Source organism: Bacillus sp. 522_BSPC, assembly GCF_001076885.1.
GTDB classification, from domain to species: Bacteria; Bacillota; Bacilli; order Bacillales; family Cytobacillaceae; genus Niallia; species Niallia hominis.
In genome coordinates this window covers 1-42,633 of sequence record NZ_JVDT01000120.1, presented here as the reverse complement: position 1 = coordinate 42,633, position 42,633 = coordinate 1, and the positions used below count along the sequence as shown (strand labels likewise).

Genomic DNA, 42,633 nt, shown 5'->3' with positions numbered 1-42,633 from the left:
TTCCGTATAGTGCGATTGGTTCAACTAACCATCAGGAGTGTTGAAGGAAAACGCCACTGATGAAAGTTTCTCTAATTTTAAAAAGTAAAAACCGATTATTTATTGGTCATTTTGAATTTAATGTTCATGTTCTGTCCAAATATAAATAAATTGTGACAAAATTAAAAACTTTTTTACCCTTTTATCCTAACATCCGAACGAAAAGGTGGCAATATATTTTTTGTTTTACTAGCATTCTTTTTTCAATCCTTTTTATACATACATAACTTTTTAGCTTTACTAAATAAAGTAAGAAAGGACGAATAATATATGACCGTTCAAATCCATTTTGATGATTCATGGAATGATCAGCTACTAAAGCGAATTTCAGATGATGGTCCATGGGCCAATTGGGAATTATATAAACTAGCAGTAGAAGTAGAACAACATAATATCATACCAGACTTCGAGGGTCTAAAAGCCCCTAAGTACTTATCAGAGCTTTCTCCTTTGCCCCACCAACTTGAAGTTGCAAAAAAGGTAATCGAAGATATGAATGGAAAAGCTATTTTGGCAGATGAAGTTGGTCTTGGAAAAACGATTGAAGCAGGATTGATACTAAAAGAATATATGATTCGCGGATTAGTAAAAAAAGTGCTGATTTTAGTTCCTGCCTCTCTTGTCACACAGTGGGCTTATGAATTAAATAGTAAATTCTACATTCCCGCTATGGTTCAGCGCAAAAGCTATGTTTGGGAGCAATGTGACATTGTCGTATCTTCTATTGATACAGCAAAAAGACAGCCACATCGTGATATCATAAACAATCTGGACTATGATTTGGTGATAATTGACGAGGCCCATAAGCTGAAAAATAATAAAACAAAAAACTATGAGTTTGTTCAAAATTTAAAAAAGAAATTTTGTTTACTATTAACAGCTACTCCTATTCAAAATAGAATTAGTGAAATCTTTAATTTAGTATCTTTATTAAAGCCCGGACATCTTGGTAGCGAATCATCCTTCTATGAAAAATATAAAAAAGATGCCCGCTCCATTGATGATGATGAGAATCTAAAAGCTTTGGTCAATAAAGTAATGATCAGAAACAGACGCCATGATACAGGGATTGAATGGACAAAAAGAATTGTTGAAGCTGTCCCAATTGAATTTACAAGAGAAGAAAGAGCATTGTATGAAGGACTAGTAGATTTAAAAACAGAACCCAATCTTTCTAGCAATAGTGAAAATTCCCGCAGTCCTTTTTCGATGATTACATTACAAAGAGAGGCGTGTTCCAGCAGGGAAGCAGTGTATTATACTCTGCAAAACATGGCGAAGAAAGTGGAAAATCCAACACCACAATTCCAACAAAGAATACAAGAACTGGTAAAAAAAGTAGAAGCGATTCAGCAAAATTCAAAGGCAAACAAAGCACTTGAGCTTATTAAGAAGATTAATGATAAAGTAATCATTTTTACTGAATATAGAGCTACGCAACTTTATTTACAATGGTTTTTGAAACAGCACGGTATTACATCCGTTCCATTTCGCGGTGGATTTAAACGAGGCAAAAAGGATTGGATGCGAGATCTCTTCCAAAATCATGCGCAAGTATTAATAGCAACAGAGGCTGGCGGAGAAGGGATTAACCTTCAATTTTGCCACCATATTATTAACTTTGATTTACCATGGAATCCAATGAGACTAGAGCAAAGAATAGGACGAATTCATCGACTTGGTCAAAAAGAAGATGTAAAGATTTATAACTTTGCCGTTAAAGATACTGTGGAAGATCATATTTTAAAATTATTATATGAAAAAATCCATCTTTTCGAAAAAGTAATTGGGGAGCTAGATGATATTTTGACGAAATTGGACTTTGGCAATATGGATGATTATATGGTTGATATTTTCTCCCACTCAAAATCAGAAGGAGAAATGAAAATCAAAATGGATAATTTAACAAGCATGATTGAATTCGCACAAAGTATGAAGGAAGGTGAGCCATATGAAGCAGCAGGAAATTCATCAATTTCTTGAACGATTTTTTGTCGCAAATGATTGTGAGATAGTAGAGAATAAACCTGGTTACCTAACTGTCCAATTAACAATTGAAATGGACAAAGAGTTAATGAATCGACCTTTTTATTGGCATTATCTTGAAAAGACTGGTGGCGTCCCAAACCCCGCCAGTCTAACCCTCATTACTGATCCAAAGCTTGCACCAGAGGATTTGAAGGGCGAACAGATACACTTTGGGTCTCCACGTCTTCATCAACTTTTTGCTTCTGCAAAAAATTTATCAAAGTATATTCGTTTATATGAATATAAAATAGCACAAGGCCAGCAACAAACAGCATTAAAGCCATGGCTTGCTCTTAATGTAAAAATCTCCTATCAATGTGACAGAAAACGGGATGTGTTTCAATCGATTGGTCTGCAGCTAATCAATGGCCAAATAGCAACAGATTTCCAGGCAAAAGTAGAGAAAATGAACCTTTCTGCCAAAATTCCTGATTATGCGTTTACTCTTTCTCCCTTAATCATGCCGAAAAGCGGGATAACAAGAATTGAAAACATGATAAAACAATCTTTATTATTAGAAGATCATACATGGGCAGAAGAAGCGAAGGAAAGGTGGAAAAAGGATTTAGAATTGCTAGAGCATTTTTATGAAGATATGGAAGACATGGAGGAAGAACAAGAAACCTTGGAAACGGAAAAATTAGCTCTACAGGAACAGTACGAACCAAAGATTAATATTTCGATTATTAATGGCGGGCTATTCTATTTAGCTTCAGAAGCTGTCTCCTAAACCATAATCATGAAAAAAGGAGTAGATTTATGCTTTAATAAGCTAAGTCCACTCCTTTTCATAACCTATCTTCTTACATTTCTACGCTTAAAGCTAAACATAATTAAATAAGGTAAAACTCCAAACCACCTCAGCATAAATGGTTCTTTCAGCCCTTTTCTTTCCGCTCTTAACTTTTGCCTTTCTTCTTTAGGCTGATCCATGTACTGGACAAATGTTTGGGTTAAATACTTCACATAATCGTTGGTATTCATTTAATCACCTACTATAGCATTTGTACTAGGATAGCCCTATCGTTTGGTTTTTATTCATTCTATCCATTTCGTCATTTTATTTTGCTCCATATCAAAGTAGCTTACGGCATAAATCGGCTTTATCCCCGCTTGCATATTTAATTGATAATCGATTTTAAAAGTAGTACTCGAATTTTTTTCGATTGTATAAAAAACATTACCATGTAAAAAAGTTTTTGTACCAGCAAGTTCAGGATGTTCTTCTGTAGAAAGTTCATATTCAATTTCTTTTAGGGAAGACAGGAAATAATATTCTTGCATATTGCTATTTCTCACACTTATTTCTATCCCTTTTTTCTTTTCATAAAGACCATATAAAATAAATAAGAAGGAAATAAAAAGAATATACACACAGAGCGATAATGGATAAATAAACCCTTTGTTATTCATTTTCCATTCACATCACTTTCCATGCGGAGATAAGATATTATACTTGCATCTTTTTTCTTATCAAATCGGTTAATTACCTCTATTCTAAAACCATTCTTATTCCTTTTAAACTCTACATCTTTAACACCTTGTAATGCGACCTCATGCCCTGTCGAATCTACCCGCCTTCTTATACTGCTTTCATATTTTTCATAAATAACCACTCTGCTATCCACATAAAGCAGTAATTTGTTGTTGGAAACATCCATATTCTGTGCAATCTTCACTTCTTTTTTTAATTCTAGGATGAACACTTCCCATTCCATATCCTGTAACTCTATCTCGGAAATTTGACGGTTAACGATATGTTTCAAAGGAATGCTTAGTAAAGAAAGAATAATAGAAAAAATAAAAAAGCAAAGAAGCATTTCCAATAAAATATAACCTTTATTATTCAATATCAACCCTTTTTTCATTCGATGAACACATCGCATATTTCTTTCTTCTTCTGAAATATATTATTATATTGGATACAAACTGTATTATCTATTTTCCAAAGGATTGTGTAGACATTCCCCTCTTTTTCAATAGATGTATTTCCTTTTTCTCCTTCTCCTAATTTAACTTCCATTAAATAGTGATAAAATAGGTCATTTACCATCTTCCCTTCTTCCGAATCTTCCAATTGCTTTAACACATGCACATAAATCGGCATCCAAGTCAAAGCAATAAGAAGCCATATTGTATAAGCCAATAAATATTCCGGTAACATAAAACCTTTACAATTTAGTTGCATAAAATCGCCCTTTGCCAATTAAAATCGTTAATTTATATGGCTGCTCTCCAATTCGGAATTCATATGTCCCAAATTTAGAAACGTTCCCTCTCGTATTGATGGTAAAAGAGATCGTGTTTTCATTTACAAAAACAATATCTTCATTGTAATAACGATCCACAATACTACCCACATATTCATCTCCACGGATGCTGTAACGATTTAAATTCGGATATATTTTTACTTGAAGAAGCGATTGATTTGCGATAGCAAATGCCTGGGCATAATAAAGATCTGCCTCTAATTGAGTAATAAACTGGTTCTCATTAAGTGTAGTTTGCTGGGAGGTGACTATGAACACAGATAAGGAGGAGAGAATCACCAATAATGACATTGCAAAAACCATTTCTATTAGTGTAAATCCTCTTTGATTTTCTATCATGGATTTTCCGTACTAGCAGTAGTAACTACGCCATCTGTAATAATTAATTCCTTGCCATTCGTACATTGCTCTTGCTCTTCTGTGATATAATTATCCTCTTTCAGCGCAGAGATACTCGCAGGATATTCTTTATGCTCCATATAATAGGACTGAACCTCTGCTTGTACCATCTTTGTTAATGCTTCACAACCTGTGTCATTTATCTTTGAATTATGCTTTGTAATATTGGGAATTGTCACAATTAATAATATGGAAATAACCACCAAAACTATCATCATTTCTATTAGTGTAAAACCCTTTTCATTATTCATTTTGTTCTCCTTTCAAAATCCATCTAAAAGCTGAAACATTGGCATTAATACAGATAAGTAAATGGAAACAATTAAAATTCCCACAACGGAATACAGTGTAGGTTGAAAGACCTTCATTGTTTTTTGTATATTCTCTTCTATTTGCATAAGGCAATGATTGCCATAGTAATAGAATTCTTGATCCAGCTTTCCATTTTCTTGACCATGCTGAATAATTTGAAACAGTTCCTTATCTAAAAAAGTAAATAACATAAAGGCTTGATCAAGACGATCGCCTTTTTTCAACTGCGAAATAGCAAGTATACCTATTCGAGAATACAGCTTTTGCTCTTTGTTTTCTTCAAAAAATTGCAAACATTCATAAATCGAAAAGCCACTAGATAATAGATAACTTAATTGCAAAGATAAAAGGTAGGAAAAATAATGCCTGACAATTTTTCCTATGAATGGGATTCGCGCTAGTAAATTCATTTGAACTATAATATCCAGTTTGCGGAAATATACATAATATGAGACGTAACAAGCAATAAGAAGAAGTAATAGAAAAGCGAAGAGAGAGGGAAGAACGTTACCGATTATTTGGACAAAGAGCAGAAAGAAATTCTTATTTATATTCATCGTTAGAAAAATGGAATTAAACTTAGGAATGAGGATACTTTGAACAAAGAAAAACAGAATAAAAGTAAATAATAGAAGAAAAAGAGGATAAGATAGAATCTTCCTTAATTTTTTGATTGTATCTTGTTTATTCTGAATCATTTTACTTGCATCCTGAAACGCAGTTGCAAATCCTCCATGCTTTTCAGCAAAATACACAAAACTAATAACTTGGCGATCAAAATTTAACCTTACAAGGTTTTCAAAAAACGTATCTCCTCCTTTTAACGAACCATAACAAGCATTTATATCTTCCAATCGACATTCCGGCATGTAATAACGCGAAGATTGAACCGCTTCTGCCATGGAATAGCCCCTATCAAGCAACTCCCCAATACATTTTAAAAATCTAGCTTGCTCTAAATTAGTCCACGCCTTATTTTTTTTCATCATAAATCCATCGTTCATATTCCCCCTCCTTTATATATCCTAATGCTATCCCTTTACAAATGATGTCCCCTAATGTTTTATACTTATAACTCCAATCATCTGTCCTGTTATTAAGAATGTTAGCAATCATCCTTCCAGTTATCATTTCAAATACAGTAGATCTTTTTAATCGATCATCTAAACGGTAACAGAAAGGTGAACAGCCATCATCACAAAATGGACATACCATTTCTACTAGTCTTTGTGCGGTAACAGCAATTAAGGTTTGTTCAATTTCTGTCTCCTTTATGCCAAATTCGAGCAATCGATGAATCGCACCTTTCGCATCCCTAGTATGCATGGTAGTTAATACCAAATGCCCTGTTAAACTCGCTCTTATTGCAATATGAGCAGTTTCCCTGTCTCGGATTTCTCCAACCATGATAATATCGGGATCATGGCGAAGAATCGCTTTTAGTCCTGTTGAATACGTAATACCAGCCTTCTCATTAACCTGAATCTGCAGTACATTTTCTTGGGGCTTTTCAATCGGATCTTCTAAGCTAATAACATTTCTTTGGTAGAGGTGAGCATTTTCATTTAAGAGGGAATAGAGTGTTGTCGTTTTGCCAGATCCAGTCGGACCTGTGAGGATAATTAACCCATGAGCGTGCTTTAATAAAGAGATTAATTTTCGAGAAACATTTGGAAATAAGGAGATATGGTAGATTGGAAGCATATTTTTGTCGTAAAGAAGGCGAATAACTAAACTTTCGTGAGGGGAAGAAGGCAAGGTTGATAAACGTAAGCCAATATGTTGACCATTGATGTTTGTAGAAATAGAGCCATTTTGCGGTTTTCTTCGTTCTCCAATATCCATGGATGCCGTAAACTTAAAATGAGAGATTAACTTGTCACATTCCTCCGCAGTTATTACTAATCTAGTAAGCAAATGATTAGCAATCCGCAATTGAAGGACCGATTCCTTTTGTCTCGGGGTTATGTGAATATCAGTAGCATTTTGCTCCACTGCATCACGAATAATACGATTGGCTAAAGCTTCAATAGATAACACTTTTCATAAAACACCACCTTTTTATTTATTCGTATTAATATTTCGACATAAAAAAAGAAATTCCTTCAATTTTCATTATTTTTTTACTTTTATTCAATTAGTTATTTTTAAATATAATGCAGATTATTTCTAGACTAATATTTCCGATTAATTTCCATTGTTCTTTTAAAAAAACTTCTGATTTTGAATAAAAAACACCGAACAAGCCATACTATATATATCAATTATATTGGGCTATAGCCAAGTGGTAAGGCAACGGACTTTGACTCCGTCACTCGTTGGTTCGAATCCAGCTAGCCCAGTAAAGACCCAATTTACATGGGTCTTTTTTTTATACATATGAATTCGCTATTATTCTTTGTTAATTTTTTTCCGAAAATGAGAGACATCATAGAAAAAAATTCCCTTCTAAGCTTAAATAGCAGATATAAGTTGAGATATTAACTCCTTTTTAAAAAATTGTTCATTTATATGAAATCTTGCCGTTTATTTTAAACACAGACGTATATACATTTAGTTAAACAAGAGTCAATAAAAACTACCCCAGTCTGTCTTGATTTCTTTTACACATTCATATCATCATGTTGAATCTGTGACTTTTCGATTTGAATAGTTGCATGGTCTATTTTAAACTTATCTTTTATTCGAACAATCGCTTGCTGAAGAATAGCTTGACTGTCTTTTTTATCATCAATTAACATATGGCAGCTTAATGTATCAAGCCCGGAAGTAATGGTCCATATATGCAGATCATGAACATCGATTACTCCTTCGATTTCTTCTAACACCATTTTCACATCTTCTTGGTTTATTGTTTCCGGAGTTCCTTCCATTAATATATGAGTAGAATTTTTTATTACTCCCCAACCGCTTTTTAAAATTAATAAAGCAACTACTACAGATATTATAGGATCTGCAACATACCAATCAAAGAATAACATGAGTACTCCAGCAATAATTGCACCAACGGAACCTAATGCATCACCCAGTATATGTAAGTAAGCACTTCGTAAATTTACATTGTTATGCACATCCCCTTTCTGCATTAATCCCACCGCGCTAACGATATTTGCTAACAATCCAATTGCTGCAATGGTCATCATTGTTCCACTAGCAACCGTCGGAGGCTCGGCGAACCGTTTTATAGCTTCCCAAATGATAAAAAAAGCGATAACAAACAATGTGGCGCCATTAAATAGGGCCGCTAAAATTTCAAAACGATAGTATCCATACGTTTTACTAGGCGATGTTTTACGGGACGCAAACCGGATTGCAAGAAAACTTAAGAAAAGAGAACCAGCATCACTTAACATATGACCTGCATCTGATAATAAAGCAAGACTATTTGTAAGAAGTCCTCCAAAAAACTCCAATAGCATAATTCCACAGGTAATTAGTAAAGCGAAAATTAACCCTTTTTTATTACCCTCTCTTGTTGATTCGAAGCCATGGTGATGATGGTGATGTCCATACTGACTATGATTATGCTCATGAAAATTCCCCATATTTTTTCCTCCTTCTATTTTTTAAATAAAATTACTTACCTTGCGGATTTATCAAACCAACAGAAAATACTCTTTTCCCTATATTTTGTGGTAAAAAACTAATTTTATGACCAACTGATAAAGGAACCTCTCGTCTATTAAAACGCCAGCTGAAGTTATATCCAAAAATTCCAGCCACCACTACTACAACAGCTCTTGAATATTCTAGATGAAGAGAAGGCTGCATTACACAAGAAGATAAAGCAGTGTAAAATGAAGAATAGATGATGTTGATTAGCTTCTGTTGTAATTAGAGCAGCTTGCCCCTCCATCAATAATGGAAACAGCTATTATCTCCAAATTATCTTCTTTTATATGAATATATGCTCATATATTAATTTTATATCTCCTATTAATAAATGTCAATTTTACATTTGAATAATAACAATATGTGAACGGAAAAAACATAAAAAAAACATTATAAAGATGGCCAAGCTTCAAATGGTGAATATGTACAATTTATGAACAAAATCTTGTGAAGTTGTGAACATTTTATAAACTTATCGTTTTAACCATGTTTATGGTAGATTGCTATATTATAATAAAGAAAATTAGTTCCCAGGAGGAAACAATTGTTATGGAAAATACACTAAAAGTTACAAATGTATTGTCTGACCCAACTCGTTTCTATATTTATCAATACATTACTAAACGTCATCAAGATGTAACCGTTCAAGAAATAGCAGACGAATTTTCTATCCATCCAAACGTAGCCCGCTTACATTTATCTAAATTAGAAGATGTAAGAATGCTCTATTCTGAAACAAAAAAAACAGGAAAGGGTGGCCGTCCAAGTAGACTATATCGTTTATCAGATGAGGTCATACAATTTAGCTTTCCATTTAGAAATTATCAATTATTAAGCAGTATTTTATTAAGATCCCTTGAAAGCCTCGGTGCAGAAGGAAGTAAAGCACTATATGAAACAGGAAAAACATTTGGCAAAGAGATGATGGAACAAGAAATTGCCCGTTATACAAATAATACCGCATCATTATCCAATGGAGATAAACTACGGCTATTACAAAATGCCAGTTTAATGACAGGGCAACTGCCAGCATTAGAATGGAATGATGATGAAACTTCCTTATATTTTGAAATATATAATTGTCCATTTAAAGAAGTTGCAATGGAGCATAAAGATAAAGTATGTACAATGCATCAATCTTTCTTTACTGGTATGTTTGAAGCATTATTTAAGGATGTTCAGTTAATCGAAAAACAGAATATTATTTCAGGCTGCGATCAATGTGCCTATAAAACACAAGTTCAATAGGAAAGAAAAGAGAGTTTCCTGTAATTATCTGCAGAAATACAACTTTTATTCAGGTTATCCATTTCTATATAATTGTTACTTATCCTTTTAACGAGTCTACTTATTTAAAAATGAACTATTTATTTTATCTTGCATTAGGATTCCATATTTAATATATGACAGCATGTGGAATACACAAATGTCAATCTATTTGCCACGTAAAGTGTAGCTAAAAAAACTCCTTATTGCTCAAATTTCAAGCAATTAAGGAGTTTTTTTATTGTTTCTATTTAACTTGGTTTACTTGTTTTTTTCTTCTAGCAATATAAAGGAACAATATGCTAGCAAAAATCAATATAAATCCGATTAACAGATAATTATAAGAATGTGTGCCTGTTTCAGGGCGTTGGTGGGTTCCGTTACTTTCTTTTCCACTTCCATTTCCTATATTAGATACATTCTGACTATTTTTGTTATTTTCTTGATTTACCGTGTTGGTATTATCATTATCTATTCCTTTTCCAGGATTTTCTGAGTCTTGTTCATCCTCTGTTCCGTCATCTGGATTTTCTGGGTCTTGTTCATCATCAATTACTTCACTTTGTCCGGAGATAGTAACATTCAGATCTACATACGTTCCAAATTGATCTGCCGCCGAAACTCTTACAACTATTTGACCGTTTCCTTTTGCAGTTATGACTCCCTTTTCGTTTACAGATGCAAATGCGTCACCACTTATTAAGTCATAATTTAAATTCTTATTGGTTGCAAAGGTAGGATATACTTCTGCCTCAATTTGTGCTGTTCCTTTATCTTCTGTAATTGCGATAGATTTTGTTATTTTAATGCTCGTTACCGGAATAAATACCTCTGGGTCAATATCTCCAATTTGGGCTTCTTCACTAATAATCAAAGTACCTTTACCAGTTATTTTGCCGTTTATTTTTAATGTACCATTAATAGTTAAGGAAGCATCTTTAGCAATCTCTAAAGTTCCATTAATGGTTAAATTACCGTCAATTGTACGATCACCAATTACTGATACTTTTTTACCTTCTGGGATAACAGAAGCATCTGTTGTTGAAATATCCACTTCTCCGTCCCAAATAAGTTCTGGTGTTTGCTTCAGATTATTAAACTTCACTATATCCTCTCTTTGAGAATTTAACGAAACAGTTACGTTCGCTTCTTCATTAAAGGAATTCCAACCATAAGCATTTACACCATTACCTAGACTAACATCCTTTATGCTTGATCCAACCATTGAATTAAACGCATAATCCCCAATATATTCTACACTATTTGGGAGAGCCACTTTATCTATGCTATTTAAACCAGAAAATGCATTGCCCCCAATATATTTTAAATTATCTGGGAGATTTAGTTCTTTTAATGATTCTAAATCTGCAAATGCATTAGATTCTATCATTTCTACGGAATTAGGTATTTCTAGCTTCTCCGCTTTCTTATTTCCATAAAATGTGTATGCAGGTATTTTCTTTGTTCCGTTTGCTATATTAATTGATTCATATTTATTTCCAGAAAAAGAAACTGCCTTTAAATGAGTTAACCCATCTGGTATAGTAAGCTCTTTTTCTGTCCATTCACTTGCTAACAACGGATCCCATCCTAAATAGTTTAATCCATATTCTTCAACTAATTGTAAGTTTTCAGGAATATTCATTGTGTCTAGTCCGTTAATTTGATCAAACGCTCTTTCACCAATTTTTGTAATTGTATCAGGCAACGTAATTTTCTTAAGATCCTGATTTCCTTGGAAAACATAATCATAAACACTTGTCACTGTATAAGTAATATTATCTCCTTCATTTGTAACTGTTTCAGGAATAACAAGTTCTTGTAGTTTCTTATTATTTTCAAATTGAGTTACTTCAACTGTTGTTGCACTAGTTGGTCTATAAATCAATGAACCTACCATAAATTGTCCACTGACATAGTCAGTAAAGCTTACCCCACCAGACTTTAATGGATTGGTGAATCCACTTCGTCTTAATTCGAAAGCAACTTGATCATTCGCAACATTTACTGTAGCTTCTCTTGAAATTCCTTTAAAGGCATCCTTTCCAATTGTCTTGACGTTTTTACCAATTTTCACTTCATTCGCTTTCGTACTTTGTGCAAAAGCGTATGTTCCAATTTCCTTCACAGAGTTTGGAATAATAATTTTTTCAAGACTAGATATGTCAGCAAATGCAAATTTCTCCACTTTAGTTACATTTTCAGGGATATCTATAGTAGTTAATCCACTTGATTGAAAAGATCCGTACCCAATTGATGTAACTGATGTAGGAAATTCAATTTCTTTAAGTGAAGATGCTTTAAAAAACATAAACTTAGGAACTGCTTTCATCTTCTCTGGTAATTTGACTGTTTCTAAACTTGCACTATCCGTAAATGCAGCTTCTCCGATATACTTTAGTGTGTCAGGTAAGATAAGTTTTTTCATTGAACTAACAAAACCAAAACTTTGTTCTCCAATACTTTCTAACCCTTCTGGTAAAGTCAATTCTTCAAATGCATCTATAAAGAGAAATGCAAAAGAACCTATTGATTTGATGTTCTTAGGTATATTAATTTTTGTAATACTTGCTCCATTAAAGGCATTGTCATCAATTCTCTCCACACTGTCTGGCATTTTTACATTAGATAGTGCAGATGCATAGAAAAATGCACTTTGCCCAATAACTTTTAATCCTTCGGAAAATTCTATCGAAGTTATGGAATTATTAAAATAAAATGCTTTAGCTCCAATAGAGGTTACTTTATATTTTTTTCCGTTATTTTCTACTTCGGATGGTATATAGACATTTCCTTTGATAGTATCATAGCTAGAGAATAGTTTATCTGGCTCACCTATTAATTGTACTTCGTCATTACTAGTCACTTTATAATAAAAGTTTTCATATTGGAAAGTGTCATTTAAATCTTTACTGATAATAGAATGGTCTGCATCTATTGACATATCACTATATCCTATTGCATCATCTTCGTCTGGTTGTTCAGGATTTTCTTCATCAGGATCCTCTGTTTCACCTTCCCCTGGCACGTCCGTATCAACGTAAACCTTGATAGAGGAAGTTAGTCCTGTAACGGCAGTTGCAGTAATGGTTACTTCACCTTTAGCTATCCCAGTTACAACACCATCAGCATCAACAGTTGCTATTTTGTCATCAGAGCTTGTCCAAGTTAACGATTTATCAGCTAAATTTTCTGGTTTAACTGTTGCATTCACTTTTTTCGATTCGCCTATTGTCAAATCTAAGTACTTGTCTAATACAATTGCTTGTGGGCCGATATCCACATAATTTGTACTAATGTTATAAGCATAATCGAACCCAAAGATACTTAATCTACCTGGATTTAATGACTGGTTCGCAAGTTCTTCTCCAAGATTTGTTATATCTGCACGAACTGTGCTCGTTTCTCCTTTTTTCTCCACATAGTCTATTCCAAGTTCAAATAAAAGTACATGTCCAGCGACGTCCCCAACAAGTATCTGTTGAATATAGTTATCGTCTTTTACATCAAATGTTAGGTATACTTTGCTATCCTCTTTAACAATGTCGACATTTTCTACTGTTGGTGCTTCTGTATCTACAGTAAAAGGAAGCTCGAGCGTTTTTTCTGTATCAGTTCCTGCAATTTTACCACTTACTTCATAAATCAACTCCGTACCACTTGGTACTTGCTGTCCTTTTTCATCCTTTCCATTCCAACCTTGCATATTAAGAATCGGTATATATGCACCTTGAGTGGAACTAAAGAAGGTTTTACGGGCATCACCATATACATAGGACCAAACATCCTTATCATTTGCATCTTTGATTTTAAAGGATAAATTTTCTGCATTTCTTAATAAGCTTGTTATAGAAGTAAATATTCTTGAGTTATCCCCATTTAATGAAGGAGAAAAAGCAATTTTTTCTTTATCATATTTACCTGTGATAGCATTTCTTCCTAAATAATATCCGCTTCCTGCAGCGTTCGAATTAATCATTATCGTTGATGTTTGTGTAGTAGGCTGGATTTTATCATATACTGTATTATCAAAAATGGAAGGATCTGTCCAATTACCATAGTATCCTAAGAATGGAAGAGAAAGTGTTACATGATCCCCTTTTTCATCATATAAGCCTGTGTAACATTCTATATAGATACCATTTTCGAAATTAGCATCCAAATCCGCTTTCCCTTTTTCTGTTAAGGAAATCGTTACAGAAATGGTTTTATTACTATTTGGACTAACTGTTACGTTATTGTCACTGTCTAATCCGCTGTAAGTTATAATTACTTGGTCATCCGTTAATTCAATGTCTTCCTCACTCATAAACTTATTGTTATTTACAACTTTTATCTTTGCACTAAGTGCTTTAGTATTAACATTATAAGTAATGTTTTGGTCTGAAGAAAAATTATTGATTGCAAATTTGTAAGAGTATTTCCCACTTTCGCTAGATCCTAATTCTGCTTTTGGCTTATCACCATCAACTGTTAGGTATGCATTTGTTTGGATTGCATTAGCTACATTAATAAGTCCAGCTCCTTGCTTACGAACAGGAGCATATACACCATTTTGGTCTTTTACCGGAGAAGCTGTACTCATTAAAAGATTCGATACTAAATTTGTTTTTTCCACTTGAGATAAACTAGAAAACTTCTCATTTACATATTCTTTGACTGCTGCAGCTGCTCCAGCAAGATGTGGCGTTGCCATAGATGTTCCGCTCATTGCACCATATTTATTCCCTATTAAAGTAGAATAAATATTGCCTCCAGGAGCAGTGATTTCTGGTTTAATTTTCAAATCTGGAGACGGTCCGATAGAAGAGAAAGTAGACATTAGTCCAGCTACTGGACTTCCAACTTCTCCGAAATATTCTTTCGGGAATTTTATCGTTTTATCCAGATTTTTTGCTAATATAGCTTCATATTTTGACGCAATCGATATCACTGGAATCGTTTCTTCCGAAAGGCCAATCCCTGTTGCATCACCATTTTGATTATTATAAATGACTATTGCAACTGCTCCAGCTTTTGCTGCCTCTTGCGCTTTTTCTGTAAAAGTGATCGTCCCACGTTGAACTACCGCAATCTTATCTTTAACATCTAACTCACTATAATCCTTTTCTTCCCCAATTCCTGGTACCATTACATAAGCATATTCCTTGTTATCAAGTGTATCCAATACATCATAGGTGTCTCCATCTGTGTTAGAAGCATTTTTATAAGGAATATTTTCGTCTCCTACTTTAAAATACGGAGAATTATAAACAGTATTTTCCACACTTGCTACAGATAAACCTGCTGCAAAAGTTGATGGTGAAGACACAACCGCATTATCTGGATTTGACGCTAATGGCACGTTAGTTCCATATGTATTATTAACTACAGCATTATCATCATTACCAGCAGCCATCAATAAATTAACGCCTGATTCCGATACCCTTGTATACGCTTCTTTTACTGCTTCTTCCCCTATTTTTGTGAAGCCAGCACCTGATCCTAAGCTCATATTAATGGAATCTGCACCTAATGAAACAGAGTCATCTAATGCAGCCAAAATATCATCATCATAGGCTGATCCAGTCCCATCTGAAAACACCTTCATAATCATTAATTGAGCTTCTGGAGCAATACCTTTAATTTTATCACTATTTGCTGCAATAGTTCCTGCTACATGCGTTCCATGGTCTATATCACCAATGACATTCGGGTCTTTATCTGCATAATCATATCCAAAAGGAACCTTTTGACTTGCAAACACATCATCTGACGATAAATCTCCAGCATTTAAACTAACGGAAGATATAAGTGACGAAATATCATTTTTGAATATTTTGAATTTTGTGGGTCTTTTTGAAATGCTTCATGATTTGTATCTAGTCCCGTATCAAGAATAGCTACAATCGTTTTCTCTCCTTCATATCCAAGCGCTTGCGCTTGATCTGCCCCAATCATTACACTACTATTTTTCATCTGTATATCATTATTTGCTTCAGCTGGAAGTTCATATTTCACAGCCTCAAAAATTCTTTTTACACCAGATATTTTCTCTATTTTTTCAATGTTTTCCCGTTTTGTCTCTAACGAAAAACCGTTCATAACTACTGTGTATCGATAGTTATCTTTAAAACTAGCATCTACCTTTTCAGAGATCTTTTTCATTACGGAGTCTTGTTCCCCCATAATATTATTTGCAATTTTCTTTCCCTTATTAGAATTAATAAATTCAGATGGTTCTTGTTTACTTTTTGTACTGTAATAGTCTAATACTGGTCCTTCCTCTAATTCTACTATTACACGAACCTTTTCTTGTGGATCATAACCATATTCCTCACTAATATTTTCTTTTTGAGAAATATTTAATTCACCCTCGGCTTTTTCCATAGTTATATAACTAGTATTCTCTTTTGCACTTACATAGTTATTACTAAATGGTGTGATTGTACTAAATAATACAACCAATAGAGTTAGTAGAGTAGTAACTTTTTTGCCACTCTTTAATATACTCATTTCCCCTTCCCCCTAAACTATTTATTTAGAAAATTCAATTACTTTAATATAATATCATGTAGTTAGATATGTTTCAAACTATATTTTAGATAACAATCTAATTTAGTTTGTCTTTTATTATATCGCTGTGATACTATTACATTAAAGTAAGCGTAGTTGTAAGTACCCTTATAAAAAATTGCATAAATAGTAAAGGAGCTACCTAATGGATATATCAATAACATCTAAATATGATGTTTTTACAGAATGTATTTTCTTATTGGAGAGGAGAAATTTACCAGAAGGGGATGAGTTTCCTAAAACAATCTATGATGTTATACAAAAGATATGTGAAAAGTACAATATCCCTTTTGAAGAATTTTCGGATGAAATTTATATTTTAGCAGAAGTAGAAAATTTTATTATGGACAATCTAGAAATCGAAGAAAAAAAACTACTTTTCTATTTTGGCATTGAATCACAATCGGACTATTCACTTGCATGGGCATTATATTATACAATACGTAAACAAATTATTTTTAATGATAATGATTATGAGAATCCCCATGAATTTGATTTAAGAATACAACTTATTGGACTAGTTCTTAATTATAATCTTGAAGGAAAAGAAATTAAAACAGAAAAAGATTTAAATGATTTCTTAAGAGATTATCAGTGTACAATAGAGGATAAATGGTTATGTACTCAAGTATTCTATAATGCTGGTAAATTTCAGAAGGAATTGCTTGAAATATTGGAAGAAGTTTCTGATCTATTTAATCAAAAAGCGAACATTCTGCAATCTTATATTGACGCCTCTGCTATCTTTCTGAAGGAATATTTCTTGAAGAATCCTGAATCTAACATAATGAAACAATATAATTTACAGTTAAACTCAAGAGAATTAATTATCATTCCGAGTGCAATGGGGTTTAATACATTAAAATGGGACCATATGGATACAGATGGTCCGGAATATTTATATGCTGGAATTATGTACCATAAAATTGGCTCACTTATTCAAAAATACAATCACAATGAAGAAACCCTATTAAATCGCCTTAAGCTTTTAAGTGATAAAAGAAGACTAGAAATCTTGAAAGCACTAAAAAACGGTCCCTTGTGCGGACAAGATATTTCTCAATTACTCTCACTTACGCCTGCAACTGTTTCTCATCATATGAATTTCTTAGTAAATGAGGGATTTGTTCGGGTGCAAAAAACCGGTGTGCGAATTGACTATTACTATGTACCAAATGAAATGAATCTCTTCATGAAAAGCCTAAATAATGTTCTGCTATAAGTTTAATTTGGTTCTAATCAAAATTATTAGGCTTTTTTATTAAGATTGATACTATTAAATACTTTAAATTCATAGGAGGTTTTCCCTCCTAATTGTAACACTTTTAAGTTCTTCTATATTTGTAAGGTGAATCCAATAACAAAAAGCCCATCCTACCAATACTTGCTGTTTCAGAATTATTTTTCGCAAAAAAAAGCCACCAAATGGCAGCTGGAATTACTTTAAGAAAGCACCAATAGATTAATGAGAGGATTATTTGCTCTAAATCCCTATATTAACCCATTAAGACTTCTTTCCTCTCTCTTTTCTTCGGTATCACTTACATACTAACTTAAAAGCCGTTAATATACGGATTATGATCCATTTCATGTTCGATTGTTGTTTTTCTCCCATGACCAGACAGTACAATCGTCTCTTCAGGTAAATTTAAAAGCTTCTCGTGAATGCTATTTATTAATGTACGTTGGTTACCACCAATTAAATCAGTTCGTCCAATACTTTCATAGAAAAGAGCATCGCCAACAAATGCCCAATTCTCTTTTTTAAAATAAAATGTGACACTTCCTGGAGAATGCCCTGGTGTCTCCATCACTTGAAAGGTAAAATCTCCAATTGTCATCTTAGGATTCTCATCCAAGAAGTGCTCTGCTGGTCTGGTAACTACAGGATTGGGAAGTCTAAATGCCTCACTCCCATTTAATTTCGGATCAATCAACCACTCTTCTTCTTTGCTATGTACATAAACGGGAATGCTATAATCTGTTCTAACTTCCTCCACTGCACCAATATGATCAAAATGTGCATGGGTTAAAAGAATTGCAATAGGGGATAATTCTAACTCCTGAATCATCTTATTCAATTTTACTCCATTTGCACCTGGATCTATTACTAAACAATCCTTCTTTTCATTCCATACTAAATAACAATTGGTCTGGATTGGCCCTAAAGGAATTTGCTTATACTCCACAAAATCCCCTCCTATTTATTCTCTAATTGACTTACTACCCGTTCCACTTTCTCTTCCATTTTTCTAGTGATGTCTCTTCTGTCATCAATTCTGATGTTTGTGCAAACACGCACAAGACCTTTTTCAAATGGAACTTCATGCATTGCCTGAATCACTTCAAATAATGTTGGAAGTTCTCCTTCAATAATCGTGTTCATTGGTGTTAATTGGAAGCGAATTTGGCCTTTTTCCTCATAGTTCATTAAAACTTTTTGAATGTCTGCTACATACGCACTTACACTTGGAGTTTGTGTGCCAACTGGTATAACTGTTACATCAACGATTGCCATAATTTATTATTCTCCTTTCTCTTCTATCAGCCAATGGATTTCATCTATTATTATTCGATTTGAGTTCATTCCTATGATGGCATATTTTTATACCAACTTCAACTATTGAGCAATATTGGACGTAAACAATGGTGTAATATCTCCAGTCTCCATATTCAGCATATTTTCAAGATAATAGCCATAAAGACAGTACTTTCCATCGCTTGAAATTTGAATTGGCTGATCTTCTAAATCTTTATCGGCAAATAACTTTTTACTCAGACCTGTTTCCATATCTACTTCAATAAGTTCAAAACCCTCCTGATACGTTTCTGCATTGCCATTTCTTTCGGGAGTAAAGGTAAGAAAGCTATTTTTATAAATGGTATAGTTCGGAACTAACCAATTTGCAAATTTTGATAATCGAGGAACAGAAATACTCCCTTGCTTCTTAATATTTGCATCATAAAAAGTATAAACTGCCTCTTCTTCTTCTTCCCCCTTACTTGATATAGTAAGTAGAAATTCATTTTTCTGGTCAACAAAGTAAATATTAGCCAAATCTATTTCGTTTTCTTCTTCCGTTTCCAAATTAAATATTTTCAGCGGGGCATATAATGACGGATTGCTTTGATCCCAGTCAAGATACATTACCTTTTCCTTCGTTAACCATTGTGGAAAAGGAGTAGAGACAGGAAAATCACTTAATACATTTTCCTGAATATCCAATGTGAATACTTTACTTTCCCATTCCTTGGTTAAAGTTGTAATGAGCAATTCATTTTCATTATGAGAATTCCATGAAAAGTCTGTTTCATAGCTTTGTAGCTTTCTAGAAAGTATTTCATTTCCTTTATAATCAATTATATGAATTTCTCCTTCTTCCTCAGAAAGAGCCGTATAAATTAACAGTTGATTTTCATTTAAAAGAACATTAGATAATTCTTCTTCCGACTTATATAGAGGGATATGCTTTCCTGTATAAATATTATAAGCATAAATTTCATATACCCCTTCATAGATAGAAGAATAACAAATCGTATCTTTCTTTATCCAGCCATATACTTGCTCAAATTCTCCTTCAATTGGACTTATAGGAGGAAGCATCGCGTTGTTATCAACATCATTGTCCTTCGCTTCATTTTCACTGGCTGAATCATCATGTCTAGGAGCACAGCTAGACAGAATTAGTGTGAAAAAAGTGAAGAGAAGAACTATTCCTAGCGTGTTTCTCTTACCTAATGAAAACATTTTTCACACCCCTATAATACTATTCAAGTTTTGTTCACTCTATAGAATAGTAACACAAAAAAGCCGACTTTTTTCGGCTTTTTTCAAATCCACTTGTAGATTTTTTATTAAAAGTAATATTTCCAATCAAATATAGGTCATTTGTTACAACTATATAGTTATTTAATATCTCTTAAAAATGGAATACTTCTCTTTTTTCAATTTGCCTAAACTTTTCTATAGAATGATGTGTAGCCCTACATATATAAGGAAGCCAAGAAAAGTCCAGTTGTTTCATGATAAATTTCATTAAATTGAGAGAGAGGGAGTGGATTTATCCCTTTTCCTAACTCAATTGTGAATCCCGGCTTTCTTAATTCTTGAATAAACCAATCTTTATATCCTGCATGACTATCTACATTTTGGATCGCTTTATATCCACTCACTCTCGAAAATTCTTCTGCAATTGCTCTCGATTCTTCTGGTTCCATTCCTTCATATCCCCAATACAATTCTTTTCCCTGTGTATGTAAAGCTACTAATCGATCAAATTTTTCTTTTTCAACTAAATTTGCCATCACCTGAGACTCTGGTTCTGACAAAGGGCTATCTCCAGGATAGTCTCTTGGAGCAGGCGCTTTCGGTTCTTTTCGTTCCTTTTCTATTTCCCAATTAGATGGAAATTGATTATTTAAATCTACACCACGGATATTTGCTTTCCAGCCAGTAAAATCGCTGCTACCTGCATTTATGGAAATGATTTTTTCTTTTTCTTTCTCTAAAGGACCGTTTAAAACCAAATCAACTCCGTCAGGATTAACCATTGGTACAAGTGATAAATCAGTACCCTGATACAGTGGCATTGTTCGAACATTGCGCATAGTAGTTCCGTTTGTTAATGATAATAAAAAGTCATTTAAAAACGTCATTAAAATTCCTGTCGTAATCCATTCATTTGCATGGAAGGAAGCATTTATATGAACCTTTTTCTTTCCCTTTCCTATTCTGATTTCATCGAGATTTTTTCCTAATACACTTTTTCCTATTGTTTCCTTTTTAATGAATGGGAAGGCCTTTATTAAACGATTCATATCTGACTGTAGGGATGTATAGTCATACTTTTTCTTTCCCTGCACAAATCGTCCCACAATACGGTTTGGGATTAAAATCTCCTCTCCGACTTTAAGTTTATTAGGATTTAATTGTTGATTTAATAATAATATGCTATCAACCGAAATATTTCTTGCTCCTGCAATTTTCCACAGAGTATCCCCTTGCTTTATTTGATGGACTTGTGATTCAAATCCAGGAATTTGGATAGTTTCAGAAACTGCTAATTTATTTGGATTTACGCTAGGATTACTATCTAAAATAAGATTTAGGGGAACCATAAATAGTTGACTATAGTACCAAAGTGTATCTCCTGGTCTCAATTTAATCTCCATATGATCACTCCTCTCTCTATTTATATATATGAATCCCTGATAAAAAACATGCTTAGCAGCGATATAGCAATTGCATATTATAATTTTTTTATGAAGGTGCTGTTTTCTTACATAATTTGACCTATAAGCAGCACTAACGGATTTAATCATTTAAAATATATAAAAAAGCTTCATGACTAATATAGTCACAAAGCAGTTTATTGCTAATCTATTAACTAAACATCAATTAGTATCTTCCCTTACATCAAGCATTCCGTTTTCTTTATCATAAAAACGTAGTAGGTCTCCATAAATAATGCTATCAGAATACTGTAATTCTAAATTAGCCTGTTCTATATAGGGTTCACATGCATTACCGTCAGCTACTTCTCCTGTCGCGCGCTCATAACAAACCTCTTTAGTATATACATACTCTTCTGTAATAAAGCTACCATCTCTTAAAACAACAAATTGATTGTTTTTTTCTGAGAATAGATCTGAACCAAATTGGATATCATTTTTCGTTTCAATACCAAGCAAATGTAGAAGAGTAGGCTTGATATCCATTTGCCCCGAAACAGTTGAGAGTGTTTTCCCCTTCATCCCTGGAATATGGATAACAAAAGGAACTCTTTGTAATTGCGTACTGACAAAAGGAGTAACTTCTTCCCCTAATAATTCAGCCATTGCTTTATTATGATTTTCAGAAATTCCATTATGATCTCCATACAAGATGATAATACTATTTTCATAGAGACCTTCCTCTTTTAATCTCTCGATAAAAATTTTCAACGCTTCATCCTGATATCGAACAGTCGGTATAAAGTTATTTAACGTTCTACTTCCAGTTGTTAAAGGTTCAATTAATTTATCCTCTTCTTCCAGTTCAAAAGGAAAATGATTTGTCAACGTGATAAATTTACTGTAGAACGGCTCTGGCATTTCTTTTAAATGAGCAATCGATTGTTCAAAAAAGTCAATATCCTTCAATCCCCAACCAACAGAATTGTCCTCGTTTACCTCGTAATCATTAATTTCATAAAATCGGTCATATCCCAAGCTTTGGTACATAATATCCCGATTCCAGAAACTTTTATTATTTGCATGAAGGGAAGCTGTAAAATAACCATTTTCTTTCAAAATTTCTGGTGATGCTTGAAATTCATTTCCAGAATGGGTAAAGAAAACGGCCCCTCTGCTTAATGGATACAAGGAATTTTCGACAATAAACTCAGAATCTGATGTTTTACCTTGTCCAGTTTGGTGATAAAAATTATCAAAATAAAAGCTTTCTTTAATAAAATCATTTAAAAATGGGGTGATTTCTTCCCCATCCACTTCCCGGTTTACAGTAAAAGCCTGTGTGGATTCTAAGCTTACCATTATTACATTTTTCCCCTTAGCTATTCCAAACATATCCTTATTTGGTTCTGTATAATTCGCCTGATTGTAATTAACCATATCTGTTAACTCACTACCATCCGCAAAAGCTCTTTGCGCAGTAGTCTTTGTTTGAAGAAAAACATCATAAAGTTGGTAATTATACGTCCCAATATTTTTCACTAATAGCTCTCTGTCAAATGTCCTAGTTAGTAATTGCGTTCTCTGAGTTTCAGCTAAGCTTAAATTGAAAAAAGCTAAGCTTATCGTAAATAAATAGAAAATACTTTGCTGCATCCTAGTATATTTAGGAATTTTTAAGAATGCTGGCTTCTTTTTCATAATAAGCGCAAGTAGAATAATATCTACAAAGAAAAGAATATCTGTGAGATGAACCAGCTCTCTAACACTACTTCCTAAATCACTCATATTACTCGTCTGAAATAAGAGTGGCAGGGTTAAAAAATCGGTATATACACGGTAAAAGACAACATTTGCATATAATACAATCGAAAGTGTCAAACTGGAGATGAGCACATATCTTTTTTGATTTTTCTCCGAAAGAAACATGGAAATACCCAAAATAAATAACAGGGAGCTTAATGGATTAATAATTAATATAAATTGTTGAATCGAATTTTCAATTTTGATATCAAAGCTAGTCATATATGCAATATTCGTTTTAATCCACAATAAAACTGTTGCAACCGCTATAAGTGATAGCTTTGACCATTCAAATTTATTCTTAAACAATGATGTATCCTCCTTACTATTGATCAAACAAAATCTCGACATAATCACTTTACACATTTTACAATAATTTTATTATATAAAGACAATCTTTATGAAATTTTAATCTAATTTTCATCTTTGCGTATTAATATAGTATATTACACTTTTTTAGACGTGCAACTAAAAGAAAAGTTTCAAAAACTTTTGCTTTTTTTAAAGTGTCCTTTTTATGAATATTCCATCTATTAATCTAGTAAAAAATCTTCTCCCGATTCAGAAGAAGATTTTGTGAAATATTTGATTTAAAATATGTCTGATACTCTCATCATTTGATTAATTTTTTGCAAGCCACGCAGCACCAATTACTCCCGCTGTATTCCCCAATGTCGCAACATCAATTACAGTTGATTCTGCTACACTTTTAAAAGAGAACTTCAAGAAGTTTTCTTTTACTGGATTTAATAGCACATCACCAGCTTTTGAAACGCCACCACCGATGACAATTTTCTCTGGATTTAAAGTATTAGCAATATTAGCTAGTACCAATCCTAAATGGAAAGCTACGAATTGGACAATTTCATTAGCTAATTCGTCCCCTTTTTTCGCTGCATCAAATACATCCTTTGCCGTAATAGCGCCGTCTTGATCTAACACAGAATGAAGTACACTCAACGTATGTCTTTCAGCCAATCTTTCTTTTGTCAATCGAACTATTCCAGTTGCAGAAGCAATCGTTTCTAAACAGCCTGTTTTTCCACAATTACAAGGAGCTCCGTTTTCTACAATAGCCGTCAAATGACCTATTTCACCAGCAGCCCCCTTCACTCCTTGCACAATATCACCGTTTATAATAACTCCGCCACCAACACCTGTGCCAAGAGTAACACAAACTAAATCTTTGGATCCTTCTCCAGCACCTTTCCACATCTCACCTAGTGCTGCACAATTGGCATCATTGTCAATTGTTACCGGCAAACCTAAATCTGCTTCAAGGCGCGCTTTTAATGGGAAGTTATCTGGCCAACCTAAGTTCACTGTATTGAAAATAACACCTGTTTTATAATCAAATGGTCCAGGTGCGCCCATCCCAGCACCTAAAACATCTTCCTTCGAGTGTCCTAATTCTTGCAATTTAGCATCGATAGATTTAGCAATGTCGGATGTAATATTTTTTCCATCTTCCGAATTATCTGTTGGGATTTCCCAATGATCGATTAAATCTCCCTTTAATGATAAAAAAGCGATTTTTACCGTTGTTCCACCTAAGTCAATTCCTGCTACCCATTTTTCCTGCATCATTAATTCCCCCTATTTTTCTGTTCCGATAATAGCTGTATTTCTTGATTAAGTAATCGCATAGCAGAGTCAAAATCTTGCTCTTTAATTAATTGAGATTGATACAATTCTTTTATTTCAGATTTCATTAATTGTAAATCGCCTACACGATCGCCAACATAAATAATCGTTCCATATTTTTTTAAAAACTGTTGCACATCATAAATGGTTTCCATGGTACCCCTCGATTTCATACATATTCGACTCACTGCAAAGGTTTGCATAAAGTGATAAATTAATCGTTTTCAAATTAAGTATATCGGAAATGAACCGTTTCCTCAACAGCAGATTCATTTCTCCCATTAGAATAGTAATAAGCAAGATAATGACTTTTACGCGAAATATTTTCATACCAAATTAAAGCCTAAACTACTCCATTTATCATATTTCTCTTCTTTTCTCATATATTAAAAAAAGTACCTCTAAGACAGGCTTTTAAAGTAAAATGATTTCCCATTAGATGGAGCGGTGAAAAAAATGAAAAAAGATTTTATTCGATTAAGTCTCTCTCTTATTATCCTTGTTGCTATTTTTTATATTTTTCAGCAAAAGCAAATTGTAAAGGAAAGTATAACTTATTTTCCAATTGATCCTACTGTTACTTTCCCAAAAGCAAATACTACCCTTACATTTCATAAAAAAAGATTCGATGAGTATAGCATTCTCTGGAAAAGCAATTCTTCTATTAACAAGCGAGCGTATTTACGTCAAGATATGAGCTTACTTTATGGAAATGGGAAGCTGATAAGCACGATGGGAGAATGGCGACAAAATACATTAGAACTTTCAGAAGAAAAGACCGTTGTGGAAAGAGAAAGCAACTATTTACAAGCAATTACTTTTCATTATGCTGAAATACATGATGCCAATGAAAGAATTTTCAGTTCTCAAAAAATTTCAGCAGACAATTTATATATCATTAATTCGAAGTTTGAGAGTGCACCACTATCTTTTCATTCTCCAAATAACTTAGTCGAAAAAGATTGGGCAAGAACATTAGATAAACAAGCATTAGATTATATTGAATACTCTTATCGCCAAGTATTAAAGAAATTTCATATTTCAGCTGAACAATATGATACAAAACTTTTACTCACAGAATTAAGTAAATTTAACGATACACCACTCCCAGATTTTTCAAAGGAACAAAGTGCAAAAATTCTTGGACAATTGACTGAAGGTCTTTATAAAAACTATTTCCTGGGAATTATGAAAGAAGACGGAACCATTGCTGATCCCATCGGCAGTTCTATCCCGGTGATATTAATTAATGACAATCATCTTCTTATCTTATTTACAACAAAGGACGGTGAAGCGATTGTTTTAAGACAGCAAATTTCTACTCTTTAATTTTATCCCATAATAAAAGATATTTTGGATTGTTTTCATCCAATTCTAAAGCTTTTTGTAAATATTCTCTTGCTTCTTCTAGATTCTTATCATAAAGACTGACAACTGCTAAATTATAATACGCTTCATGAAACTGTGGATTTAAATGGATTGTTTTTTGCAGATTTTTTTCAGCTGCTGCAAATTCCTTTTTCTTAAGCTGGATATAAGAAAGTAAAAAATAATAGTTCTCATTATTTTTAGTTTCAATTGTTACTAAAACATCTTCTGCATCATCATATTTTTCATCATTTACATAATTGTTGACCATAATAAATGCAGATTTGTCCCGATTTTGTGAAACCCCTGAACTCGATGAATAGGCAATGCCAATACCTATTAGCAATAGAGTAATAAGTAGCGCCCCAAGCTGGACTTTCCAGCTTTTTTTCTTTGGAAAATGGACGATAGCTGTTGCTAGAAAACCACCTACTAATCCACCAATATGTCCCGCATTATCGATTCCTTGTATAGTAAAGCCAAATATAAGATTAATAATGATAATAATAATGACATTCCAACCCATCACTCGAAAAAACAGCTTTGGAAATTGCCAGGCAAAATAAAGAAGTGCACCGAAGCATCCAAAAATCGCGCCACTTGCGCCAGCTGATAAAGATGGACTTATTAAATAACTTGCAAACACCCCACTAAATCCAGCAAAAAGATAAATGATGAAAAATCTACCATTCCCAAAAATTCTTTCTATTAATGGACCAACATAATAGAGAGCAAATGAATTCATGGCTAAGTGCAAAAAACCAATATGTAAAAAAATAGGTGTTATTAAACGCCACCATTCCCCCATAGCGATTAAATAATTTACTTTCGCTCCCCATTGAACCAATGTTTCGCTATTGTTACTTCCTCCGCCCCCTTCCATTAGAAGAAATATTATTACTTGAACGACAATAAATAAATAGGAAATAAACGGTTTGCCAAAGTTAAGTAACTGCCTTTCTTCTTTTTCATTTTGTTTTATTAGCTCAAGGATATTTTCTTTATAGCGCTCCATTTGATCGTCGCGTTCTTCTGATGTACCTGGTATGTCATTTAAGTTTGTTATTTTTCCGCCTGCTATTTCCCACTCGTCTACTGACCGATCAAGAAGAATAGTATTAATTTGCACTTTTTTATCAGGACTATTAAACAAGTGATTTACTAAATGGTCATAAGCATCTACAGGAGGAAAGGCAGTTATATACACGCTCTCTACCTTAAGTGAGCGTTTACGCAATGTGCGTCTTATCCTCTCTGCATTTAATGCTGTTCTTTCCATATCCCTACTTAACCAATTACTCCAATCAAGATCCATTTGGAACAACCGAATAATCGGTGTGTTTCCTCTGTTCTTTTTGCTCTCCAGCCAAATTTCTTGTTGATTTTCTGCTAGATAGATTACTTTATAACGGCATTCCACTATTAAAAAATAGACTATTCTCCAATACTTGTACGGTTCAATCACCATCTGTTTTCTCCCTACTCTCCAAACGCTGAAAGCTATATCTTCTCTATTTCATTTGTCCATTCATTAAATAAGACATTTTCTCTTTTTAGGAAATCACCTTTCCCTTTACAATACTATAAATGGTTGTTTTTTTCCTTTTTTTATCGCTTGAACGTCACAAAAATATTAATTCTTTCATTATGTAGAAATATGTAAATAACTTTAATAGAAGCAAATGCTTCACCATATCTTTTTCATATAAGATTGGTTGCTAAGGGGAGCCATTCTAAAAATTATACCCAATCAAGAATAAAAGGAAACAGATGAACTAAATACCCTGTGAATTATGTTTTCACAAGGTATTTAGAGAGATTATTGATAGATTGTATCTTTAGAACGACCAAAAACGGAATTCATCATCGTTCTTTTTACACTAGGAATATTCATCAATATCCTTACTGCATACTTCCGAATAAATGGATTTCTCAAAATAGTATTTATGACACGATACCGTTTCTGAAATAAATAATATCCACCTAAAGCAATTAGTAAAATGGAGAATACTCGTGACATTTTTCCATCCCTCCTAATGATTAGTTTGGTGAATATATTATTTTTTATCCGCATAGAGTAGTGAAAATATTCTCGTTTTTTATCGCTTGTAAAATAAAATGATCAATGATTATAAATGAAAAAAAGATAGCTCAATGCCGCAAGAAAACCTGATAGAACATTCACCATATCATTGTTAAAAAGGGGGAAGCCTTTCTTCTTTACTACAGTCTGATGACATACCATTCTTGTTTCCACCATTTGACCACAAATTGGACATTGATACTCAACCTGTATAAATGCCCCTAAAAGGGTATCCAATACATTCCCTAGAAAACCAAAAAGAAAAACGAGAAAAAATCCCCACAGCTGAAGAGGAAATAATAATGTAGCTATAATAGCAATTAAAAATGAACCTGCTAATCCTGCCAATGTCCCTAATATGCTAACAGCTCCTGATGTTCCTGTTTCCGTCTCCTTAAAGGTTCGAATAGATAATGGTCTTCTTTTACTTAATGATCCAATTTCGGAAGCCCAAGTGTCTGAATTAGCAGCTGCAAGCAAAATAGCGAAAACCGTAATCCAAACAGACTCTTCTGTAATAAAATAAATAATACCTACAATAGCAGCAAATCCTCCATTTGCCATTACTTGTAGCCAATCTCTCCTAGAACCTTTTTGTGTTTTTTTCTCCATTGATTTTTTTGTTTTACTTTTGTACGTAGAAAGCATGCTAGAAGACACAAAAAAAGCTCCTAAAATAATTAGTCCCTTATAGCCAAAACCTAAAGCAATTCCACTGCCGACAAAAAAAGCTGCAATTGCACCGCTTTTTGTTAAAGACCTCCGTTTGTATGCGTAATAGGAGACAAATAAAATTACTAAAGAATACATTATACTACTCATTTGTACATAATATCCCTTCATTCGTGATTATTTTCTGTACAGCTAAATCATGTTTCTGAAGTGGTATTCTTTCTTTTACCTGCATAGAAAATGCTAAGGAAATGGTTTCACCTTTATAGCTTTCTAAAAATCGGTCGTAATATCCTCCTCCAAAACCTATTCTGTATCCATTCCTCGAAAAGGCTAATCCTGGAACAAGGAGTAAATCGATTTCTTCTGGATTTGTTCGTTCTGTTTTTTCCATTATAGGTTCAAATAAATTGCTGTAAACCGATTCAAGCTGATTGAAACTCTCTAATTTACGAAAAAGCATTTGTCTAGTTTCAGGAATACACTTCGGCACACTTACCTCCTTTCCTAATTGCCAACACATACGAATGATTTGATATGTATCAACCTCTGGAAATTTGGAAATGGTAATTCCTATATGAGAAGCAGAAGAAAAGGAAGTATTGTTATATAGTTGAAGAGCTATCTGATAAGACATATGCTCATAATGGGGTTTACTGATTGCTTGTAGTTGTTTGATCATATTTGTTCGGAACTGTTTCTTTTCCAGCATATTATGTATACACCATCCTTACCATTTGTTTTTTAATATGAAAAAACAGAAGGGAGATATCCCTTCTGCTTATTTTGTTTCACGGTGAACGGTAGTACGTTTTTCTCTTGAGCAATATTTTTTTAGCTCAAGACGATCTGGATTATTTCGTTTATTTTTTTTAGAAATGTAGTTACGATCACCACATTCAGTGCAAGCTAACGTAATGTTTACACGCATGTTTATTTCCCTCCAAACTATAGGTTGCTAGTTCGTGCATACGACTTTTATATGATAACATCTTTTGTTAGGAAATGCTAGTACTTGTTTTCATTAGAATGTGATTCAGCTCTAAAACCTCTTTTTTTTCAGTACCAGTAATAGACCAAGCTCGGCTGATTCCAGTTGATTGAGGCATAATCTCCATGCTTAAGGAAAAAATGCTTACACTTGATCCTTTTGCCAATGGCTGATATTTAAGTATCCCCTTTTGATTATTCGTCCAAATATGCTCAGTGTGTACATTCCAAATAGGTTGTACCGTTCTCTGTTCAATACGGTTTGTATTATATTCTCCGTTTACCAAATAGAGCTGGTCATCAATAGAATGATAGATGACATTTTCCGTCGGAGAAACGAAAGAAAGATGCTCTTGGTATGCTTTTGGAAAATAATTTAACACTAAAATCTTTAATGTCTTCGCTTGTTGAGAATGATTTCTCACATAAATCTCGTTATATTGAATTTTAGAATGCTTGTGTATTTGCTTTACATGTACAGATATCGAATGTTCTGGTATCAATTTCTCATAGCCATTTTGAATCCAGTAAGTTTTTCCTTCAATCCAAATTCCAGGGGTAGTAGTTATTTTTTTCATAAGTAGCTTTCTTTGAGCACTTTGATAATCTTTTTGTAAATTAGCCTCAATCTTCACTCTACTTTCACCTACTCTACTATTTTTAATTAGATATGGATTCGTTTACCTTTGTATTTACTAGTAGTTCATCGAAAACTCTTTTTGTTTCTTCCCCAATTCGATTCCAGCTGAATAGTTGGCTTACTAATTTTTGACCATTTTTGCCAATCGTTTTGCCTTCTGTTGGATTTTCCAATAAATACTCGATATTTTCAACTAAGTTATCTGCATTATTTGGTTCCATAAATAAACCTGTTTCTCCATTCTTTATAATACCTTTTAAGCCACCAGTATGGGAAACAATCGTGGGAACTGCAAATATAAGGGACTCTAATGCTACAATTCCAAATGGTTCATACGAACTCGGAATCACAACGATATTAGCGTGAGCATAAAATGCATTTTTTTGTTCTCCGTGCAAATATCCTATTAATTGAACACATTCCGATAATCCATTTCTCTCGATAAATCTTTGATATTCTTCGTACATTGGCCCTACTCCAGCAATAACAAAATATAAATCTGATCGCTTTTTATGCAATTTTCTCGCTGCTTCCAATAAAGTACCAAAGCCCTTTTCTTTTACCATTCTGCCCATCGCAAAAATAATTTTTTTATTTTTGTCTAAATGAAGGGATTCGACAGATGGAAAGGAAGCATTTTCAATTTGCATAGATTCTATTCCATTTGGAATAATGTTAATTTTTGATTGCTCTACTTCAAAAATGGACATTACCTCATCCTGCATATATTCACTGCAAACAATTAAAGAATCCGCTGCATGAATTAGTTGTCTTTCTTTCCCATGAATAAATTTTTGCATTTCCGTATAAATGCCACCATTTCTTCCATGTTCTGTCGCATGAATGGTTGCTATTAATGGAATATTTAATTGGTCCTTTAACGAAATTGCAGCAGCCCCTACAAGCCAATCATGTGCCTGAATTAGATCAAATGTCGTTTTCTTTCCTAACTCTATCGCTTTATCCCACATGGCAAGATTTAGTCCGCCGATCCAATGGATAAAATTTTGCTCTATACTATAAATTGGTTTAACACGATAAACGAATAAACCATTTTTTTCTTCTACATCTTCTGCCTTTTTCTGCATATCTTGGGCTGTAATAAGATGTACTTCATATCCATTTTTTATTAAACTGTTCGTTAAACCAACCACATGAGTACCAAGACCGCCGACTATATTCGGGGGATATTCCCATGATAAAATAAGTGCCTTCTTCTTATTTGATGGAATTATTTCATTTATTTTCGGGTTATTCATTTGTATGGTAGTATTTAATATTGGATGCACCTTTTCTCTCAAAGACATCCATTCCTTATCAATCGGTCCTTTCATAAATATACTTAATTGATTTGCTGCTTCCAGATAGGATGAAGCTTCTTCAGCCGTCCAATTATCTTGGTAGAGCAAAGCGCTTAACAATAGCCATTCTTTTTCCAACTGTTTCTGAACACTTTTCGCTTCATTTGATAACAGAACTTGTCTCCATTGATGTAGTTCTTTTTCTACAAAAGCCAAAGAAGCATATATATCACTTTGATTCTTGATTTGGCTTTCTCTATGTTGATCCAAAAAAGAAGAACAAAGATGTACATGATCCATCCCTTGACTAAATTGATTCAAATATGTTTCAGGAGTAATATGAACCATATAGCCTTCATCACATAAATAACGAATACTTTTATTTAATTCCTCTCCTATTTTTACATAGCTCTCTAAATCAATAGGTAGTGATAATATTGACTCATTCGTGTAATGATTATACGATTCAAGTACCTCCATAATCGCTTTATCCCACATTTGCTTTTGGGGATTTTTTTCTTGAAAAATCTGATATAAACTTTCTTCAACAGGAAAAAAAACAACATGATGGGGAGATTCAACAGCTAATCCTACATCGCTTGGCAATGGATCACTATGATTTATAGTTGCACTGTTTAGATAACTATATGTCAATTTCTCTTTTTGCAAATATAAATCTAATCCAGGCGAGAAATATCCTTCAGGAAACCAAAAGCCTTTTGGACGGTACTCTATATAGTCATCAATAATCGATAAACCCATTTCCATTTGCAATTGAACACCTGTACTAGTTGAAGCATTCGAAACTTGTGAAAAGGAAGCAGGGCTTGCAAGGAGTTCTATTCTATTATCTTGAATGAGTGATTTCATTATCTTTAATAAATTTTTATCTTTTTGTTGCCAATATGTTAGTAATTCAACGTTGCAGTTCTCTTTTTCTAAAAATTCTGTCATTTCTTCCCGAAATGACTGCAAATCTAATATTTCCATATATATTGGTGGTACAACAAGCTGAATGATATATGGAGAATTATTTTTTTCAGTAAGGAAAAGAAAGTTAATATATTGAATTGTGTGTTCATAAAATTCCCTTTTTTTATTCTTATCTTCCGAAAAATAATTCATAAAAGGAATGTTATTTATAACAATCAATTGAAAATACGAACCATTCATTTCTTTTTCACATCCTCTTGCTCTTCTAATTCATAATAGCTATAGGTACTTACATGCTCAATCCAATTCGGTATAGGATTGTCCCCTTTTTCCCAATTTTGTATCTCTTTTTCCATAGTACCAACTTGATCTTGTGAGATTCTCGGAGTATGTAATGGATTAGACTGTAATATCGGTAAAAAGGATTGGTAAACATCCAAGACTCCTATTTCAAAACAAAGGCTTCTGTTTGGAGACAAGTCTTGTAATATTATCGATTCCTGTCCATTCTCGACCGGAAGAAGGCGATAGCTATGTGCATTTCTTCCATTATAAATAATACTTGTTATATCATTAATCTTCACTGCCAAAGAGCAGGTTTCTGGGTCAATATCATAATAAGTAGAGATTAGCTGCCATTTCCCTTCAGGTATTCGCCAAAATACTAATGCAGTATTTTCACTTGTTAACCAAGCTTCCATGCCATTTTTCTTGGTTAATAAATCAACGCTTGTCCAAAAATGTTCTGAGACAAAGGGAATCTTTGGCTCTGTTTTTGTGGTTATTTGTTTCTCTTCTTCTTGTTCATTCTTCTCTTTTTCTTTCACGTACTTTTTCCATTGGTATTGAACTTTACCTACAGTTGAATTTAGTTCCATGGCAATTTTACGGAAAGAAAGCCCTTTACGTCTTAAACTTACAATTTGTTCAATCAATAGAAATAGCACCTCTTTCTAGATTTTTGATTTCCCTCTTTCTGACAATCTTGGGTGTATGTATCGCAAATTACTAGTATATGTCTACAAGATACTTTTTAGTTCCTATTTATACTATTATGTTACCACTGAATGGGGGATGCCACAATGAACAGATTTTGTCGGATTGCGCTTAAACTTATGTACGTTCATCTTGAAGGTGCAAAAAAATTTTTCTACCTTGTATCTGCTTCCTCTAGTAACCGAAATTCGACATATGCCTGCTTAAATGCAAGTAGTATTACGACATATTCCTAAATGTTTCGCAAAAAAATCGAGTATTGTCTCCCGGTTGAGAAAAATGGCTGATGAATATTTTTTGTTATCTTATAGCAATTTTCATTCATTCCTTCCATAAGTTACTTTGATTAAATAGGAATTATTGATTGATAATGATAAAATATCTTAGACTGGACTGTTTTACTGCAAAGATAAAGATGATTTCTTTTTTCCTATTGAACAACAATCTTTTAGAAAACAGCTTTTTTTAAATAGTCTAATACTATTAATTTGTGACATGAGGTGAATTATGTTAATTGTAACGCTAGTATTATTAGGGATTTCTTTATTGCTTCTTCTACTATCTTTTTTTCTTCGTGATCCTATAAAAGACTTACGCGAGGAAATAGATCAGCTATCGATTCAGCAAGTACAGGAACTATATAAAATGAAAAAGAAATTAAAAGTGTTAGAAGAGGAATTAATGATTGGTGAGGAAGATTTTTCTTTTAAATCTCCTTCTTCTGTAAAAGAAATAAAGCCAATCCAAAATGAAAATACTCCATCTATTCATGCCATCATTAAAAACCAAGTTTGGACACTTGCAGCAAGTGGAGTTCCAATTGATCAGATTGCCAATCAATCATCCCTATCCATTTCTCAAGTTCAACATATTATTAACGAACGGGAAGGACAATAATGAAATGAAGAAACAAAGTTTACGTTCATTCGCTATAGGAATGCTCCTTTCAGCTAGTGTGATCGGTAGTTATTATTTCTATATGGAAAAAAACACTCACCAAGATGAAAACTTCCTAAACACAAATGATGCGACTACATACCTTAAAAAACAGGGTTTTATCGTTTTAAGTAATGTAGAATATGAGGAACTGAACAAAAGCATAGAGGAAAATAAACAAGAACAAGCAAAGTCTGATACAGAGGCAAATAATAAACAAGAGGAAGCTGAAAAAGAAGCACAAGAGACATATTCCTATACGCTAAAAGTTAAAAGCGGTATGAGTATTTCCACAATTGCTGAATTATTATATAAAAATAAGATCGTTAAAGATCAAGAAGAATTCGAAACATACTTAATCGATAACGATTACCACACAAAAATTCAAGTTGGCAGCTTTCGTTTAACGAGTGAGATGAGTCATAAGAAAATCGCTGTGACTCTTACTAAGTAAATAGCGCTTCTTTAGGATGGTATAAAAGCATTCTTGTCAGGACGAAAAAAACCAAACAATCAGACAATAGTTTCTAAGATTGTTTGGTTTTTTATATTAGTTTTTTAAATGACGTTTATAGTAAAAATTTGTTGTTTATGCCTGTTGCCTTATTTTTTTACCAATCGTATTGTCTGCCTTTAACTAAATAAAAAATATTTTCAGCTATATTAGTAGTGTGGTCGGCTGCTCTTTCTAAATAGCGACAAACAAATGTTAGTTGAGAAATTTGATGTAAATATTCAGGTTTATTTTTACTGATTTCAAACAGCTCCATAAACGCTTGTTTGTTTAAACTATCTACCTCATCATCCATCTCAGCAATTTTCCGAGCTAACCTTGTGTCCTCTTCATTATATGCATTTAAAGATAACCGTAACATTTCATTCGTGATTTCCAGCATTTTTTTGACATGTACCATCGGTTTTACTAAATCCTGATTACCTATTCTAATAGTAGCCTTTGCTATATTCACTGCAAAATCTGCAATTCTTTCGATATCTGTCGCAATCTTTATTCCAACAATAATTCTTCTTAAATCAATAGCAACAGGTGCCTGTTTTGCAATAAGAAGAATTGCAAAATCATTTATTTCTTCATACAACCTATCTGCCTTTGCATCATCATCAATTATTTCTAGAGCCATCTCGATGTTTTGTGTCTCAAGTGCAGCTAGTGATCTTTGGAGAGCTTGAATAGAAAATTCTCCAAGCTCTGTCAATTTTCCTTGTAGTTCCTTAAGCCCTGCTTCAAACTTCTCTCTAACTGGCATGATAAGAGTCTCCTTTTTCGGGTGTTGAACTGAATTTATTATCCAAATCTTCCTGTAATATAATCTTCGGTTCTTTTATCCTTTGGATTTGAGAATATTTTATCTGTTACATCAAACTCAACAACTTCTCCATTTAAGAAGAAAGCTGTTTTATCAGAGATACGAGCAGCTTGCTGCATATTATGTGTAACAATAATGATGCTATAATTTACCTTTAGTTCTTGAACTAGCTCTTCTACTTTTAATGTCGAAATTGGATCAAGTGCAGAGGTTGGCTCATCCATAAGAATAACATCTGGTTCTATAGCTAGACATCTAGCAATACATAGACGCTGCTGCTGTCCGCCAGATAGTCCATATGCATTCTGATTTAATCTATCTTTTACTTCATCCCAAATTGCTGCACCTCTTAGACTTTTTTCCACAATTTCATTTAATATTTTCTTATCACGAATGCCATGAATTTTAGGACCGTATGCCACATTTTCATAAATTGACTTTGGAAATGGATTCGGTTTTTGAAAGACCATTCCTACTTTTGTTCTTAATTCTTCCACTCCATAGTCTTTGTCAAAAATATTTCTACCACGGTAATTAATTTCACCAGATGTTTTTACACCTGGCACTAATTCAATCATACGATTTAATGTTTTTATATATGTCGATTTCCCACATCCAGATGGCCCAATAATAGAAGTTACTTCATTTTCAATAATATCTAAATCTATATTTTTCAGCGCATGGTTATCCCCGTACCATAAATTAAGCTGATTTGTTTTATAAACAGAATTTTTTACCTTACCATCTAAATCATTACTTTCTACTGCTTTCTTCACTTTATCTACAAAGACTGTACTCATTTGAAGTTCCCCCTATACGTTTAATAACGCTTTTGAAATTTATTTCTAATCAATACTGCAATAGAGTTCATTAAGATTAATAGCACTAAAAGAACAATTATTCCTGCTGCTGCAAGACTCTGAAATTCTTCTTGTGGTCTTCCCGTCCAGTTATAAATTTGCATTGGTAATACTGTAAACATATCAAAAACTGTTCTCGGCAAGAATGCAAGGAATAAAGGAAGACCCAATACAACTAATGGTGCTGTTTCTCCTATTGCACGTGAAAGTGCCAATATCCCACCTGTTAAAATGCCAGGGATAGCTGCCGGCATTACCACTCTAACGATTGTCTGCCATTTTGTTGCACCCATACCGAGAGATGCTTCTCTTAATTCACTAGGTACAGATCGGATTGCCTCTTGAGCAGCTACAATAATAATTGGCAGAACCAATAAGCTCATTGTTAAACCTGCAGCAAGCACACTTGTTCCAAGTGACATGGCACGAACAAATAAGGTTAGTCCTAATAAACCAAAGACAATTGATGGTACACCAGCAAGGTTTGATATATTGATTTGGATAAAATTCGTAAACTTATTTTTATTCGCATATTCTTCTAAATATATTGCAGTCCCCACTCCAATCAAAAGGGAGACAGGTGCAACTACTGCCATAAGCCACACAGTTCCTATTAAAGCAGTATAAACCCCTGCATTTTCAGGTTTACGGGATGGCAAGCTTGTTAAAAATTGAAAATCCAAATAGCCAATTCCTTGAGTCAATACTCGATAAAAAAGGATAGCGAGAATAACTAAACCAAATAAAGTCGCGCTAAAAAATAATCCTCTCATTATGACATTTTTCATTAATCTCGGTTTCATTTTTTTTATAACATTTGAATGATTTATCAACTTCATCTTAATATTCCTCCCTAAAACGACGAGAAATGTATTGGGCAAGCAGGTTCATTAAGAAGGTAAACAGAAATAGTGTAAATCCAACTGCATAAATACTGTAATAGATTGTTGTCCCATATCCTGCATCTCCTTGGCTAACTTGAACAATATAGGCTGTCATAGTTTGAATTGATTCTGTTACATTGAAGCTAAGATTAGGTGTACTTCCACCAGCAACTGCTACAATCATTGTTTCTCCAATTGCTCTTGATAACGCTAAAACAATAGAAGAAACGATACCAGAAACGGCAGCTGGCAAGACAACCTTAATTGCTACTTCAAATTTTGTAGAACCCATCGCTAAAGCCCCTTCACGCATTGATCGTGGAACTGCACTCATGGCATCTTCTGATAAAGAAGCAATCATAGGTGTAATCATAATGCCGATCACAATTCCTGGACTTAATGCATTGAACATTTCTAAAGAAGGAATAATTGATCTAAGCAATGGTGTTATAAAGGTTAAAGCGAAAAACCCATAAACAATCGTAGGAATACCTGCTAGCACTTCTAAGATTGGCTTAATTATTCTTCTTGTTCTATCACTCGCGTACTCACTTAAAAAAATGGCCGATGCCAGCCCTATAGGCACAGCAACAATACCTGCAATAATGGTTACTTTTAATGTCCCAGAGACAAGTGGCATAATTCCAAATGTTCCTGGTTCGGAAAATGGATACCATGATTTACTTGTTAAAAATTCTTTCATATTCACTCTTTCAAAAAAAGTGAATGTTTCAATGAGTAATGTAAATAAAATACCAAGCGTTGTTAAAATCGATAATATAGCAGTAATTAATAATACTTTAGGCATTATTTTCTCTAGCATTTTACTTAAATTATTTTTTTGTTTTTTTTCTGCAATTAATTCCTGAATAGATGGTGTATTTCTGTTTACTTCTTGTTTCATCATGTTTTTCAAGCCCCCCTTAAATCCAAACACCAAGATGGAAAGCCAAGTACAAAGCTTTCCATCAAAACTTATTACTTCAGTCCTTTAATTAACTCTAAATCTTTTTCATATTCTTCATCTGGTAATTTTACATAGCCTACATCTTCTGAAAGCACTGCTGCATTTTCAATCATAAATTCAACGAAATCAGCTACTTCTTCTTTTTCTACAGATTCATTTTTCACATAAGTGAATAATGGTCTTGATAATGGAGAGTATTCTCCGCTTTCAACTGTTTCATTTGTTGGTTCAACTGGACCGTTACCACCGTCAATCGGTACTACTTTTAAGTTATCTTTGTTTTCTGCATAATAAGCATATCCAAAGTATCCAATTGCGTTTTTATCCCCTGTTACACCTTGTACTAAAATATTATCGTCTTCTGATAATGTCGCTGCTTTAACTATTGGTTGTTCTTCTAGAATTACTTCATCAAAGTAATCGAATGTTCCAGAATCTGTTCCTGGTGAATAGAATTTGATTTCTTCCTCTGGCCATCCTTCACGTATATCAGACCATTTTTTCGTTGTGCCATCTTCTAGCCAAATTTTCTTTAATTCATCTACTGTTAAATGGTCTACCCACGTATTGTCTTTATTCACTACAACGGAGAGTCCATCATATGCTAATCGTAATTCAGTATAATCAATTCCTTTTGCTTCTAATTCTGTTTTCTCTTCCTCTTTAATTGGGCGAGATGCATTACTAAAATCAGTCTCACCTGCGATAAACGCTTTAAAGCCTCCACCTGTACCAGATGATGCAACAGAAACTTTTACATTTGGTTGCTCTGCTTGATATTCTTCAACGATTGCTTCCATAATTGGATAAACAGTTGATGAACCGTCTAATTTAATTTGTCCTGTTAATTGTTCACCAGCATCATTATCATTTGATGAATTAGCATCATTATTTCCGCCACATGCTGCTAATGCTAACATTGTTCCAATCATTGCTGTTAATCCTACTGTTTTAAGGCTCTTCATTTTTCTCTTTACCCCCTAAGGATGGTTGTTTTGTCTTACAAGTTAACTATAAGTCTTTAGTATTAATTTGGTTTTAACTGTTTGTAAATCAATGTAAACGCTATGTAAATTTAGGGGGTTGCCTTACATTTTTTTGAAATTGCTTAACAATTGGGTCTACCATTATTAAAAGGCTTTTTCTTTAACAAAATGCAAAAAAGGGCAAAACTAATGGAAAATAGTTTGCCCTTTTTCTATTATTCTTTTTCTTCTTTTTCCTCGTCTTTTTGTCTTTCTTTTTTCAAATCGAAATATGCATCCAATACACGTTCACCGATTTTTTTATTTGCCCCATTATCAACACTTCCTTGGTATGCCCATGGAACCATTACTGCCATCGCAACTTCTGGATTATCAGAAGGAGCATAGCTAATTAAGCTTAAATTCATGACTTGAGGAGGTATTTCCCCATAATCACTTCTTGATGGTCCATCATAAAACGCCTCCGCAGTACCTGTTTTTGCTGCAGGAGAATAATCTTTTCCACCTAAGTTAGAATAAGCGGTACCCTTTGGAGTTTGAGCTACCATCTCAAATCCTTGCTGAACTCGTTCAATCCATTCTGGTTTAACATCTACTGTATTTAATACCTTTGGTTTTACGGTTTCTACAACTGGTCCTAGTGTGCTATCATCTGCTACAGGTTCACGAATTTCTTTTACAATATGTGGTTCCATCCTTTTCCCGCCATTCGCGATTGTGGAAACATATTGCGCGAGCTGCATATTTGAATACGTATCATATTGCCCAATCGATAAATCTAGTAGGAAACCTGGCAATGTATCTTGTCCTTTAAACCCAACTTGTTCGTTTGGCAAATCAATTCCGGTGCGAATTCCTAATCCGTACTGCGCAAATTCGTTTCTAACTAATGAAAAGTCGCTCAGCTGTACAGATAACGGTTGACCATATACATAATTTGCACCAGCCATCTTCATTACTGTACGGAACATATAAACGTTAGAAGAGCGTTGCAATGCAGTCAGGTCATTAATTGGTCCCATTGTTGTCCAAGATTTCTTAATTGTGTTTCCGATTTTTACAGGTGTATCATTCCACACTGTTCCAGGAGAAATTGCTCCCGTTTTATACCCAGTTAATACAGTTGCACCTTTTACAACAGATCCTACGTTGTACGTGGTTGTAATATTACCAAGTGCATCATCTTGAACTTCCAATTTTCCTGTTTTTTCATTTTTTTCTAGTCGTTTTCCGGCCATGGACAGAACATCTCCTGTATTTGGATCCATTAAAACCACATAAGCCCTATCAAGCAATTTTGTTCCAGAAAATGTCTTGGCTGTTTTTAATTCTTCCTCGATTATTTTTTCTACTTCTAATTGAAGTTCCATATCAATGGAGAGAACTAGATCATTTCCTCGTTTTCCTTCTGATATGACCTCGGTACTTACGATATTGCCATTTTTATCTGTTTTATTGCGAATTTTCTCTTTTTGTCCTTTAAGAACATCTTCGTATTGGAGTTCTAAGTAACTTGTTCCTACTCGATCATTTCGGCTGTATCCTCGTGAAAGATAATAATCTAATTTCTCTGCCGGTAATCCTTTCTCTGCGGAACTAACACTCCCTAAAACAGATTTTAACGTATCACCGAATGCATACGATCTTTCCCAGTCAGTTGTTGTATCTACACCAGGTAAGGATTCTAAATTCTCGCTTACTACTGCAAACTCTTTGTCACTGACGTCTTTATTTTTCACCATTTGCGGTGTTAGTTTGTAGCCACTAATAAATTCGCGATAGATTGCTAAAACCTCTAAATCATGATTAGAAAGTGTTTTTAAATCCTCCTCCGTAATTCGATCCAGCTGCAATTGATATACTTCTGTATTATATTCGTCTTGATCTGGATACTTCTCTGCTAAAGCTTTTTTTTCTGTATCAGACACCTTCTTACTTGCCTTCTCTTCATTTTTTATGATCCAGTAATCCTTTTTTTCACGTTCTGTTACCTTTTTTGTATCTTTAATAATATACTGGGAAAGCAACTCAGCTGTTTCGAGCATCTTTTCTTGCTTTGCACCTGAATTCGTATATGTAATCGCTTTTTGTGCAACATTATCCACAATTACTTTTCCAGTAGTATCATACATTTTCCCACGGGGCACAGAGGTATTTACTGTAACATCTTCTGTTTTCTCTAGCTCTCTTTTATAATCCTCTCCGTAAACAATCTGCACAAAACCTAGTCGCAGAATTAAGGCGGAGAATAATAAAAACACTAAAAAGAAAATAATATTAAGACGTACAGGTATCGTTTTTTTCTTTTTCTTTTTTCCCACCGTATAATCACACTTTCCTTGAATATTCTTTTTCTATTGTAATAGAAAACAGGAGATTATTCTATTAATAACTAATTGGAATAATATGCTAGAATCGACTAAGTTGTGCTATTTGCATTTTTCCTACTATATTATTTATTAATATGAGAGAAAAAACGCCTATGTATCCACGTTTCTTTCATCCAAAAAACACCAAAAGGGGCTGGGACAAAACTAAATAACTAACTTTTAAAGACGAACAATCTCTAATTTAGCTCTTAAATAAAGCTAC

General features: G+C 33.6%; 40 protein-coding genes and 1 tRNA gene. 9 read left to right on the top strand and 32 right to left on the bottom strand.

Translation table 11 applies throughout. The features are described 5' to 3' along the window. The first annotated feature begins 309 nt into the window (after positions 1-309). Positions 310-2,022, top strand: a complete 1,713-nt coding sequence (locus tag ADJ83_RS09565) for a DEAD/DEAH box helicase (RefSeq protein ID WP_031535303.1) — start codon at positions 310-312, stop codon at positions 2,020-2,022. Continuing rightward, positions 1,991-2,797: a YqhG family protein gene (locus ADJ83_RS09560; protein WP_031535306.1), complete on the top strand. Its 807-nt coding sequence runs from the start codon at positions 1,991-1,993 to the stop codon at positions 2,795-2,797. The genes ADJ83_RS09565 and ADJ83_RS09560 overlap by 32 nt, the downstream gene beginning before the upstream one ends. 65 nt (positions 2,798-2,862) lie before the next feature. On the opposite strand, the gene ADJ83_RS09555 is transcribed toward ADJ83_RS09560, so the two are convergent. From ADJ83_RS09555 to comGA, 8 genes are read right to left on the bottom strand one after another with little or no spacing between them, the layout of a single operon-like run. Further along, on the bottom strand, positions 2,863-3,051 hold the full coding sequence (locus ADJ83_RS09555; protein ID WP_031535307.1) for a YqzE family protein: 189 nt from the start codon (positions 3,049-3,051) through the stop codon (positions 2,863-2,865). Between the two features lie 54 nt (positions 3,052-3,105). Beyond that, positions 3,106-3,480, bottom strand: coding sequence for a competence type IV pilus minor pilin ComGG (comGG, locus tag ADJ83_RS09550; RefSeq protein WP_031535309.1), 375 nt, complete (start codon positions 3,478-3,480; stop codon positions 3,106-3,108). Continuing rightward, complete coding sequence (gene comGF, locus ADJ83_RS09545; RefSeq protein WP_048717688.1) at positions 3,477-3,953, bottom strand: competence type IV pilus minor pilin ComGF; 477 nt, start codon at positions 3,951-3,953, stop codon at positions 3,477-3,479. The genes comGG and comGF overlap by 4 nt, the downstream gene beginning before the upstream one ends. After that, positions 3,932-4,255: a hypothetical protein gene (locus ADJ83_RS09540; RefSeq protein ID WP_031535312.1), complete on the bottom strand. Its 324-nt coding sequence runs from the start codon at positions 4,253-4,255 to the stop codon at positions 3,932-3,934. Before ADJ83_RS09540 ends, comGF begins: the two co-directional genes overlap by 22 nt. Further along, entirely contained in the window at positions 4,239-4,676 is a 438-nt protein-coding gene (gene comGD / locus ADJ83_RS09535) for a competence type IV pilus minor pilin ComGD (RefSeq protein ID WP_031535315.1), read from the bottom strand. The genes ADJ83_RS09540 and comGD overlap by 17 nt, the downstream gene beginning before the upstream one ends. Further along, the gene (gene comGC, locus ADJ83_RS09530; protein ID WP_031535316.1) at positions 4,673-4,987 is read right to left on the bottom strand and encodes a competence type IV pilus major pilin ComGC; all 315 of its coding nucleotides are present in this window, start codon (positions 4,985-4,987) and stop codon (positions 4,673-4,675) included. The genes comGD and comGC overlap by 4 nt, the downstream gene beginning before the upstream one ends. Positions 4,988-4,999: 12 nt before the next feature. Further along, a complete protein-coding gene (comGB, locus tag ADJ83_RS09525) occupies positions 5,000-6,052 on the bottom strand; it encodes a competence type IV pilus assembly protein ComGB (RefSeq protein WP_048717687.1) in 1,053 nt (350 codons plus the stop codon). Then, on the bottom strand, positions 6,021-7,088 hold the full coding sequence (comGA, locus tag ADJ83_RS09520; RefSeq protein ID WP_031535321.1) for a competence type IV pilus ATPase ComGA: 1,068 nt from the start codon (positions 7,086-7,088) through the stop codon (positions 6,021-6,023). The genes comGB and comGA overlap by 32 nt, the downstream gene beginning before the upstream one ends. A gap of 230 nt (positions 7,089-7,318) precedes the next feature. On the opposite strand from comGA, the gene ADJ83_RS09515 reads away from it, so the two are divergent. Next, positions 7,319-7,390, top strand: a tRNA-Gln gene (locus ADJ83_RS09515). A gap of 261 nt (positions 7,391-7,651) precedes the next feature. Here the strand turns inward: ADJ83_RS09515 and ADJ83_RS09510 are convergent. After that, positions 7,652-8,593 (bottom strand): cation diffusion facilitator family transporter, encoded by a 942-nt coding sequence (locus ADJ83_RS09510; RefSeq protein ID WP_031535323.1) that lies wholly within the window; start codon positions 8,591-8,593, stop codon positions 7,652-7,654. A 616-nt stretch (positions 8,594-9,209) separates the two neighbouring features. Here ADJ83_RS09510 and ADJ83_RS09505 point away from each other — a divergent pair. After that, positions 9,210-9,908, top strand: coding sequence for a helix-turn-helix transcriptional regulator (locus ADJ83_RS09505; RefSeq protein WP_031535326.1), 699 nt, complete (start codon positions 9,210-9,212; stop codon positions 9,906-9,908). Between the two features lie 265 nt (positions 9,909-10,173). Here ADJ83_RS09505 and ADJ83_RS09500 read toward each other — a convergent pair whose 3' ends face one another. Further along, the gene (locus tag ADJ83_RS09500; protein ID WP_048717686.1) at positions 10,174-15,672 is read right to left on the bottom strand and encodes a leucine-rich repeat protein; all 5,499 of its coding nucleotides are present in this window, start codon (positions 15,670-15,672) and stop codon (positions 10,174-10,176) included. A 26-nt stretch (positions 15,673-15,698) separates the two neighbouring features. Continuing rightward, positions 15,699-16,421, bottom strand: a complete 723-nt coding sequence (locus tag ADJ83_RS09495) for a protease inhibitor I9 family protein (RefSeq protein WP_031535330.1) — start codon at positions 16,419-16,421, stop codon at positions 15,699-15,701. 205 nt (positions 16,422-16,626) lie between these two features. Between ADJ83_RS09495 and ADJ83_RS09490 the strand changes: the two genes are divergently transcribed. After that, entirely contained in the window at positions 16,627-17,703 is a 1,077-nt protein-coding gene (locus tag ADJ83_RS09490) for an ArsR/SmtB family transcription factor (RefSeq protein WP_031535332.1), read from the top strand. A gap of 331 nt (positions 17,704-18,034) precedes the next feature. Here the strand turns inward: ADJ83_RS09490 and ADJ83_RS09485 are convergent, their stop codons facing one another. The 7 genes from ADJ83_RS09485 to ADJ83_RS09455 all read right to left on the bottom strand — a co-directional run bounded on the left by ADJ83_RS09485 (position 18,035) and on the right by ADJ83_RS09455 (position 25,255). Beyond that, positions 18,035-18,670: an MBL fold metallo-hydrolase gene (locus ADJ83_RS09485; protein ID WP_031535334.1), complete on the bottom strand. Its 636-nt coding sequence runs from the start codon at positions 18,668-18,670 to the stop codon at positions 18,035-18,037. 11 nt (positions 18,671-18,681) lie between these two features. Continuing rightward, positions 18,682-18,999 (bottom strand): MTH1187 family thiamine-binding protein, encoded by a 318-nt coding sequence (locus ADJ83_RS09480; protein WP_031535336.1) that lies wholly within the window; start codon positions 18,997-18,999, stop codon positions 18,682-18,684. Positions 19,000-19,101: 102 nt separating this feature from the next. Further along, a complete protein-coding gene (locus ADJ83_RS09475; RefSeq protein ID WP_031535339.1) occupies positions 19,102-20,229 on the bottom strand; it encodes a hypothetical protein in 1,128 nt (375 codons plus the stop codon). Between the two features lie 236 nt (positions 20,230-20,465). Then, positions 20,466-21,653 carry a M14 family metallopeptidase gene (locus ADJ83_RS09470; RefSeq protein ID WP_031535341.1) on the bottom strand — a complete coding sequence of 396 codons (1,188 nt, stop codon included), beginning with the start codon at positions 21,651-21,653 and terminating at the stop codon, positions 20,466-20,468. A 222-nt stretch (positions 21,654-21,875) separates the two neighbouring features. Continuing rightward, a complete protein-coding gene (locus tag ADJ83_RS09465) occupies positions 21,876-23,765 on the bottom strand; it encodes an LTA synthase family protein (RefSeq protein WP_048717685.1) in 1,890 nt (629 codons plus the stop codon). 312 nt (positions 23,766-24,077) lie between these two features. Beyond that, entirely contained in the window at positions 24,078-25,040 is a 963-nt protein-coding gene (locus ADJ83_RS09460; protein ID WP_031535344.1) for an ROK family glucokinase, read from the bottom strand. Positions 25,041-25,042: 2 nt separating this feature from the next. Continuing rightward, positions 25,043-25,255 (bottom strand): YqgQ family protein, encoded by a 213-nt coding sequence (locus ADJ83_RS09455; RefSeq protein WP_031535346.1) that lies wholly within the window; start codon positions 25,253-25,255, stop codon positions 25,043-25,045. 301 nt (positions 25,256-25,556) lie between these two features. Here ADJ83_RS09455 and ADJ83_RS09450 point away from each other — a divergent pair, with 301 nt between their 5' ends. Then, entirely contained in the window at positions 25,557-26,429 is an 873-nt protein-coding gene (locus ADJ83_RS09450) for a hypothetical protein (RefSeq protein WP_048717684.1), read from the top strand. On the opposite strand, the gene ADJ83_RS09445 is transcribed toward ADJ83_RS09450, so the two are convergent. From ADJ83_RS09445 to ADJ83_RS09410, 8 genes are all read right to left on the bottom strand, one after another. Next, positions 26,419-27,936: a rhomboid family protein gene (locus ADJ83_RS09445; protein WP_031535350.1), complete on the bottom strand. Its 1,518-nt coding sequence runs from the start codon at positions 27,934-27,936 to the stop codon at positions 26,419-26,421. The two genes, ADJ83_RS09450 and ADJ83_RS09445, sit on opposite strands and share 11 nt — an antisense overlap. Positions 27,937-28,287: 351 nt before the next feature. After that, a complete protein-coding gene (locus tag ADJ83_RS09440; protein WP_031535352.1) occupies positions 28,288-28,488 on the bottom strand; it encodes a hypothetical protein in 201 nt (66 codons plus the stop codon). A gap of 102 nt (positions 28,489-28,590) precedes the next feature. Next, the gene (locus ADJ83_RS09435; RefSeq protein WP_031535354.1) at positions 28,591-29,373 is read right to left on the bottom strand and encodes a DUF92 domain-containing protein; all 783 of its coding nucleotides are present in this window, start codon (positions 29,371-29,373) and stop codon (positions 28,591-28,593) included. Further along, positions 29,366-29,935: a 5-formyltetrahydrofolate cyclo-ligase gene (locus tag ADJ83_RS09430; RefSeq protein ID WP_031535356.1), complete on the bottom strand. Its 570-nt coding sequence runs from the start codon at positions 29,933-29,935 to the stop codon at positions 29,366-29,368. Before ADJ83_RS09430 ends, ADJ83_RS09435 begins: the two co-directional genes overlap by 8 nt. 69 nt (positions 29,936-30,004) lie before the next feature. Then, entirely contained in the window at positions 30,005-30,154 is a 150-nt protein-coding gene (rpmG, locus tag ADJ83_RS09425) for a 50S ribosomal protein L33 (RefSeq protein WP_016204868.1), read from the bottom strand. Positions 30,155-30,221: 67 nt separating this feature from the next. Further along, entirely contained in the window at positions 30,222-30,848 is a 627-nt protein-coding gene (locus ADJ83_RS09420) for a hypothetical protein (protein WP_048717683.1), read from the bottom strand. 25 nt (positions 30,849-30,873) lie between these two features. Next, entirely contained in the window at positions 30,874-33,327 is a 2,454-nt protein-coding gene (locus tag ADJ83_RS24810; RefSeq protein WP_048717682.1) for a glycosyltransferase, read from the bottom strand. After that, positions 33,324-34,022, bottom strand: a complete 699-nt coding sequence (locus ADJ83_RS09410) for a DUF4912 domain-containing protein (RefSeq protein WP_031535362.1) — start codon at positions 34,020-34,022, stop codon at positions 33,324-33,326. The genes ADJ83_RS24810 and ADJ83_RS09410 overlap by 4 nt, the downstream gene beginning before the upstream one ends. Before the next feature lie 147 nt (positions 34,023-34,169). Here ADJ83_RS09410 and ADJ83_RS25540 point away from each other — a divergent pair, with 147 nt between their 5' ends. The 3 genes from ADJ83_RS25540 to ADJ83_RS09400 all read left to right on the top strand — a co-directional run bounded on the left by ADJ83_RS25540 (position 34,170) and on the right by ADJ83_RS09400 (position 35,473). After that, on the top strand, positions 34,170-34,319 hold the full coding sequence (locus ADJ83_RS25540) for a hypothetical protein (protein ID WP_155986733.1): 150 nt from the start codon (positions 34,170-34,172) through the stop codon (positions 34,317-34,319). 271 nt (positions 34,320-34,590) lie between these two features. After that, positions 34,591-34,980 carry a hypothetical protein gene (locus ADJ83_RS09405; protein WP_031535364.1) on the top strand — a complete coding sequence of 130 codons (390 nt, stop codon included), beginning with the start codon at positions 34,591-34,593 and terminating at the stop codon, positions 34,978-34,980. Positions 34,981-34,984: 4 nt separating this feature from the next. After that, on the top strand, positions 34,985-35,473 hold the full coding sequence (locus ADJ83_RS09400) for an endolytic transglycosylase MltG (RefSeq protein ID WP_031535366.1): 489 nt from the start codon (positions 34,985-34,987) through the stop codon (positions 35,471-35,473). A gap of 157 nt (positions 35,474-35,630) precedes the next feature. On the opposite strand, the gene phoU is transcribed toward ADJ83_RS09400, so the two are convergent. The 6 genes from phoU to ADJ83_RS09370 all read right to left on the bottom strand — a co-directional run bounded on the left by phoU (position 35,631) and on the right by ADJ83_RS09370 (position 42,362). Further along, positions 35,631-36,284, bottom strand: coding sequence for a phosphate signaling complex protein PhoU (phoU, locus tag ADJ83_RS09395; protein WP_031535368.1), 654 nt, complete (start codon positions 36,282-36,284; stop codon positions 35,631-35,633). Positions 36,285-36,322: 38 nt separating this feature from the next. Beyond that, positions 36,323-37,144: a phosphate ABC transporter ATP-binding protein PstB gene (gene pstB / locus ADJ83_RS09390; RefSeq protein WP_031535370.1), complete on the bottom strand. Its 822-nt coding sequence runs from the start codon at positions 37,142-37,144 to the stop codon at positions 36,323-36,325. A 20-nt stretch (positions 37,145-37,164) separates the two neighbouring features. Then, positions 37,165-38,043 (bottom strand): phosphate ABC transporter permease PstA, encoded by an 879-nt coding sequence (gene pstA, locus ADJ83_RS09385; RefSeq protein ID WP_031535372.1) that lies wholly within the window; start codon positions 38,041-38,043, stop codon positions 37,165-37,167. A gap of 1 nt (position 38,044) precedes the next feature. Then, positions 38,045-38,995: a phosphate ABC transporter permease subunit PstC gene (gene pstC / locus ADJ83_RS09380; RefSeq protein ID WP_031535374.1), complete on the bottom strand. Its 951-nt coding sequence runs from the start codon at positions 38,993-38,995 to the stop codon at positions 38,045-38,047. Positions 38,996-39,066: 71 nt separating this feature from the next. Next, positions 39,067-40,020: a PstS family phosphate ABC transporter substrate-binding protein gene (locus ADJ83_RS09375; protein WP_031535376.1), complete on the bottom strand. Its 954-nt coding sequence runs from the start codon at positions 40,018-40,020 to the stop codon at positions 39,067-39,069. Between the two features lie 236 nt (positions 40,021-40,256). Continuing rightward, positions 40,257-42,362 carry a peptidoglycan D,D-transpeptidase FtsI family protein gene (locus ADJ83_RS09370; protein WP_031535378.1) on the bottom strand — a complete coding sequence of 702 codons (2,106 nt, stop codon included), beginning with the start codon at positions 42,360-42,362 and terminating at the stop codon, positions 40,257-40,259. Between the last annotated feature and the right edge of the window lie 271 nt (positions 42,363-42,633).

Coding starts and splice junctions, on each gene's coding strand:
- ADJ83_RS09565 (WP_031535303.1), top strand. CDS start 310: ATGACCGTTCAAATCCATTTTGATGATTCATGGAATGATCAGCTACTA.
- ADJ83_RS09560 (WP_031535306.1), top strand. CDS start 1,991: ATGAAGCAGCAGGAAATTCATCAATTTCTTGAACGATTTTTTGTCGCA.
- ADJ83_RS09555 (WP_031535307.1), bottom strand. CDS start 3,051: ATGAATACCAACGATTATGTGAAGTATTTAACCCAAACATTTGTCCAG.
- comGG (WP_031535309.1), bottom strand. CDS start 3,480: ATGAATAACAAAGGGTTTATTTATCCATTATCGCTCTGTGTGTATATT.
- comGF (WP_048717688.1), bottom strand. CDS start 3,953: ATGCGATGTGTTCATCGAATGAAAAAAGGGTTGATATTGAATAATAAA.
- ADJ83_RS09540 (WP_031535312.1), bottom strand. CDS start 4,255: ATGCAACTAAATTGTAAAGGTTTTATGTTACCGGAATATTTATTGGCT.
- comGD (WP_031535315.1), bottom strand. CDS start 4,676: ATGATAGAAAATCAAAGAGGATTTACACTAATAGAAATGGTTTTTGCA.
- comGC (WP_031535316.1), bottom strand. CDS start 4,987: ATGAATAATGAAAAGGGTTTTACACTAATAGAAATGATGATAGTTTTG.
- comGB (WP_048717687.1), bottom strand. CDS start 6,052: ATGAACGATGGATTTATGATGAAAAAAAATAAGGCGTGGACTAATTTA.
- ADJ83_RS09510 (WP_031535323.1), bottom strand. CDS start 8,593: ATGGGGAATTTTCATGAGCATAATCATAGTCAGTATGGACATCACCAT.
- ADJ83_RS09505 (WP_031535326.1), top strand. CDS start 9,210: ATGGAAAATACACTAAAAGTTACAAATGTATTGTCTGACCCAACTCGT.
- ADJ83_RS09495 (WP_031535330.1), bottom strand. CDS start 16,421: ATGAGTATATTAAAGAGTGGCAAAAAAGTTACTACTCTACTAACTCTA.
- ADJ83_RS09490 (WP_031535332.1), top strand. CDS start 16,627: ATGGATATATCAATAACATCTAAATATGATGTTTTTACAGAATGTATT.
- ADJ83_RS09480 (WP_031535336.1), bottom strand. CDS start 18,999: ATGGCAATCGTTGATGTAACAGTTATACCAGTTGGCACACAAACTCCA.
- ADJ83_RS09475 (WP_031535339.1), bottom strand. CDS start 20,229: ATGTTTTCATTAGGTAAGAGAAACACGCTAGGAATAGTTCTTCTCTTC.
- ADJ83_RS09470 (WP_031535341.1), bottom strand. CDS start 21,653: ATGGAGATTAAATTGAGACCAGGAGATACACTTTGGTACTATAGTCAA.
- ADJ83_RS09460 (WP_031535344.1), bottom strand. CDS start 25,040: ATGCAGGAAAAATGGGTAGCAGGAATTGACTTAGGTGGAACAACGGTA.
- ADJ83_RS09455 (WP_031535346.1), bottom strand. CDS start 25,255: ATGGAAACCATTTATGATGTGCAACAGTTTTTAAAAAAATATGGAACG.
- ADJ83_RS09450 (WP_048717684.1), top strand. CDS start 25,557: ATGAAAAAAGATTTTATTCGATTAAGTCTCTCTCTTATTATCCTTGTT.
- ADJ83_RS09445 (WP_031535350.1), bottom strand. CDS start 27,936: ATGGTGATTGAACCGTACAAGTATTGGAGAATAGTCTATTTTTTAATA.
- ADJ83_RS09440 (WP_031535352.1), bottom strand. CDS start 28,488: ATGTCACGAGTATTCTCCATTTTACTAATTGCTTTAGGTGGATATTAT.
- ADJ83_RS09435 (WP_031535354.1), bottom strand. CDS start 29,373: ATGAGTAGTATAATGTATTCTTTAGTAATTTTATTTGTCTCCTATTAC.
- ADJ83_RS09430 (WP_031535356.1), bottom strand. CDS start 29,935: ATGCTGGAAAAGAAACAGTTCCGAACAAATATGATCAAACAACTACAA.
- rpmG (WP_016204868.1), bottom strand. CDS start 30,154: ATGCGTGTAAACATTACGTTAGCTTGCACTGAATGTGGTGATCGTAAC.
- ADJ83_RS24810 (WP_048717682.1), bottom strand. CDS start 33,327: ATGAATGGTTCGTATTTTCAATTGATTGTTATAAATAACATTCCTTTT.
- ADJ83_RS25540 (WP_155986733.1), top strand. CDS start 34,170: ATGAACAGATTTTGTCGGATTGCGCTTAAACTTATGTACGTTCATCTT.
- ADJ83_RS09405 (WP_031535364.1), top strand. CDS start 34,591: ATGTTAATTGTAACGCTAGTATTATTAGGGATTTCTTTATTGCTTCTT.
- ADJ83_RS09400 (WP_031535366.1), top strand. CDS start 34,985: ATGAAGAAACAAAGTTTACGTTCATTCGCTATAGGAATGCTCCTTTCA.
- phoU (WP_031535368.1), bottom strand. CDS start 36,284: ATGCCAGTTAGAGAGAAGTTTGAAGCAGGGCTTAAGGAACTACAAGGA.
- pstB (WP_031535370.1), bottom strand. CDS start 37,144: ATGAGTACAGTCTTTGTAGATAAAGTGAAGAAAGCAGTAGAAAGTAAT.
- pstA (WP_031535372.1), bottom strand. CDS start 38,043: ATGAAGTTGATAAATCATTCAAATGTTATAAAAAAAATGAAACCGAGA.
- pstC (WP_031535374.1), bottom strand. CDS start 38,995: ATGATGAAACAAGAAGTAAACAGAAATACACCATCTATTCAGGAATTA.
- ADJ83_RS09375 (WP_031535376.1), bottom strand. CDS start 40,020: ATGAAGAGCCTTAAAACAGTAGGATTAACAGCAATGATTGGAACAATG.